Source organism: Bacteroides oleiciplenus YIT 12058 (genome assembly GCF_000315485.1).
GTDB classification, from domain to species: domain Bacteria; phylum Bacteroidota; class Bacteroidia; order Bacteroidales; family Bacteroidaceae; genus Bacteroides; species Bacteroides oleiciplenus.
In genome coordinates this window covers 951,457-1,009,127 of sequence record NZ_JH992940.1, presented here as the reverse complement: position 1 = coordinate 1,009,127, position 57,671 = coordinate 951,457, and the positions used below count along the sequence as shown (strand labels likewise).

Below are 57,671 nucleotides of genomic sequence, written 5' to 3'. Positions count from 1 at the left end.
CATTCCATTCCACACCGAAGCCCGGCAGACCGCGACGATTGGGAGCTACGATGATATAATCGTTTGCCGCCATAATCTGGAAGTTCCAGCGATAGCTCCAGAATTGGCTAACGGGGCTCTGAGGACCACCTTCGCAGAATAGCAGTGTCGGATACTTTTTGTTCGGGTCGAATTGCGGGGGATAGATTACCCATGTCAGCATCTGTTTGCCATCCGTGGTCTTCATCCAACGGGCTTCCACTTTACCCATCTCCAACTGGTCATAAATCTGCTTGTTCTCGAAAGTCAGTTGCTTTACCTCGGCAAATGCGTCACCGCTACGGGTAGCAGCTACAGCATAAATTTCATCACCCATACTCATGGAGTGGCGCGCAGCGATAATCTTATCACCTGCAAGGGCGAGCGAAGCATAGTCATACATGCCGTCCGTCAGTTGCGTAACCTTATCATTTGCTGCCAGATCGATATTGTAAATCTGCGTTTCACCATGCCATACACCGATGAAGTAGATACTCTTGGAATCCTTGTTCCAAAGGAAACCATCTACATTCGATTCGAATGCCTTGCTGACGAAACGTTTTTCACCCGTCTCCAGATTCATGATAAAGAGACGGTTCAGGTCAGCTTCATATCCATCACGCTCCATACTCTGCCAGGCAATGTATTTGCCGTCGGGAGAATATTGGGGATTGGTGTCGTAACCTTTGTTCTCTTCGGTGATATTCTCTGTCTTTTGGGTGGCAAGATCATAGATATAAATATCCGAGTTGGTGGAAATGGCATAAGCTAATCCGGTCTTCTTGCGGCAGGTGTAAGCCACTTTGTCGCCTGCAGGGCTCCATGCCAGTTGCTCGATGCCACCCCAGGGTCTCATCGGACTTTCATAGGGTTCGCCTTCCAGTATATCCTTTATATTGCTGATGCCGTTTCCATCAAAATCGGCCACAAAAGGATGCGGGGCACCGGTCACCCATTCATCCCAATGCTTATACATCAGGTCGGTGACGATGATGCCCGTTGCCTTCGGCAGGTCGGGATATTTCTCAGCAGTGCTCTGTTTGGTTTGCACCTGAGCGATGAAAAGCAATTTCTTACCATCGGGAGAGAAAGAATAACCCTCGAGGTCACCGTCATATTGTGTCAACTGCTTGCGTCCGCTGCCGTCGGGGTTCATTTCCCACAACTGACTACTGCCGCTCTCATTAGAGAGGAATGCCAGTTTGGTGCCACCCTTTATCCAGGTTACTTCATTTTCCTGCCACGGGGTACGGGTGATTTGTTTGTTCTCCGTTCCATCTGTGTTCATCACGAAAACCTCACGGTTACTCTTGTTTTCCGGCACGCTGTAGTAAGCCACCGTGTAAGCAATTTGTTTTTCATCAGGCGACACGGCAACACCGCCGATACGTCCCATAGCCCAAAGAGCTTCGGGAGTCATGCGCTTGCCTTCAATCTTGATGTCCGACCGCTCGATAAGCGGTGCTCCGGCTTGCCCTGCGTCTTTTGTCCCGCCGCAGGCAGCCAATGTCATAGCTGCTGACATAAGCAATAAGTTTACTTGTTTCATATATGTTGTTCGTTACGGTTATTTGCAGCAAATATACAAATTATATGCGTTTCTCTTGCCATCGTCCCCGCTTAATATACCACCAGCAAAATAGTAGGATAAAGAAGGAATAAACCATTTCTGATGTCCAGCACAGAGCTACATCCAGACGTAAGTAAAGAATGATGTATGTGATATAGGCTACGTAAACAACCAGTGTCGCCAACTCCATCACCAATGCCGTACGCGTGTTACCCGTTCCCGATACTGACTGGAAATATACATTGGCAGGTACAAGCAGCAAGTAGGCTGAGCACATCACCCAAAGCGAATGTACTGCTGCATCCTGTAAATCAGTCATATCCGTATAGATGCCCAATATCAGTTTAGGGAAGAGTGAGAAGAACAATGCCAACGGCAACACGAACATATAGGCAATGCGTATATGCTGCCGGATGGTTCCTGCTACACAATCCTTTTCACCGGCACCAATCAGATTGCTGACCAGTGAACCGCAAGTCGAAGCAAATGCCATCATCACCATGAATAATATGCCGGATACACTCCGGACGATGTTCGTAACAGCCAGCGACCGTTCTCCCAGATGCTCCACATAGAGGAAGAACAAGAACCAGGTAGACAGGGAAACGACGTTTTGTATCATTGTCCAGAAGGAAACGTTCAATATTCGTTTCAGTACCTCACGGCAGAACTTCGGTATACGATCCAGTCCATACTTGCGACAGTCAATGCGGCTGCGAGTATAGAGGATGAAGAATACCAGTGAAACCAGTTCGGCAAGAGACGAGCCGATAGCAGCACCGGCAATGCCGAGAGCCGGAAAGCCGAATTTACCGAAGATGAGTATATAGTTGAAGACAATGTTGCTCAACACCATCACTACGGAGTTCAATGTCAATGTCTTCGTCTGCGTAGTGCCCAGAAAGAAGGCACGGAACATGACTGCGCTGAACGAGAAGAATGCACCGAATACGCGCCAGTTCAGATAACTGATGGCGGCTTCGTAAATGTGTTCCGAAGCTACAATGCGCTTCAAAATCAACGGAGAGAGGAAGTAGGAGAGAAGGAACATGACTGCCGCCAATCCCACCTGGAAATAAATACCCTGATAGAACAGGTTTCCTATTTCCTTGTACTGGTGTTCGCCGTTGCGCCGTGCAATGAGTATCTGTGCTCCGATGCTGAAACCGAAAGCAGCCATGAATATTACCATGTAGAAGACACCTGCAATGGCAGATGCTCCCAGTTCCACTTCGCCTACCCGTCCCAGGAAAGCGGTGTCTGTCATACCTATCATTTGCTCCATCAGCAGACTGATGAGGATGGGATAGGCTATCATCCATATCTGTTTGTATGTATACTTAGTTTTCATTTTTTTAGTATAGTTATAGTCGTTATAAGAGAAAGAAAGCCGGGCAATCACATTAATTGCCCGGCTTTTATTATCAAGTGATGAAAAGCGGAGACTTACTTCTTGTTCTGTCTCTCTTTCATCAACTGTTCCTGTTGCTTCTGCATTGCCTCCAGGCGGGCGGCAAAGCCGGTTTTCTTAGCTTTCTTCGGGTCCTTCTTTCTTGCTTCGAGTTGGGCGAGAAGTTTCTCTTCATTCGTCGTCTTTCGCAGGATGATTGTGGTCACTACGCTGATTAACGTCGATATGAAGTAGTAATAGTTCAAACCCGAAGGATAACTGTTCAAGATGAACAACATCATGATCGGCATGAGATACGTCATCCACTTCATTGCTGCCATTTGCGGGTTGGCACCGGTGTCTTGTTGCTGCATCATGAACTTGGAGTTCAATACGTTCACAATCGTCATCAGTAAGCAGAACAAACTGAGGTGACTACCCAGGAACGGAATGTTGAACGGGAAGTTGATGAAAGCATCGTACGTAGAGAGGTCGTCAGCCCACAAGAAACTTTGTTGGCGTAACTCGATAGCACTCGGCACGAACATGAACAATGCAATCAGAACCGGGAATTGCACCAGCATCGGCAAACATCCACCCATTGGACTCACACCGTACTGGCTGTACAGTCCCATTACTTCCTGCTGTTTCTTCATCGCATCTTCCTGCTTGGGATATTTCTTGTTGATCTCGTCTATTTTCGGTTTCAACACACGCATCTTGGCGGAAGAGATATAAGTTTTCCAGGTAGCGGGGAATACGACTGCTTTCACAATCAAGGTCATCAGCAGTAATACGATACCCATGCTCAGTCCCCAACCCGACAACCAGTCGAAGATATTGATGGTGAACCATTTGTTGACCCAGCGAATCAACGGCCAACCCAGATAAACCAGACGGTTCAGTTCCCATTTTTCCTCGCGTCCTTTATCCAGTGCAGTCAGCGTCTTGTAATGGTTCGGACCGAAGTAGAAGAACATTTGCGTTGCTTTCTGACCTGTCGGGTCGAAAGTTGTGCTCATTTCAGCTGAATAATCCTTGATATATCCGCTTCCTTCGCGTTCCATTTTAGAGACTAACTTCGTTTTCTCGAAGTCGGCATCTGCTATGAACACTGAGGAGAAGAACTGATTCTTGAAAGCAATCCAGTCAAGGCGTTCCGGCACTTCTTTTTCGTCATCCTTGTTGGCTGACAGATAGTCTGTGCCATTTCCTAAAAACTTGTAGGTCAATTCAGACAAACGGTTCTCGTATACATAACCTTTCTCAATCTGACGGGCACGTTGTGCCCATTCGATGTCGACGTAGTTATTGCTTGCTGCCAGCTTATCTGTCATACCTTTAGCTTCGATGCTGAAGTCCACCAGGTAAGTGTTGGGATGCAATGCATATTTGAAGTCTATATAACTTGCACTGTCGGCTGCCAAACGCATCGTTACGGTGCTGTCCGTACGGTGTACAGTGCTGAAGTAATAGTCTTTTGTCTGTATCGTTTCCTTCTTATTATAGAAAAGGAAATTCATGGAAACATCGTTTCCGGTGAATAGAGTTACAGGAGTTTTCTTGTCCTGTTCCATGTACTCTTTCAATACAGCGGAGAATATGGAACCGCCTTTAGTACTGAGGGTCAACTCTGCCAGATTATTCTGGATGGTAATTAGCGAATCCACTCCCTGGCGTACATTGAAGAAGAGTGCTGTGGAGTCCACGGTTTCCACGTCTTTCTCATTTGCCAATGCTGCGTCCGCTTTGGCTTTCAGTGCTTCTTCGCGTTGCTGTACCAGCGCAATGGAATCGTAATAACGTTGCTGTGCCTCCAATTGCTCTTTGCTGGGGCGACTCAGAAAACTGAAGCCGACTAACAAAATGGCTATTAAAACAAGACCTGTAATGGTATTTTTATCCATGAATTTATTTACAATTTATCTATTTACAATTTACTATTTGAAGATTGCAATAATCTTATTTCTTTGCTTTTTCTTTTTCCTCAAAACTCTCGATGGATGCTTTAATAAATGCTACGAACAACGGATGTGGTTTCAATACCGTACTGCTGTATTCCGGATGGAATTGAGTTCCGATATACCATTTCAGTTTCGGTATTTCTACGATTTCCACCAGATCGGACTCCGGATTGATACCTGTACATTTCATGCCGGCAGCTTCGTATTCCGCTTTATACTGATTGTTGAATTCATAGCGATGGCGATGACGTTCCTGGATATGTTCTGTTCCGTATGCTTCGTAGGCTTTGCTACCTTTATGCAAGATGCACTCGTAAGCTCCCAGACGCATGGTTCCACCCATGTTGGTAATGGACTTCTGTTCTTCCATAATGTCGATAACATTATGCGGAGTCTTTTCGTTCATCTCACGTGAATCGGCATCGGCATACCCCAATACGTTGCGTGCAAATTCAATAGCAATGCACTGCATACCCAGACAAATACCGAAAGTAGGAATGTCATGCGTACGTGCATATTTGATGGCAACGAATTTTCCGGCAATGCCACGCTCGCCGAATCCCGGGCCTATTAATACACCTGCCATGCCTTCCAATGCTTCTGCTATGTTTTCTTCGGTCAGCTTCTCGCTGTTCACAAAATCTACAGATACTTTGCGGTCATTGTAGGTACCGGCTTGTGAAAGAGCTTCACGGATCGACTTGTAAGCATCCTGCAAGTCATATTTGCCAACCAATGCAATATGCAGAGGTTCCGTATCTTCTGCCTTATGACGACGCTCGAGGAAAGCACGCCACGGCCCCAGTCCCGGAGTGTCGCCTACGGGCAATCCCATTTTCTTCAATATTGTTTCATCCAGTTTCTGAGCCTGCATCAGGATAGGTACTTCGTAGATGGTAGGGGCATCGATACTCTGTACCACTGCATTTTCATCTACATTGCAGAATAAAGCTACTTTCTTGCGAAGGTTGGTGCTTAACTCATATTCCGTGCGCAACACCAAAACATCCGGTTGAATACCTGCACTTTGAAGTTCTTTCACGGAGTGCTGTGTCGGCTTGGTCTTTAATTCGCCGGCAGCTGCGAGGTAGGGCACATAAGTAAGGTGTACGCACAATGCGTCACGTCCCAGTTCCCACTTCAACTGGCGGATGCTTTCCAAGTATGGCAAAGACTCGATGTCGCCCACTGTACCGCCGATTTCCGTAATCACGAAATCGAATTTATATTTGTTGCCCAGCAACTTCACGTTTCGTTTAATCTCGTCCGTGATATGAGGAATTACCTGAATGGTCTTTCCTAAATAGTCACCACGGCGTTCTTTGTCGATAACGCTTTTATAGATACGTCCGGTCGTGATGTTATTGGCTTTGGTGGTCTGGATGCCCAGAAAACGTTCGTAGTGACCTAAATCAAGGTCAGCTTCATGGCCATCTACAGTCACGTAGCACTCTCCGTGTTCGTAAGGATTCAGAGTACCCGGGTCAATGTTGATATACGGGTCAAACTTCTGGATGGTTACTTTGTAACCTCTTGCTTGCAGCAATTTACCGATGGAGGATGAGATGATGCCTTTACCCAATGATGAGGCAACGCCACCGGTGACGAAAATATACTTTGTTTCTCCCACAGCTATACTGTTTTAATATTATTGTTTTGTTTGGTGTGATGTACACATTTGTGCACCTAATCTGTCTACACGTGAAACTTAAAAAGCGCAAAATTACAAAAAAAAGAGGAAGTATATCAAGTTTTGGCGAAACAATTCTTAAAAAAAACGATTTCAGCAAAACACCCTATCCGGTCATTGTCAATCTTTTCTTTTACATTTTCTATGTTTTCTAAACATTTTGGTTTACTTTTGCACTCAAAACATAGATTTTAGGGCGTTATGAAGAATAGATACTTATCATTGTGGGCTATTACCGCACTATTTTCTTCGTCGGTGATGGCGCAGAATTCGGTGAAGCCTGTTTTGAAGACCGTGGAAAAATCGGCTACTGTACAAGCAGATACCTTGTCGGGCTTGATGAAGCAATATTTTGTCTTAAAGTTGAAGCCGGGAAGCAATACTCAACAACTGGACACTGTTTCCATTTTACATGAGCAATATTTTGGAGTATTGAATTACCTGAATGACCCTTCTACTCCGGAACGTTACATTGCGGAGAATCCTGATTATTACCGTTTATTCATTCCGTTGACTTATTACAATTCTCCAATGGAGAGCATATCTAAATTGGATTGGAAATTTCAGCCTTTCGACACGGTTAAAGTTCCCGCGAAGGAACTATTGCCTTTTGATGAAAAGCTTTTCACATCAAAGAAACGTGCTAATGAAACGGTAGATCGCGCGTTGTTATACCTGTATGTGAATGATGACCCTCGTAATATTGTAGCATGGGAAGATGAAATTATGCAGGTAAAAGTTTTCAGAGATAATATTGAGAAAGAAGTTTCCTCCAAGCCTTCTGTAATCAAATTGTTTGCACAGGAAAGTATGGCTAATGTGAAGGAGGACGCGGAAGTGATTATCCGTAAACCCAACTGGTGGGTGACAGGTGGAAGTGGTTCTTTGCAGATTACTCAGAACTATATTTCAGAGAACTGGTATAAGGGTGGTGAGAGTACAAACTCTTTCCTGGCAAACTTACAGTTGTTTGCCAACTATAATGACCGTGAGAAGATACAGTGGGAAAATACTTTGGAAGCTAAGTTAGGCTTCGGCTCAACTCCTTCGGATAAGTATCATGATTATCTGGTGAATACCGACCTCTTTCGTATATATAGTAAACTGGGGATTCAGGCAGCTTCCAATTGGTACTATACCATTTCTACGGAATTTAAAACTCAGTTCTGTCATGGTTATAAGGCAAACAGTGAAAAGCTGGTTTCCGCTTTCTTTGCTCCGGCTGACTTATCCACCAGTGTCGGTATGGACTATAAGTTGAAGAAGAAAAAGTTCAGTCTTTCTGTCTTCATAGCTCCGTTGACCTGGACGATGCGTTATATAGGTAATAAAGATGTGAATGAGGTGGACTTTGGTTTGGAAAAAGGCAAATGTGTGCGTCACAACTGGGGTTCGCAGATACAGCCTACATTGAACTGGAAGATTATTCCCTCTATTGTGCTGGATTCCCGTCTGAACTATCTGACCAGCTACGAATGGACTCGTATCGAGTGGGAAAATACAATCAATTTCATATTGAACCGCTACCTCTCTACGAAGCTGTATGTACATGCCCGTTATGATGATAGTAGCAAGCCTACCACGGGAGACAGTCATTTCCAGGTAAATGAAATTCTGAGTTTCGGTATCAATTACAAATGGTAATCTTGTAATCAGACATATGTTAAGTAAGGCTGCTTCTTTATTATGGAGGCAGCCTTACTTGTATTATAAGGGTATTAATGCTGATTTGATAGCCTTAAAATAGCTATATAATATGTTGAGGAAAACGAGCGCAAATTATGGGATTATAAATTTGAACGTTTCATCAAAAGTCTTTTCTGCAAATCTGATAATATAAATTCCGGAGGGCAGGAAATCTAAATTTATCAGAGTTTCATTTTGTGGTTGTTGTATAAAAAATGATTTCTGTAATTTTCCATTTATATCATAGATTTGTATGAGTATAGTAGACAAATCTGCCTTTGCAAAAGAAACGTTTCCGGTCTTGGCTTCCGGCGAAAAAGTGAAATTTACAACTCCTTCTTTGTCTCTGTTGCTTATGTCAGGCGTCATTTCTATTCCTGTCTCTGTACCGTCCGAGAGTTCTATAGAAGACGGATCTATTACTTTATAAGGAATTTCTGCACTGAAAGAAGATACAATGCCGGTCAGGATGCCAGATCCTTCTGATATTCCATATATACGTCCATCTTTGATCTCTACAAAATTATTGGGCTTTTCACCTAAATCAGGAAGGTTATATTGATCGGGGAGTATTAATTCACTTTGGCCGTCAGTACGTTGTAGATTCAATAGAGGTGCGACTGATTCACCTTTGAATATTAATAATGCATCTGCATCTCCATTTTCAAATTCCGCATATTCATATTGTGTCTCATCTAAAATGTGGTTTGCCTTGACACTGGCTGCATCAGAAATTATTTCTCCGGAAGCTGTATGTGCCATGGCATAAATGGAAATTATACCTCCGTATTCAGGAGATATTGGTTCCTGAAATGATAATTCATCTTTCATAAAGGCTGTTCCGTCTTCCATCATAGCGATGATAACATAGTTTTCTATATCAGAAGATGTCTCACATGTCACATTTAAACGACGTGAATCATCAAGTTCACACTTCTTTATTTGAATGGATGACGATGATCTTGTTGTGGTTGAAGCAGATACATTTTTGTTATTGAGATTGAATAAGGAAATTTTATCGTAAATGGCTTTTATGTCTTTTTCATCTAAATAAGGTTCTACTTTATAAACCAATCCATTTTTGCTGAATGCTTGCTCATTATTAGGTTTGGTTAATAAAGATTTTAGGTGTGCTTGTATAATAGGCATGTTAGGAGTAAGTACATGGCAGTAATAATTATCGTCCCCCTCAAATGTTGAAGTATGATTATTATTTAGTCCTCCTTTCTGGCTTGTCAAAGAAACTACAAAATCACTAGGACCTTTATATATTGAACTTGCTAACTCATTCATCATAAAAGGTTTTAATACCATTCCTCTAGTATCGCATAATATATAAATAATGGCCATAAAAGGAATTGATCCATAGGTATCTATTTTTGAGTTACAGGTGTAATCTGTACATACTGTGTGTATGGGGATTCCTTTCAATTGATTGGAAGAGCGGGCTAAATTTGTCATCGCGATACTATTTACTTGCAAATCGTTAACTGCACCTGAATCTTCTCCAAATATCTTCTCTCCTAATTCCTGAAATACGTAAGGTTTACAGTCGTTTACAATCAGACAGGCTCCTTGGGAACCGAAATGAGGAGTGTTTAAGGTTATTAAGCGATTTACTCCTTTCTGGGAAGTATTCTGTATATACATTCTGCTGAGCAATCCACCCATACTATGTCCCACAATATCTGCTTTCGAAGCAATAATTCCTTGTTGATAGCAATTCAGAAATAGTTTTTTCAAATCTCTTGGTACGACACTTTGGTTTGTACTAAATTCCATACAGCTTGTAGGATGATAGTCTGAACGATACAATTGGAATGGGAAATAGCAACCACTTCCATACAAATAACTGGTAAATGAGGCAAAGCAAGTTCCTTTGTCATTCAATCCATGCACACATAATACAGGTGGACGGACTATTTTAATCGGAAGTTCTCCATAAGTCAGGGCTTTTCGGTTGGCATCATAAAGTGTTAATTTCATATTTACCGTATAGATTACCCTATCTTCGGCAGGAAATTCTTTAGGAACTGTATAAAGAAACTCTGCTGTACTTTCTCCTGTTTTCTTGAAGTCATTAACTGTTCCGCATATTTCTTCTGTGTTTCCATAATCTGATGAAAAAGTAACATCATAAGCTGCATAATTATCAACTATACTTTTCACGTCAATCCGAAGCTGAGTTTCGCCATCTGCAGAAGCTCCGACAATATATTTAGTCTCATTATCCTTAAGATATCCAAAGCCTTTCCCTATACTTAAACTGAGTTTATTATCCCTTTTCATGACTACAGTACTAGAATACCCTTTTTCCTCTGTATTTATGATATGTCCTGTAAATATCCCGTTTTCATAAGAAATTAGAGACATTACAAAGCCATCGCTATCTCCAATTATATTGTCACCTAAATACCACCAGCGCCGTAGAAATATATCATGATCCCGATAATTGCTGACCACATAGGTGCCATCTTCGTTGAACCAAACCATGCATTGGCCTGTTGAATAAATATCATTTATAACCTCATCTCCGTCAAAACCGATTTCAGAAATGGCACACCAACTTCCTACAAAATTAAATTGCGTGTCTGATGAACGTGTCAGTACATTTTTTTCTTTAGAAGGTGGTTTTACATTATTCTGTCCCTTTTCAAAATATGAGGTACTATTTTTGTGGGATGTTTGTGCAAGGCCTTGCAAAGACCCGAAAAAGAAAAATACCAATGCCGATAAAAAGATAGCTGATTTCATTGTCATTATAATTTTAATGTTTTATATGCTGTTTTGTTCCTTACTTCAAACTGGAGTATTCATTCTAAGAGTGTTTTGGGAAACGAAGGTATACATTTGTTTATTACAACTGAAATCTGTTCTATCCTTAATGTTGGATAAACAGTAAAAATGGAGACTAAGCTTGTGAAAATAAGGATTAAGTGTATATTCTTTGTTGGAAGATATAAAACGTTACTTGCGGGATATACAAATGGTTTCATTTAGATATGCTATAGTGTCATTTTGCTATCTTCTACTCGTCAAAGCTTTCTTTATCTATTTGTATAGATAAACAGTTTCTTGATTTCGTTTAGAATTATGGTGCAAATTGATACGCTAATCTGTGTTTAAAAATTGCTTTTCCTGTCTTTTTCTATGAAAAAAGTGAGGAAAAATAGTTAAAACGGGAAAAAGTACGTTGGCGTACACATAAAAAAACAGGCGAATGCCTTGCAGTTCACAAATAATGCGTAAATTTGCCGCAATTTGTAATGCACAGTTTGCAAAATGGCAGATATTATAAAACATCAAGGTATTGTGGAAAACATAAATGGTTCTCATGTGAAGGTGAGGATTGTCCAAACGTCAGCTTGTGCGGCATGTAGCGCTAAGGGACATTGCGCATCGGCTGATACCAAAGAAAAATTAATCGACGTGACCACCGGCGATGCATCTTCCTATCACCCCGGAGACCGGGTTATCGTCTTTGGAGAACTCTCCATGGGAATGATGGCAGTGTTGCTGGCTTTTGTAATACCTTTCTGTGTTCTGGTTATTTCCCTCTTTATATTCATGGCTATCTGGAATGACGAACTTCGCTCCGCGCTTTGTTCGTTGGTGCTCCTTATACCTTATTATTATATATTATGGCTGAATAAAACACGTATGGGAAAGAAATTCTCTTTCTCAATAAAGCCGATAGACTGACTATAATACATTAAAATGAATAATTAAATAAATAACTAATTTATGAATGTAATTCTGATTGCAGTGATTTCATTGGGAGCCATAGCGCTGGTTTCAGCCGCTATCTTGTATATCGCTTCCAAGAAATTTGCCGTGTATGAAGATCCGCGAATTGCACAGGTAGGAGAGGTGTTGCCTCAAGCAAATTGCGGTGGATGTGGTTATCCGGGTTGCAGCGGTTTTGCCGATGCTTGTGTAAAGGCAGGTTCGCTGGATGGCAAGTTCTGTCCGGTAGGCGGGCAACCTGTTATGACGCAAATTGCTGAAATCCTTGGTTTGGATGCTACCGCTGCTGAACCGATGGTTGCAGTGGTGAGATGTAACGGAACCTGCGCCAACCGTCCTCGTACCAATATGTACGATGGTGCAAAGAGTTGTGCTATTGCAGCTTCTCTTTATGGTGGCGAAACTGGTTGTAGTTTTGGATGTCTGGGTTGTGGCGACTGTGTAGAAGCCTGCCAGTTCGATGCTATCCACATGAATCCCGAAACAGGGCTTCCGGAAGTGGACGAAGCTAAGTGTACGGCTTGTGCGGCTTGCGTCAAGGCTTGCCCGAAGAACATTATCGAAATTCGTCCGCAAGGCAAGAAGTCACGTCGTATCTATGTGCAGTGTGTAAACAAAGACAAGGGCGGCATAGCACGCAAGGCTTGTACGGTTGCTTGTATCGGCTGTGGCAAATGTGTGAAAGTTTGTCCGTTCGAGGCCATTACGCTGGAGAACAATCTGGCTTATATCGACCCGATTAAATGTAAATCATGTCGTAAGTGCGAAGAGGCTTGTCCACAGAACACGATTATCGCACTCAATTTCCCGCCGCGCAAGCCGAAGGCAGAAGATGCCGCTCCGGCTGCTGCTCCCAAAGTAGCTCCTGCGGTGAAAGCTGAAACTCCTCAGGCAGAGGCATAATAATAGAAGTAAATAAACGACTAAAAATACAGAATTGTATGTTGAAGACATTTTCAATCGGTGGTGTTCATCCACACGAAAATAAACTTTCAGCACATCAGCCCATCATCAAGGCAGAAGTTCCTGCCAAAGCTGTGATTCTGCTGGGACAGCATATCGGTGCGCCTGCAAAACCAGTTGTGGCTAAAGGAGATGTGGTGAAAGTCGGCACAAAGATTGCCGAAGCCGGTGGTTTCGTATCCGCAGCCATTCACTCGTCTGTCAGCGGAAAGGTTGCTAAAATCGATACGGTTATCGATGCCAGTGGTTATCCGAAACCTGCTATCTTTATTGATGTAGACGGTGATGAATGGGAAGAAAGCATTGACCGCACTGAAACATTGGTGAAGGAATGTACCCTTACCTCAGAAGAAATTGTGAAAAAGATTGCCGATGCCGGTATCGTGGGCTTGGGTGGTGCATGTTTCCCTACTCAGGTGAAACTCTGTCCGCCGCCTGCATTCAAGGCCGAGTGTGTCATTATCAATGCCGTGGAGTGCGAACCTTATCTGACTGCCGACCACCAGCTGATGCTGGAGCACGCTGAAGAAATTATGGTGGGTGTATCTATCCTGATGAAGGCAGTAAAGGTGAATAAGGCATTTATCGGTATCGAAAATAATAAGCCTGATGCTATCCAGTTGATGACGAAAGTGGCATCCAGCTATGCAGGTATCGAGGTGGTAGCTTTGAAAGTGCAATATCCGCAAGGAGGTGAAAAGCAGCTGATCGATGCTATTACCAACCGTCAGGTGGGAAGTGGTGCACTGCCCATCTCTACGGGTGCAGTGGTACAGAATGTAGGTACTGCATTTGCTGTCTATCAGGCTGTACAGAAAAATAAGCCATTGTTTGAGCGTGTGATTACTGTGACCGGTAAATCAGTGGCAAAACCTTCCAACTTCCTGGCACGTATTGGTACGCCGATGAAGCAGTTGATTGATGCTTGCGGTGGCCTGCCCGAAGATACGGGTAAGATTATCGGCGGTGGTCCGATGATGGGTAAAGCACTGGTAAATACGGATGTGCCGACTGCCAAAGGTAGTTCCGGTATTCTGATTATGAATCAGAAGGAGGCTAAGCGTGGTGAAATTCAACCCTGTATCCGTTGTGCGAAGTGTGTGGGTGCTTGTCCGATGGGGTTGGAGCCTTATTTGCTGTCGGCACTTGCCGAACACGCGGAATTCGAGAGAATGGAGAAAGAAAGAATTATGGATTGTATCGAGTGCGGTTCTTGCCAGTTCACCTGTCCTGCCAGCCGTCCGTTGCTGGACTACTGCCGTCTGGGTAAAGGCAAGGTAGGAGCGATCATCCGTGCACGTCAAGCTAAAAAATAACGAAGTATGGAAAAAAAATTAGTAATATCACTTTCGCCCCACGTTCACAGTGGCGACAGCGTGAAGAAGAATATGTATGGCGTGCTCATTGCATTGATTCCTGCATTTCTCGTATCACTCTATTTCTTCGGACTGGGTGCACTGATTGTCACGGCTACTTCGGTGGCTGCCTGTTTGTTCTTCGAATGGGCTATCGGCAAATACCTGATGAAGAAAGAAACCACAACCATTTGCGACGGTTCTGCCGTGATTACAGGTGTGTTGCTGGCATTCAATTTACCTTCCAATCTGCCCATCTGGATTATTATTCTTGGCGCACTGTTTGCTATTGGCGTCGGCAAGATGTCTTTCGGTGGATTGGGTAACAACCCGTTTAATCCTGCATTGGCAGGCCGTGTGTTCCTGTTGCTCTCTTTCCCTGTGCAGATGACGAGTTGGCCGGTTGTAGGCCAGTTGACTGCATATGCAGATGCTACAACGGCAGCTACACCACTTAACCTGATGAAACAGGTGGCCGGTGGAAATATAGAAGCTCTGAAAGACCTGCCTTCTTCTTTCGACTTGCTGATTGGTAACAATGGCGGTTGTCTTGGTGAAGTAAGTGCGTTGGCTTTGTTGCTGGGATTGGCTTATATGCTCTGGAAGAAAATCATCACCTGGCATATTCCTATTTCTATATTGGCTACGGTGTTCATATTCTCCGGCATTATGCATCTGGTAGATCCGGAACTTTATGTTTCTCCGGTGCTTCAGTTGCTTACCGGCGGTCTGATGCTGGGTGCTATTTTTATGGCTACAGACTATGTTACTTCTCCGATGAGCAAGAAGGGGATGTTGATTTATGGTGTTTGCATCGGTCTGCTGACGGTGATTATCCGTTTGTTCGGAGCTTATCCCGAAGGTATGTCATTCGCTATCCTGATTATGAACGCCTTCACTCCGCTGATTAATACATATTGTAAACCTAAACGCTTTGGGGAGGTAGCGAAGAAGAAATGAAAAAGTTAGAATCATCCTTGAAGAATATGTTGCTGGTACTCACGGGCGTTACTGCTATCTCCGTGGCATTGCTGGCATATGTAAATGAATTGACTAAAGAACCCATTGCGCAAGCCAATGCAAAGACATTGAGTGATGCAGTCAGTGCGGTGGTTCCCGGTTTTGATAACGACCCGATTGCAGACAAGAAGATGCAGATGGTGAATGATGTGGAATATGCCGTGTATCCTGCTACGAAAGGCGGAGAGTTTATCGGTGCTGCCGTGGAAGCCGGTGCAATGGCATTCGGTGGTGAGCTGAAAGTGCTGGTAGGCTTTGATGCGGAAGGAAACATTATAGATTATTCCCTGTTGTCGCATGTGGAAACTCCGGGATTGGGCTCTAAAGCTGCCGACTGGTTTAAAGAAGGCAATAAAGGAAGCATCAAAGGCATGAATCCGGGTAAGACTCCTTTGTCTGTGACTAAAGACGGTGGCCAGGTGGATGCCATTACGGCCTCTACTATTACTTCACGTGCTTTCCTGAATGCCGTGAATGCTGCTTATGCCGCTTATGCCGGTCAGAATGTATCTGATGCCGCTACGGGCGCCACACAAAAAGTTGTTGAACCTGCTGAAAACGCAGCCACTGAGGCTACGGACTCTATCAGCGCTAAATAAAGAAAGGAGTAGAAGATATGAATAATTTTAAAGTTATGATGAATGGGATCATTAAAGAGAATCCTATATTTGTGCTCCTGCTTGGTATGTGTCCCACGTTGGGTACGACCTCTTCCGCCATTAATGGTATGGGTATGGGCCTGGCCACCATGTTCGTGCTCATTTGTTCCAATGTGGTGATCTCTCTGATTAAGAATCTTATCCCCGATATGGTACGTATTCCGGCTTTCATCGTGGTAATCGCTTCTTTCGTGACGCTGTTGCAAATGGTTATGCAGGCTTTTGTTCCGGCATTGTATGCAACGTTGGGTCTGTTTATCCCCCTGATTGTAGTAAACTGTATCGTATTGGGGCGTGCCGAGGCTTTTGCTGCCAAGAATGGTCCGGTTGCTTCTTTGTTCGATGGTTTAGGCATGGGCCTTGGTTTCACCATTGCCCTGACGCTGCTGGGTGCTGTACGTGAGTTCCTGGGCACAGGTAAAATCTTCGACCTGACCATTCTTCCCGAAGAATACGGTATGCTGGTGTTTGTGCTTGCTCCAGGTGCTTTCATCGCATTGGGTTATCTGATTGCATTGATTAACAGCTTGAAAAAGAATTAATAATGAAAAATTAAAAATTAGAGATGAGAGTAGCAACTACTTTTAATTTTTAATTTTTAATTCTTAATTTTGAAAAGTATGGAATATATATTAATATTTATCTCGGCAATCTTTGTCAACAACATCGTGTTGTCGCAGTTCCTGGGTATCTGTCCGTTCCTCGGTGTATCCAAGAAAGTGGAAACAGCGTTGGGTATGTCGGCTGCTGTGGCATTCGTGCTCACTATCGCCACTATCGTAACGTTCCTTATTCAGAAATTTGTGCTCGATGCTTTCGATTTAGGTTACTTGCAGACTATCACCTTCATTCTAGTGATTGCTGCATTGGTTCAGATGGTGGAAATCATTCTGAAAAAAGTATCACCTTCCCTGTATCAGGCTTTGGGTGTTTTCTTACCTTTGATTACAACTAACTGCTGTATTCTGGGTGTGACTATTCTCGTTATCCAAAAAGATTATGACCTGCTGACCGGTGTGGTTTATGCATTCTCTACTGCTATTGGTTTTGGTCTGGCACTGACTCTTTTTGCCGGTTTGCGCGAGCAGATGAGTTTGGTGAATATCCCTAAAGGAATGAAAGGAACTCCGATTGCTTTAATCACGGCAGGCCTTCTGGCTATGGCTTTCATGGGCTTTTCCGGTGTGGTGAAAATCTGAAAAATAGAACATTCAATGTGGGTGAGGGGTAGAAGAAATTCTACCCCTTTCTTTTTTAAACTAAAAAAAAACACACTTTTTTCTTTTTATCTAAATAAATTTCCTTAAATTTGCCCCCACAAACAATGATAACCTAATAAGAATAAATCACTGATGAAAGAAAAAATTTTAGTTACAGGTGGAACCGGTTATATTGGTTCACATACTGTAGTTGAGCTTCAAAACGCAGGTTATGAAGTAGTGATAATAGATAATTTATCAAACTCCAGCGCCGATGTCGTTGATAACATCGAAAAAGTATCGGGTATTCGCCCAGCATTCGAAAAATTGGATTGCTTGGATTTCGCCGGTCTTGACGCTGTGTTTACTAAATATAAAGGCATTAAAGCTATCATCCACTTTGCAGCCAGTAAGGCTGTAGGCGAGTCGGTTCAGAAACCGTTGCTTTATTATCGCAACAATCTGGTTTCATTGATTAACCTTCTCGAACTGATGCCGAAGCACGGAGTGGAAGGTATTGTGTTCTCATCTTCTTGTACAGTTTACGGTCAGCCGGACGAATTGCCGGTAACGGAGAATGCCCCGATTAAGAAAGCGGAATCTCCTTACGGTAATACGAAGCAGATCAATGAAGAAATTGTTCGCGATACTGTGGCTTCAGGTGCTCCTATCAATGCAATTTTGCTGCGCTATTTCAATCCGATTGGTGCGCATCCTACAGCATTGCTTGGTGAGTTGCCCAATGGCGTGCCTCAAAACTTGATACCTTATCTGACCCAGACCGCTATCGGTATCCGTGAGAAACTGAGCGTGTTCGGTGATGATTATGATACGCCCGACGGCTCTTGCATACGCGACTTCATTAATGTAGTCGATTTGGCAAAAGCACATGTGATCGCTATCCGCCGCATCTTGGAAAAGAAGCAGAAAGAAACAGTGGAAGTGTTCAACATCGGAACGGGACGCGGTCTTTCAGTATTGGAATTAATCAATGCTTTCGAAAAGGCAACCGGAGTGAAGCTGAATTATCAGATTGTCGGTCGTCGCGCGGGAGATATTGAAAAGGTATGGGCCGATCCGAAATTCGCAAATGAAGAGTTGGGTTGGACGGCTGTTGAAACCATCGAAGATACGTTGCTCTCTGCCTGGAACTGGCAATTGAAGCTTCGCGAAAGAGGAATTCAATAAGCAAAAAAGAGATTTTTGTTTTTATTAACAAATAGGTCATGAACAAATGCTTCCCCGCATTTGTTTATAAATTGCAAATCAGCCTGACGCTGTTTATGTATATGTGAATATCCGTAACTAGTACTTATGCCTCCCCGGCATAGACAGGTAAGATTGCATAGTAGTTTTGTCGTGTTTTATTTTGTGTTTGTGTTGTGAATAAGCCTTGTCGGGAGACAGGGCTTATTTTTTTGTTCATTGGTGAACAAAAAAAGAGGCTTGGAATCAGCCTCTTTGATGGTATACGCAAAGTTTGTCTGTCTGCTATTTCAGTACGCCCCGATATACAAATGCTTTTTCCCCGAAATCTTCTTCCGCTGTTTTTGTATCTTCCGGTTTGAACAAACCAAATACAGATGAGCCGGAGCCTGTCATTGCCGCGTATATAGCTCCTTGCCTATATAGCTTCTCTTTAATCTCTTTGATGCCCGGAAATTGAGGGAATACGCTTTCTTCGAAGTCATTTACCATCAGTTCCCTCCATTCTTTCATGGGATACTTTATCACTTCCTTCAACGGGACTGGCTGGCGATGCGGTTTTATCTGCGCAAAAGCTTCGCGAGTGGAAACAAAAATATCCGGTTTTACTAGAACAATCTGATAGCCTTTCAGGGATAAAGAGATAGGAGAGAAGATATTTCCTATTCCTTCGGCATACGTTGGAGTATTCCGAATGAAAAAGGCGCAATCTGCTCCCAATCTGGCGGCATATTCTTCTAAGGTTTCATTCGTCAGTTCCAGATTGAACTTCTCATTCAATAATTTCAGCATATAGGCAGCATCAGATGATCCGCCACCTAAGCCTGCACCGGAAGGAATGTGCTTAAACAGATGAATATCTACAGGCGGCAGGTTGAACTCTGCGTCTAAAAGCTTATAAGCCTTTACCACGAGGTTGTTTTCTGCTTCTCCTTCAATTTCTAATCCTGCCTGGTGCAAACGGAACTTCTCATTGCCTTCATTCAGAATGTTGACTTCCAAGGCATCTTCTACAGGAACCGGATAGAATATCGTTTCCAGATTATGATATCCGTCGGGACGCTTTTCTACGATGTTCAGTCCCAGATTTATTTTGGCATTCGGAAATGTTATCATGATAAAAATGTTTTTTTACTTGTTTTTGATACAAGCGATCCACGCTTGTCGTACATTGTGTAGCAAATATACGAATTTGTTTAAAGCGGAAAGCAAATTGCGCGAGGATTTGTTTAGGGTAGAAAGCAATCGGCTTGTATTGCAACTTTAACAGGAAAAAGTACAAAAGAGGTTACTTCCGGGGGAGAAGTAACCTTTTTGAACTCTTTTGTCTGACCAGCTTTTAGTTTTGCAATAACTTCAGAATATATTTTCCCGGCATCACAATTCTTGCTTTCATTTGTGGTGAGTTGTTGATGTCATATAGGATCTTCCAAATCTTTCCTTTCAGTTTACCGAAATCCGTCAGTCTGAGGATGGCATTGATTTCTTTGACGACAGTCACTTTTTGCCGCTTCAATTCTTCCATCAGCCCTTCATAGTTATGCGTCTGTTTGTTGAGTGCATACTCCGGAGGAACCAGAAGAATCTCCTCATTCTTCTCAGTCTCCCCTTGGGGAGATATAGAGGGGGAGTTATTTATCTTATTAGTTTTATTTATAGCTAAAGCGTCGCTTGGCATGCCTTGCCTGATTTTCTGTTGGTTAGCCAGTCCTCCACGTCTGCCCGACTCTCTGTTGGCTTCGCGCTTGGCTTCCAGTGGGCCCATGCGCCGGGTGAGTCCGGGTGATGAGAAGGTTGTGTCGTCCACTCTAAAGAGTCCCGACTCGTAAATGAATCGCTTCAAAGTAGCTACTGTCACTCTCATCTTTTGTGCCAGGATAGGCAGCACTCTCAAGTCAGCTTTGTATCCCTCCTGTATTCTCAGAAACTCCAGTATCATCCAGTAGATACCATATCCTTTCATCCCTTCTTTCTGTATCATCATCATAATTTTAAAGTTATTGCCTGCATTGGCGTCATGTATCAAATATGAGTCCATAATCTCTTATTTTTCAATTCTCAATTTTTAATTTACCACCGGTTTCCATTCCAGGAAGTTCTCAATCTGGAACGTTCTCCATCCCTGTTGTTCTATATCCCAGTATACTACGTGGTTTCGGATATGTTCAATGTCATACTTTCGGTGGAAGTGGGCTTCATAATACACAAGTGTTCCTCTTGCCATATAGAATTCCCCATTCTGTTTTCTGTAGGCTATCAGTGCACATCCGTATGCCATGTAGTCTGTCAACTGCAGGATGCGTCGTGTCATCCATGCGATAGTTTCATCTGATAAATCGATTTCCTGCCTGATAAGTTTTTTCCATAGACTTTCTACTCTTTCTTCTTTCGTTACATGATTTGGTTGGTGACCCAACGTTTGCTTCTTCATTTTAATAATTTTAGTTGTTCATAAAAGCTTAATAATCAACCTTCTGTGATGGCTACACCCTTTGCTTCGGATAGCTACACCCTTTTATGTTTAGGGCTACACCATCCGGTTGAAAGGGTGTAGCCCTTCCACATTCAGGTTGACGGGGGCAAAGTTATGCCCTTTCTTTGGAGTAAACTATCAATGATTTATTCTTACATCATATCCGTATGGATCTATGTGTTCGGTATCTTCCTTTTGTATCACTGCCCAAATCTTTCTTAGTTCTGTCATTAAACTGCTTAGTTCCAGTTGTGTATCTTCTCCTTTTTCGTGTTTTAGCGCATCCCCCGATTTGTACAAATGCATTCCTAAATCGCTTATGTTATTAATATTTTGACCTTTAAAATAGCCTAATTTGAAGCTTCTTAGAGCTCCTACACATAGATGGGTTTTTATACCTGCATAATAGCGTTCAGACAATAAATCCTCATCGACCATACTAACTTTACTTACTGTTCTGATACAGCTTGTACTCTGATTCTCAACTTGATGAGACTCGTTCTTTGCATCAAGACTACTTGACCTTTCTTTTTTTTAAATCTTTCATATTGCATAAATTTTAATTCTGAATTTAACTGATATTTACAGTTAAAAAAATGTCGCAAAAGTAGAAATTAAAATTTAGATATGACAATGAAGGGGGATAAAGTGAAATAAATACGATGGTTGATTGGGTATAAATAGCTGTAGATTAAATTTATATATGATGATTTGATGGGCGTTCAAGAATCGTTCGTTTAATGGGCGCAAAGATAGAGGTGTTTTTTTGAATGACAAAATGTTTGATAAAAAATCTTTTTAAAATCAGATAAAAAGGATACTAACTATCTGATTATAAGAGATAAAATAGCAATGAAAATATAAGTTAATATCCATTCCTTTTATTCTTTTTCTTATCAACTATTTTTTCTAAATCTTGACGCCCATTAAACGAACGATTAAAAGACGCTTGTTTTCTTCTAATTCGTTCGTTTATAGACTTTTACCTGTAAGGTATGAGTGATTACAGCAAATCTATTGGCAAGAGGAGCACAAAGCTTGCCCTATTTTACATAAAGTGTTCGCAAGTGATTGAATTTCAAGTGTATGCAAGGGGTTCAAAGCCCCGGGGGAACACCCTTTTCTGAAATAATCATAGAATGGAAACGGAGAAAGAGAATGAAATATGGTATGCTATGCGTGCCACTTACCGTAGAGAGTCCGATGCCATGCGTCTACTTGAAAAAGAAAAGTTGGGCTGTTTCATCCCCATGCAATACAAGATAAGCGTGAAGAAAGGGAAAAAAATCCGTGCTTTGGTACCTATTATCCATAATCTGGTTTTTGTTCATGCCCGCCCTTCCGAAGTGAAGCGTGTCAAGTCTCAGGTCACCTACTTGCAATATATTACCGATACTCGTAGTGGAGAGAAAATTATAGTTCCTGATAGTCAGATGCAGCGTTTTATTGCCGTAGCTGGTACTTATAATGACCATCTTATGTACTTCCAACCTGATGAACTGAACTTATCTAAAGGTACTAAGGTCCGTGTTACAGGTGGTGAATTCGAAGGCCAGGAAGGTATTTTCCTGAAAGTGAAAGGTGCCCGCGATCGCCGCGTGGTCATTGAGATACAAGGGGTTATTGCTGTTGCCATGGCCACTATTCATCCCGATCTTATAGACGTAATCGAATAATTGACAGCTATCATTTGATGGTCGATAAATCATAAATTTGAAATCATAAATAGTTATGACTCTTTCCGAAGAAACATTTGCTCTTCAGCGTGCAGCGCACGAACTGATGTATTTAGGTATGGACGGGAGTCCGGTCTATAGTGATGACCTGTCCCGTCGTAACGGCGAAGTTTATCGCTTGACTACGACTTTGTATAACTCTGGTGCCGAAGGTTCTACTACTGAAGAACAGGCAAATGTCTGTCTTGCACTGCTGATGGGCTATAGTGCTTCGTTCATTGATCATGGTGAGAAGCAGAAACATGTTCAGGAAATATTGAATCGTTGTTGGGACATTCTTGCTGTTCTTCCAGTCTCATTGTTGAAACTTCGTCTGCTTACTGCTTGTTATGGTGAAGTATTCGATGATTCTTTGGTTGATGAAGGTCGTGTCATTATCGCTTCTTGGGATTCTGCAACACTTACATCTGATCAACAGGAAGCTATTGTGGAGTTTCAGAATGTGGTGGATAATCCTTATCCGTGGGAATATATTGACGAATGAAAGTCGGCTGATGATTTATATAATTATTTTATAATTTTCGGCTGGTGAAAAATTGGTTAATAGCAGGTATGCTAACTTTCCCCAATGATTTGGGTAATAAGCTTTCTGTATATTTCTCATAGCTCAACTATTGTTGTTATTTGAAAAATAGTGAAGGTTCACTGCGCCTATATTGATAAGTTCATTAGTTTTGGCTTTAAATCCGGAAACTTGGATGATTATACTACCGCGTCTAGGGACACATTTCCTTGTTCGTTTACTAAATTATCTGTCAATGACTGCAAGATATCGAGAAATTTAGTGAATATTGTATACAAAATTTTCATAAAATGGATTGCGATTAATAACTTATTCATTATTAATTTGCTATATATAAATAATATGTACAGCTTTCAATATATATTCAATTAACTATTTAATTTCGCCAATACGATGTAGGCTTAATCCTAATCTACTGTTGTTGTTAGTGAAGCAGAAATAGCTTGCTTGTCAAGTTGGAGTGCCATTAAGAGTCGATGAATTGTTTGGTAATGAGATGGTTGTATCATCCTATGGTGTACAAGAACTGTTGGAATAGAGCTTTTAGTTATTATTGTACTAGGTAACTATTTATTTTTCTACGTTGAAGAATGAAAGGTGGTGAAGGCTTATTGATAAGATATGGTATATGATAGACCAGATTGAAAAGGAAAATTGCTTTGGGTGTGGCGCTTGTTCTCAGGCTTGTCCGAAGGGAATAATTTCTATGAATCCAGACTTTGAAGGTTTTTTGTATCCAGAGATAGCTAATAATGAGGATGTTTGTATTCAATGTGGAAAATGCTTAAAAGTTTGTACTGCAGCAAATAAACCTCTTTTATATGAATCAGCGAAGGGAATTCATTATAATTCTCTTTGTAAATTATCGAGTCGGCAAAAAAGTGCATCTGGAGGTGCTTTTTTGGGGTTAGCTACCTATGTTATTAAGGAGCTTAAAGGGGTTGTGTTTGGGGCTGCATTTGATCAAGACCAAATTGTAAGACATATATCGGTAAATAATATAAAAGATTTAGTTAAACTCCAAAATAGTAAGTACGTTCAGAGTGAAATCGGAAATACTTATAAGGAGGTTGAGCAAGTTTTGAAGCGAAGGTCGAATGTTTTATTTTCAGGAACTCCTTGTCAAATTAGTGGATTAAAACTTTATTTAAGAAAAGATTATTGTAATTTGATAACTGTAGATATTGTCTGCCATGGTGTGCCAAGCTCTAAACTTTTAGATTATCATATTAAGAATATTGTTAATAATAAAGAGAATATTAAAAATATAAGTTTTAGAAGGAAACACTCCTTTTTTCCTTCTGTAAGCTCTTTTCTTTTTTCTATAAAAAAGAAAAGAGGTATTCAGCTTGCGAGAAATTATCATCAAGATCAGTATTTCCATCTGTTTCTTTTAGGTTTGTCTTTTCGATATGCGTGTTACAGCTGCCCTTTCGCACAAATCAATAGAATTGGAGATTTTACTATTGGTGATTGTGATAGTAGAAGGGAATATCCTGGTTTTCATTTAAATGAATCTACATCGATAATTCTTATAAATAATAAAAAAGCACAAGATATTTGGAATGGTGGAGCCAATAAATATTTTGAATATATCCCTTTAGATATAGAGCGTGAACAGCAATGTAATAAACAATTGAGTATACCTTCAAGTAAGCCGGTTGACAGAGACTCTATTTTGAAAAAAGTTTTTTCAATGTCAAAATTGGATTATTTAAGATATGTTCCACAGCAAAGTATCATGGATTACTTTAAATTACGTATTAGCTTAATAATACCTCCTATTTTTAAACATGTTATATTAATCTTCAAAAGAAAATAAAACATGGGGGTTGTTTTGAATAATGCTATTTGGAAGGCTGTAGAGCAGTATGGTGTAATTGGCAGTAGATTTATACTTCAATTGTTTTTAGCGCGTCTGCTCGCTCCTGAAGATTTCGGTGCTATTGCAATCTGTTCGATATTTATATCTCTTGTCGATGTATTTATTCAGAATGGAATAGCTGTGGCATTGGTTCAACAGAAACATGTAGATGAGAAGAAATATAATTCTGTATACTATTTCTCACTTTTACTTGCTACTGTAATATATGTGTTAATTTTTGTATTTTCTGGGATGTTGGCAGATTTTTTTAACATTCCTATTCTTGAAAATTTATTAAGAATTATTCTTATTTGCATTTTTCCAAATTCATATAGTTCGATTTTATATTCTATTCTTAGGAGAAATCTTCAGTTTAAAAAGGTGTTTATTTCAACAATTACTTCTACTATAATTGCAGGTACAATCGCTATAATATTAGCAATAAATGAATTTGGAGTTTGGACATTGGTTATTGAGGTATTAATAAATAGTGTGTTGACCGCTATTACATTGGGAGTAATAGTCAAATGGTATCCGAAATTACAATTCAGTCTTAAAAGTCTTAGAGAAGTACTCGATTTTGGTTGGAAAGTATTTCTGACGAATATTGTAGATGAGCTCTTTTTCGAAATTAGAACTATTCTAATAGGTAAATTTTATAGCCCTGCTACGTTATCTTTTTATAGTAGAGGTAAGCAATTTCCTAATTTAGTTATAAGAAGTATCAATGGTTCATTAATGGCTGTTCTTTTACCTGTATTCTCGAGGAACAATGAAAACAAGCCACTGCTAAGAAATCTAACTAGGCAATCTATTGTATTGTCATCGACTTTAATTTTCCCTATATTGACATTGTTAGCTATTTCTGCACCGACTATAATAGAGGTTTTATTAACAGATAAATGGTTGCCGTGTGTGCCGTTTCTTCAGTTAATGTGCATTTATTATTCATCATGGATTATTACAACAACAAATATTCAATTATTATATGGATTTGGAAATAGTAAGAAAGTTCTTCAATTACAAACAATCAGAAAAATAGTTGATCTAATTATTATAGTGTTTACAATACGAATAAGTATAGATGCTTTAGTCTGGGGAGAAGTAATTATATCAATTATTTATATACCAGTTTATTTGCATTACTCAGGAAAAAATATTGATTATAAAGTACTTTCACAGATAAAAGATATAGCGCCTGTGCTTATATTCTGTACAATAGAAGCTATAACTGTCAAATTTCTCTGTTTAATTGAATTGCCTTTGATCATTTCTCTCTTATTTCAAATATTAGGAGCAGTGACTGTGTATCTTTTGCTTATGTATATATTTAAGTATGAGGGATTGTGTCTGTTGGTTAATAAGATGAAAAAGGTGTAGATATTTTATTTATAAAATGAAAAAAATCGGTATCTTAACATTTCATGATGTCGTGAATTATGGAGCTGCATTGCAGGCTTATGCATTGCAAGAGAGTATAAGAAAAATTGGTTGTCAAGTAGAAATATTAGATTATCATGAGCAATGTGCTGGAATGCCAAATCAGCATTTTTCACTTTTTTCTCGTGTTTACACTAAATTAAAATTGTTGAATTCTATAAATTATAATATTTCGCTTCTTAAATGTGCATTATACTCCAGTAGATGTAAAAAGCAACTATTCTCAGATTTTCGGAAGAAGTATATGAGGCTGTCATCAAAGACTCTATTTTCATTTAATGATTTGAAAAATATAGAATCTGATTATGATGGTATAATAGTAGGAAGTGATATGGTGTGGACAAAGATTGGACAAGACATGAATGTCTTTTTTTTGCAATTTACACCGGTAAGAAAACGTTTATCGTATGCTGCTAGTCTTACAGGAACGCAGAATTTAACATCAACTGATGATGCTGAGTATAAAAAAAGATTTGATGAATTTAACAAGATTGCCTGCCGTGAAAGTGAAGGCGTTGAATATGTCAAGAGGGTCAGTGGTCGAAATGCAATACAGACGGTGGACCCTACGCTACTTCTCTCTAAAGGTGATTGGAAAAGTCTATTAAGTCTCACCATCACTAATGAAAGGTATATACTTGTATATATGTTCGGAGGCCTTTCTAAAGAAATACGGTTAAAGCTAAACAAAATTTCTAAAGAAAAAGGCATTCCAATTCGATACATTCCAATGACAACTCCAGAATATTGTGACGAATTGCAAGTTAGTGGTACGTCTTTATATGGCCCGAGAGATTTTGTACAAATGTATATGAATGCTACTTATGTTATAACAAATACATTTCATGGAGTAGTGTTCTCAATGATTATGCAAAAACCTTTTATAGTGTTGAGACGTGAAAAAGGAAATATCTGGAAACAAAATGAGAACAGAATATATAACATCCTAGCAAAAGCTGGCATTGAGAATTTATATCAAGATATTGAGTCGTTTATTACTATTCCAGAGATTAACTACTCATTAGTGGAAGCGAACTTAAGCGAATTAATAAATTCATCAAAAAAATATTTGAATAGTATAATCAAATGATAATTATGCAAGACATTAAGATTGCCGTTATAGGTTTGGGTTACGTAGGTCTTCCACTTGCCCGTTTGTTTTCAACAAAGTATCCAACTATTGGATTCGATATGAATCAGATGCGTGTAGATGCGCTGATGGCTGGTCATGATACTACCCTTGAAGTGTCAGATGAACTTCTTCAAGATGCCATTAAGAATCATAATTTCAAATGTACAACCAATTTGGATGATATCCATGACTGCAATTTCTATGTGGTTGCAGTTCCTACTCCAGTAGATGAGAATAATCGTCCAGATTTAAGACCTCTTTGGGGTGCAAGTGACACTATTGGTAAGGTTATCAGAAAGGGTGATATTGTTGTTTATGAATCTACAGTTTACCCTGGCGTAACAGAGGAAGAGTGTTTGCCAGTTATTGAAAAAGTTTCAGGGCTGAAGTTTAATATTGATTTCTTTGCAGGTTATTCTCCTGAACGTATCAATCCAGGTGACAAATTTCATACTGTAGATAAAATTAAGAAGGTGACTTCTGGTTCTACCCCAGAGATTGCTGATATTGTAGATGGTGTTTATAGCTCGGTATTGGTTAATGGTACACATAAGGCACCTTCAATTAAGGTTGCAGAAGCAAGTAAGATTATTGAGAATTCACAGCGTGATGTGAATATTGCTTTTATGAATGAATTAGCAAAAATTTTTAATGCTATGGGTATTGATACTCATGATGTAATTGAGGCATCTGCTTCCAAATGGAACTTTATAAAATTAAGTCCTGGTCTCGTTGGTGGGCACTGTATTAGTGTTGACCCTTACTATTTGATTCAAAAAGCGCAGGTCTATGGCGTGTTTCCACGAATAATGTCATCAGCACGTCGCTTAAACGATGGTATGGGTGAGTATGTCGCTCATCAAGTAATCAAATTGATGAATAAGAAAGGTGTTCTTGTGAAAGATGCTAAAATACTTCTTTTGGGTATTACATTTAAAGAAAATTGTCCTGATATCCGTAATACTAAGATTGTTGATATCTACACGACTCTTATAGAATACTCAAACAATATTACTGTTTATGACCCATGGGTGAATGCTGATTCTGTAAAGTATGAGTATGGCATTGATGTGATTAATGTTCTTTCAAATGAGGAAAAATATGATGTTGTTATTCTTGGTGTTGCTCACCAGGAGTTCCTTGAGCTCGATGTAAAGTCTCTTGTTAGAGAAGCTAGTGTAATTTATGATGTGAAGGGTATTCTTCCTCGTAAAATTGTTGATGGACGCCTCTAATATTGTTGTAAATGAAGATACTATTAGATAGCTATAATAATTCATTTCAACATATAGGAGGAGGTGTTCCAATGAAGGTTCAAATGTATCATCAATACTTTCAAACTCCGGATATAACCACTAAACTATTTGATAAGTGGAATGATAAGTTGGCAGATTATGATATACTTCACATTGTAAAATTGACTGTGGATAATTGTGCACAAATCAAATTTGCGAAGGATTTAGGAAAAAAAGTGGTGATTTCCGCTGTAATTCCACAAATAGAACCTTTAAAAATAAAAATTGCACTTTTGTTGAAAAAGTATTTGAAGATTTCTTCGCTTTATTCGCTTATATATCAATCTCTTAAGTTGGCAGATTCAATTATAGTAGAGACTTCTATAGAAGCAAATTTTATAATTAATAATTATAATATTAGTAAAAGTAAAATTGTAGTAATACCTAACGGGGTTAATCAACAAATTCTTGACAATTTTGAAAATGACATGTCTGTATCGAAAGATATTGTACTTTGTGTAGGACGTTTTGATTCAAATAAAAACCAATTAAATCTAATTCGGGCTTTGAGAGGTACAGACTACCAGCTACACTTTATAGGAGGATCATCGCCTTATGATAACTCATACTATACTAAATGTAAAGATGCGGCAAAAGAGTATGGTAATATTCATTTTCATGGGTGGATGTCAAATGAATCTAAAGAGTATTTTGATTTATATAAATGTGCTAGAGTTGTATGCCTTGTGTCACATAATGAAATCTTTGGTAATGCGCTAATAGAAGGAGGTGCAAGTGGGGCTAATCTGGTTGCTACTTCTGTATTGCCAGTACAAGAGTGGGGATTTAATGAACATTGTGTAAGTGTAGATGTCTCAAATCCTGAGAATATAAAAAATGCGGTGCAGAAAGCATATTCTATGCCAATTGATAAATCTTTGTTTAGTATTATTAAAAAACAATTTGCATGGGAAGTAATAGTTGATAAGCATGTTAATGTTTATAAATCTTTGATGTAATGATGATTTTCTGTGTTCTTGATTGTTTATAATAAAATGGACACTGATGTCCTTTTATCCGTAAAATATATTGCTGGTGATTAGTATTTGTAATGGGTGCATTTAGTAGGGTTTATAAACTTTATAGAAGTCTTCATTGGTATCTCCAATATAGGTATACGCGTACCTGTGGGAAATTTGCAAATGCGTTAACGCTTTTGCAGTTTGATGATTATTGTAAAATTCTATACCTAGCTCCTCATTCAGATGATGAGTGGGTAGGAGGGTATCAGCTTCTTCGCGTTTTTACAGAGAAAGTAACAGTTTTGTATTTTAATCGTTTTGGTGGTAATATAGCCGAAAATAATGTTTTAAAAAGAAACAGTGAAATAGTATTATCATCTATGAAAAATAATTTTCGATTAGAAAATAATTTTTCATATGATGTACGGCTTTTATTAGAATTACTTAAAAAGCATCAAGTAGTCTTTCTGCCAAGTCCTTATGACTGGCACGATGAACACCGTGAAGTTTTTAAGACGTTTTATAAAGCTTATCAAATAATGTCAGAAGATGAGCAAAGAAATGTATCTGTTTTTTATTATAATGTTTCGGTTCCTCATCATTATACGTCTTCATTGTATTATCTTCCATTATCTAAGAATGAATTAAATCGAAAATGGAATGACTTTGTGGAGGTTTATTTTTCGCAAAAGTTTATGCCAGCATATAGGTATAAATTGCAATCTCGCCTTGTACCCAAATATTTGTGTTATGCTGCAGAACAATATTTGAAAGTAGATAAACAAACAATAGAAAAAGATTATTTAACAATCTCAAACAAAGCGGTTCTAACAGCCCTTAATAGTTTAAAGTTTTCTATCAATAACATTTATCAAGTGCGTATATTATTGCATAAAATAGTAGAGTCTATACTGTGAAAATAACAAGAAAAGGTTTAGCAATAGGTTCCTTTGTTGTAGCCTATTATGGATTAATTCCAACATTTAATTTAATGTTGGTGCGTTCGTCAGACTCGACGTTCGGATTGTTGGCACCAATGTACATGTTAGGCATTTTGTTAGTACTTTTGACTGTTCTTTTATTTAATCGTAATATAAAAAGAATTTCTTCATCATATATAGTTGTTTTATTATCAATAATAGTAACTTTTGTTTTGACACAAGTGAATCATAGCCCTACAACAGTTGAAAGTTCTTTTTTCATAATGATGACAATTATACCTTTTACAATACCTCAATTTATTTCTGTTGATGCCAAAACAGTGCTAAAACTGTTAATGATTCTACCTTCATTTGGAATATTGTTTGCAAATTCATTATTCTTGTCGATAGAGGATAGTCTTGGCATGGATTTATCATATGCTTTACTTCTTCCTGTTATTTCATCAATTGTGTATGGTTTTACATATTTAAAAAATGAAAATAAAAATCAGAAAGTAATGCTTATTATTGTGTTAGCTATCAATGTGTTTTATTTTATTTATATATTATTGTTTGGTTCTAGAGGTCCTTCATTATGTGTTGTACTTTCTTTTGTATTTATGTGGTGTTGGAATAGGGATAAATATAGTAGTGGTATAAAGATGCATTGGAAACGCCTATTTACAATTGCAATATCAATTGTTGTTTTGGTTACTTATTTTGAGTTCTTTCTATATGGATTTAGAGATCTGTTAAGTAGTATGGGATTTGAAGCGTATACTTTGGATACAATGATACGATATTATGAGATGGGAGATCTGAGTGATGGTAGGGAAGATATTAATATGCTCGCTTGGAGAGGTATTATGGATTCACCCTTCATCGGGCATGGCATTTCATCATCCGAAAGATTCACAGGGCATCCCTATCCTCATAATTTCTTGTTGCAGTTATTACTAGATGGTGGTGCTATTTTATTTTTGCTTGTAATGATACCTATGTTAAAAGCATTTTTGAAGGGGTGGAAATCTTATTCTTACGATGAAATATTAATGATAACTGTGTTATTCTTTGCTTCAGTGCCAGGGGCCTTATTCTCATTGGATATGTGGGAGAATGCTCGTTTATGGTTGTTTATGGGTTTTTTATTCTCATATCGATTCAAATTTGATAATCAAATTAAAATATAAAAAATGCATAACAAGATAGTTTCTATTGTAATCCCGAATTTTAATAATACACAGTATTTAAAAGAAATTGTAGACTGTATTAAGAGACAAACCTTTCTTGATTGGGAGTTGATTGTTGTAGACGATGTGTCTACAGATAATTCTTATGAATTTGCATTAGAACTTGCAATCAGTGATAGCCGTATAACTGTACTTCAAAGGGATAGACTACCCAAAGGTGGACAAACTTGCCGTAATATAGGTTTGAAGAATGCAAAAGGGAAATATGTTATATTTTTGGATTCGGATGATTTAATTTCTGATAATTGCCTCAAACAGAGAGTGGAATTTATGCAGAATAATTTAGATATTGATTTTGGTATATTTAAAGCTCATTCATTTAAGCCTCGTGAAGATTATCAGACTTTATATAGGAGAGACATAACTTGGGGGAATAAGCGTGTAGATGATCCGATTGATGCTTTTTTGCGTAATGAATATCCATATTTGGTTGTCACTAATATATATGTTCGCCAATCTTTATCTGGAATCTGTTGGGATGAAGAATTGAATGTACGTCAAGACTTGGATTTCAATCTCACAACTCTTTGGGCAGGGTTAAAATATAAGTTTGCGGAGAATTCTGATTATGATTATTTTTATCGTGGAGTATTTTCTAGTAATAATGTAAGTGGGAATATGACTTCACCAGAAAAATTTAAGGGAATGGTATATTTGTTTGATAAGATTATTTCTCATCTTAATTTGAATCAGGAAACAAGCAAATATATGATACCTTTTCGTAGATATGTTATTCATTATTTCAATTCTTTGATTATATCTGGAACCTCAAAACATTCTGATTTTTTTTTAAATCATTATAGACCATTTTTTTCTAAATGGTTTATTTTGAGGATGTTATTTGTTAAAAAAGTGGTTGATCTGTTTTCTGATAATAGTGTGAAAACATTTATCTCTAGTCTTTTGCTCTTGTTATTGTTTGGTTATAGATATTATTTTAATTTGATAGGTAAATTATTTAATAGAATTCTTTCAATAACTGTATAAAATTCTTTTTTATATTGTTAGAAAAAACATGTTTTTACTATCGGACCAAAAAAGAAAATACTATTGTTTGTGTGTAATTTTCATTATAAAATGAAGCCTTTTTCTTTTCATCATAAGTTTGGACGTGTATTCTTATCTTGGATACAGCACTATAATCATAAAAAATATTGGAAGCGCCGTGCCGTAGTCGTCAATCCTCAAAATAAAACGAATCTGTTGTTGAAACTTTATTACCTATATTACATCAAGAAAACAGATGCTTATCACAATTGTTCGTTTGGTACCAATCTAAATGCAGGTGCTTTTTTTGCTACCCCACCATATCTTCCGCACGGAGCAAATGGAATAATAGTGGGACATGATGCTTATATTGGAAGTAATATTACTATTTTCCAGCAAGTTACAATATCGCAGGGAGGGGTCAAAATAATGGATGATGTAATGCTTGGCGCAGGTGCAAAAGTACTTCCCGGAGTTACTATTGGAAATAATGTAAAAGTAGGGGCGAATTGTGTGGTTGTGGAAGATGTGCCAGATAATGCTACTGTGGTATTACCAAAGCCAAGAATTATTATAAAATGAGGTGAGTGTTTTAAAATATATATTTTGACTTATTTACAGCAACTGAGATTCAGGTGAAGTGCAACGACGCTTATACCAACGGAATTGTTGATGATTTACTTGTATTAGAAAGGATGAGTGATTTATGAGAATTGCTCTAGGTTATCTTCATAAGTTTTGGGATTAGCTTTTGACTTAGCGGAGAGATAGAGAATGTATGATAGGTAATATAGCTATTGAATAGGCAATAAGACACCTGATAGCTCAACGTAAAAGTAGTCTTATTTGCTGTTGTTGTACGATAACTTTTTTACGATTACCTATTGGTGGTAATACCTTTATTAAGACATGCAAGCAACTATGAATCAGCTTTTGATCTATCTTCTGTAAGTACATGGCAGAGGAAATAGGCGAACGGATTATGAGAACTTGCTTTTTGATGATTTGTTTAATAAATTAGTAGAAATAATTTGAAATTTAATAATTAGGACTGGTGACGGGTGACAGTAGGTACTCGCCTAGAAAGGTGTATGCCATACCATGCTTTGGGTACTTACTAAAATGATTCTTTTATAATTTAATTTGCAGAATTAAATGTTCGCTAATTTAGTTAATGTTTTGTTGTTAATAATTTTATATATATGGACAATCGACAAACAAATTATCCCAGTGTGGCTGTTTTGATGTCTACTTACAATGGAGGGAGTTTTTTGCATGATCAGATTCAAAGCATCTTTCAACAGAATGAAGTGAATGTAGAATTAATAATTCGAGATGATGGTTCTAAAGATTCAACACTCAATATTATTAATGAATTTTGTAATCATAGCACAAACCTAAATTTATTCAAAGGAGTTAATATTGGCTGTAAAAAGAGTTTTTTCGAATTGGCTCGATACGCTTCGCAAAACTTAACTTCTTGTGAATATTTCGCATTTTCGGATCAAGATGATGTGTGGTTTCCAGATAAACTTTCTTCTGCTATCAAAAAATTAGAGGCTTTATCTGAGAAATCCCCCAATTTATATACATGTCGAACTTTACTTGTTGATAGTGAATTAAAACCACTCTTTGTCAAAAAATCAAAGACTGCATTTAGAGGAACAGTCGAAGAAGCAGTTATGTTCCAACCTAGTCCTGGTTGTGTTATGGTATTTAATAAAGTTTTATTGGATCTGTACGTCAAGATTAATATTGATGAAATGCTTCTCCATGATGATAGTCTTTATAAGACATGTTTAATTTGTGGAGGGAATGTTGTGTATGACGACAAGGAACATATGTATTATCGGCAACACAGCAATAATACCATAGGTGGAAACCAAAGTTCGTTTAGGAGATATAAACGATGGTTGAGGATGTTTTTTGATAGCAAATGTGAAAGGTCTAATGCTATTAAAAGCCTTCTCTTGACACATGACAATGATATACCTTTAGATATAAAAAAACGAATAGTTTGTGTGGTAAATTATAAAAAAAAGTATACAGAACGAATAAAACTTCTTTTTTCGCCTAGATTTGTTACTGGGCAATTGTGTATAAATGTTATTTTTAAAATTTCTGTTTTATTTGGTCGTTTCTAAATTTTTGAATGTGAAAAAAATTCTTTTCTGTAATAACAATTTGAGTGGTCTTATTCATTTTCGTAAAGAAGTGATTTGTGAATATGAAAAAATGGGTTGTGAAATTATTATTGTCGTCACTAAACAATTAATCACAGAGATGGAACTAGCTGAACTTCCTAAAGAATGGAAGGTGTATCTTGTTTCATTAAATCCAAATAGTATCAATCCTTTTTCGGACTTTAGGTATTTTTTTGAGTTACATAATATTTATAAGAAAGAAAGACCAGATATAATATTTCACTATACGATTAAACCGAATATTTATGGAACAATAGTTGCTCGATTATATAAGTTGACAAATATTGCCATGGTAGCTGGTTTGGGTTATATGTTTGAAGGAGACTCGTTGAAAAAAAGAATAGCTCGTAAATTATACAAGTTTAGTTTGAGGCGTGCTAATAAAGTAATTTGTCTTAATGCTTCAAACGCTGAAGTGCTTCTTAAAGGTAATTATTGTGAGCACAGGAATTTAATTTGGTTCAAAGGTGGAGAAGGTGTCAATCTTGACACTTATTCTTATAAACCAATGCAATTTGAAACGACAAAATTTTTGATGATTGCACGGGTTCTTTATGACAAAGGGTATAGTGAATATGTCGAAGCTGCAAAAATAGTAAAGCGCAAATATCCTAATATAGATATAGAGCTTTTAGGTCCTTTGGCTACAGATAGTCCGATGGGTGTTCCTGAAGAAATTGTGAGAAATGACCACAAAAATGGCTTTATAAAATATTTGGGTGTGACAAATGATGTCCCATCCTATGTTCTTAGAGATGGTGTGATTGTAGTTGTAGTTAGTAAATATTTGGAGGGACTTAATAGGGTTTTGATGGAAGCTTGTTCTATGGGGCGTCCTATAATTACAACAACCAATCCAGGATGTCAAGAAACGGTTGAAGACGGAGTCAATGGCTTTTTGATATCACCTGGGGATCATCTAGCACTTGCGGAAGCAATGATGAAATTCATAGAGCTTCCACAAAACAAAAAGAGAAAAATGTCGGAAGCATCGAGAATAAAAGCTAAAGAAGTTTTTGATGTGAAAATAGTGTTAGAACATTATAAATTAATAACTAAGGACATTGTGCTTTGAATATATAATGTATATGTCGGTAAAATATATTGAGTAATTATGTATTCTTGTTTAGGGAAACGGCTTGTTGATTTTATGATAGTGTTTTGTGTATTAGCTGTCATCTGTCCAATACTGTTGTTTATTGCTCTTTGGTTGCATTTTGCTAATAAAGGTGCCAGTATTTTTTTTACTCAGGAACGTCCAGGCAAGAATAGCAAGATTTTCAGAGTAATCAAATTCAAAACGATGACTGACGAACGTGATGAAGATGGAAATCTGTTACCGGATGAGAAACGTTTGACTAAAATAGGAAAGTTTATCCGTTCTACTTCTATTGATGAATTACCTCAATTAATTAATGTTCTGAAAGGAGATATGGCCCTAATAGGACCGCGTCCTTTACTACCTCAGTATCTTCCTCTTTATTCTGAAGAACAGATCCGTCGCCATGAAGTCCGTCCGGGTATAACTGGTTGGGCCCAGGTGAATGGACGTAATGCTATCTCTTGGGCAAAGAAATTTGAACTGGACGTGTGGTATGTGGATCACTGTTCTTTTTTGTTGGATTTGAAGATTGTATTCTTAACAATAAAAAAGGTTTTTGCACGTGAAGGAATAAATTCTACTACTTCTGTAACAATGGAACCTTTTACTGGAAACAATTAATTTTAGTGTATGAAAGATATAGCTATATATGGAGCAGGTGGCTTTGGCCGTGAAGTTGCTTGTCTACTCAAAAAAATAAACGAACAGACATCTCAATGGGATTTAATCGGATTCTTTGATGATGGCAAAGAGTGTGGTTACTCAACAGAGTATGGGGATGTTTTAGGGGGAATTGAACAATTAAATTCTTTCTCGTCTTCTCTTTCCATTGTAATCGCAATCGGCTCTCCTAAAACAGCTGAGACCATTTTGAATAGAATCACGAATTCTTTGATTGACTTTCCTAATATATTTTCTCCAGATACAATTTTCTTGGATAGTGATAATATATCTTTTGGTAGAGGAAATATTATCTGTTCAGGATGTCTGTTTTCCTGTAATGTCAAAATTGGAAACTTCAATACTTTCAATGGTTTTATTACCGTTGGGCATGATACTACAATTGGAGATTTTAATTCTTTGATGCCTGCAGTCCGGATTTCTGGGAATGTAACTCTTGGAAACCGTAATTTCTTGGGAGTATCTGCCGTAGTGTTACAGCAGATAAGGATAGGTAATGACACCGTAATAGGAGCGAATAGTACAGTTCTTAGAAAAACAAAGGATGGGAATACGTATGTAGGAACTCCGGCATCTATTGTGAAATATTAAAAACGAATATATTTATGGAATTAAAAAAATTTATTGAGTGTTTTGCAGAACAATTCGAAGAAACGGAATTCTCTGTATTTCAGGCAGGAACTAGGTTTAAAGAGTTGGATGAATGGTCTTCATTATTAGCATTATCCATTATTGCCATGATTGATGAGGAATATGATGTCCGCATCAAGGGAGAAGAAATCCGTAATTCTGTGACAATTGAGGATTTGTATAATATAGTAAAATCATCTATATAACAATATTATGTACAATCCCTTTTCATTGGAAGGTAGGCATATATTGGTGACTGGTGCTTCTTCTGGAATTGGTAAATCGACTGCCATTGAATGTTCGAGATTAGGAGCACGGCTTTTTATAACCGGAAGAAATGAGGAACGGTTATTGGAGACTTATTCTTTGTTGGAAGGTGGGGGACATGTATGTCTGTGTGCTGATTTGACTGATGAGCAGCAATTAGATGAACTTGTAAGTAAGGTGGATCGATTGGACGGATTGGTTAATAATGCAGGGATGACAAAAACAGTACCTACGCAATTCATTAATAAGAAAGATCTAGGAGACGTCCTTGGTATAAATACAGTTTCTCCTATTTTGCTGACACAGAAACTCCTAAAGAAAAAGAAATTATCGCAAGGATCCTCCGTTGTTTTTACTTGTTCAATATCAGGAGTGGCTTGTGTCGGTTTTGGTAATGTATTGTATTCGGTTTCCAAAGCTGCTATTCATGGTTTTGTAAAGAATGCGGCTCTTGATTTAGCATCTAAAAAAATTAGGGTCAATGCTGTTTGTCCGGGGATGATTGATACAGATATTCTTAGTGCAGGAATCATCTCGAAAGAACAATTGGAAGTTGAAAAGGGTAAATATCCCATGAAACGTTTTGGAAGGCCTGAGGAAGTTGCTTACAGCATTATTTACCTTTTATCCGATGCTTCCAGTTTTACGACGGGGACAGCTCTTGTCATAGATGGTGGTTTTATATTGCAGTAGGTTAAGTATGAGAACGATATTAAATAATGTTCAAATAAAAGCGGTAAGCTCTTGGCTTCCGATTAATAAGCTGGAAATGGATTCTTTGTCTGATATTTATGGAATGTCAGAAGTTCAGAATATAATAAAAGCGACAGGTGTACAACGAGTACGTATAGCCGATGAGGATATGACTTCTTCGGATATGTGTCAGAAAGCAGCAGAATATTTAATAAGCCGGGAAGAGATAGATCGCAAAGAGATAGACGGGGTGGTTTTTGTTTCCCAAACTTGTGATTATATACTTCCTGCGACCTCTATCACCCTTCAGGACCGATTGAAACTTTCTAAAGACACTGTTTGTATTGACATTCATTATGGATGTTCGGGGTATATCTATGGACTTTTCCAGGCTGCATTATGGATAAGTAGTGGGGCATGTAAAAATGTCTTAGTATTGGCTGGTGATACGACATCGCGTATGATAAACAAGCAGGATAAATCTTTGAGAATGGTTTTTGGAGATTGTGGCACTGCTACTTTAATGTCCATGGGGAATTATCCCATGGGATTTCATATTCAATCGGATGGTAGTGGATCTGACAGACTGATTGTTCCTGCCGGAGGATTTCGAACTCCTGTTTCAGAGAAAACTTCTATTCTGGAATGGGATGAAGATCATAATGGACGGACAAAAAATGATTTGTATATGGATGGTATGGCTATATTTAATTTTGCAATTACTAATGTCCATAAAAACGTGAATGACTTGCTGGAGAAAATGCAGTGGGATAAAGAGGAAGTCGGCTTGTATGCTTTGCATCAAGCAAATGACTTTATGGTCAATTATGTCCGGAAGAAATTAAAAGCTCCAATAGAGAAGGTTCCTACTAATGTAGCCAATTATGGCAACACAGGACCTGCAACAATACCTCTGTTGTTCTCTGATATTTGTTCCCGGCAATCTTATGATTTATCAAAGGTTGTGATGAGTGGCTTTGGAGTTGGATTGTCTTGGGGAAGTATCGCTACCAATCTATCTGTTACGAAATTTTATGAACCTATTAATAAATGAGTGTATGGAAGAAAAGATTTTAAAAATTATTAATATGATAAGAGCTACTAAAGCTTTAGTTCCTCTTGAAACAATATCTCCATCTGATAACTTAAGAAATGGTTTGGGATTTACATCTTTTGATTTGGCGGAGTTGACCGTACGTATTGAGGATGAATTTGATATAGATATCTTTGAAGATGGTCTGGTAAATACAGTTGGTGAAATTTTTGTAAAATTGCAAGACTAATGACTGACTTTTTAATTGATAATAGTCAAACATATACGTATGCTGATTTTGTAAAGGCGATTAATCAAAAGGATTATTATTATCCATTATTCAAAACAAGTGATATTTTTCTTTATTTTGCTAATTTGGTAAAAGCCTTGATTGGAAATCAGTCGTTAGTGTTATTGGATTCTGATGTGAATTCGTCAGAGATAGCGGAAGTATATAAAAATGAAATAAATGTACCAAAACCGATTAAGTCTGAACCATTCAATTCTATTGATGAGATTATTGTTGCAGTACAACAGTCCGTTTCAAAAATAACGATATTTACCTCTGGCACTACCGGCCAGCCTAAAGAAGTAGTCCATAATATTTCATCCTTGACACGTTCGGTGAGAACCGGTGATCGTTATATGAAACAGACTTGGGCTTTTGCCTATAATCCTACTCATATGGCGGGATTGCAAGTCTTTTTCCAGGCATTTGAGAATAAGAATACTTTGGTGAATGTATTTGGTTGTTCCCGTAATGAGATTTATCGACTTATAAAAGAATATCAGGTCAGCCACCTCTCTGCTACTCCTACTTTCTATCGATTATTATTGCCTTATGAATCTTCTTATCCGTTTGTTATGAGGGTTACTTTAGGTGGGGAAAAGTCAGAAGAACATTTGTACACTTCCATACGTCAGATTTTTCCTAATGCAAAAATAAATAATATTTATGCTTCTACTGAAGCTGGAACTTTATTTGCAGCTAAGGGAGATTGTTTTGTGATTCCTTTAACTATAAAAGAGAAATTCAAAGTAGAGAATGGTGAACTTTTAATCCATAAGTCTTTATTGGGCAGTTCTGATAGCTTTACTTTTTCAGGTGAATTTTATCATTCTGGTGATTTGATTGAATGGGTAGATGAAGATGGAGGAGTTTTCCGGTTTAAGAACCGAAAGAATGAAATGATAAATATCGGAGGGTATAAGGTCAATCCCGGAGAGGTTGAGGATACATTGCTTTCAATAGATGGAGTGCAACAAGTGCTAGTTTATGGTAAGTCAAATTCAGTACTTGGGAATATCCTTTGTGCGGATATTATGAAAGACATCAATAGTTTGTTGACAGAATTGGATATTCGTACAGCTTTGAAGGACCAACTTCAGGATTTTAAAATTCCCCGTCGTATAAAATTTGTAAAATCTCTGGCGTTAACGCGTACAGGTAAATTGAAACGCTCATGAATTATTTGGTAACAGGATGTTCTCGTGGTGTCGGACTGGAAGTCTGTAGAGTTTTACTTGAGCAAGGTCATGTGGTATATGGAATTGCTCGTAGTTATTCAAAAGAGTTCCAAGAATTGGAAATAAAACACTCGGGACGAATATTTTTTGCAAGTGTTGATTTGTCAGACTCGGCTAATGTCCGTGTATCTATATTTAAGAATTTTATTACAAATAAAGTACGACTGCATGGCTTTGTGAATAATGCGGCGATGGCCTATGATGACATTATTACGAACTTAAACCTTAGTCGTCTTCAGGAAATGTATACGATTAATGTATTTACTCCCATGATGATCACTAAATATGTGCTGAGAAATATGCTTTTGTTTCATACATGCGGGTGTATTGTTCATATTTCATCGATTAGTGCACATACAGGTTATAAAGGGCTTGCTATGTATGCTTCCAGTAAAGGAGCATTAGAAGCTTTTTCCAAAGATACGGCCCGGGAGTGGGGAGAACTTGGAATACGCTCTAATGTGGTAGTTCCAGGATTTATGGAAACTTCAATGAGTTCTACCTTAACAGGTAATCAGAAAGACAGAATTTATAAACGTACTTCATTAAAGAAACCTACCTCTATAAACTCTGTTGCGGAAACAGTTGCATTCCTTCTATCGGAGAAAGCGAATAGCATTACTGGGCAAAATATACATGTTGATAATGGAACAATTTAATGAAGCACTTCTTTAAACGTATAAAACTTATCATAAAGTGCTTGTTTATACCTCATTATTTATGGCATAAATAGTTGCTTTAGGGTATCTTAATAGGAGCAATATGCTTTCGATTGAGTGCTAATTCGTTTTCTTACTTCTTGATTTATCATTTTTCTTTTAATCATATAATTTCATGGACAAGAGAATTTATCTTTGCCTCGCTCATATGAGTGGCAAGGAGCAAGATTTCATACGCGAAGCCTTTGATACCAACTGGGTAGTTCCTTTGGGGCCCAACGTCAATGCTTTCGAAGAAGACCTGAAACATTTTGTGGGACAGAATAAGGAAGTCGTTGCTTTATCGGCAGGTACGGCAGCTATCCATTTAGGTTTAATTCAGTTGGGCGTCGGTACAGGTGATGAAGTGATCTGCCAGTCATTCACATTCTGTGCTTCAGCTAATCCTGTAGCTTATCAGGGGGCAACTCCTGTATTTATCGATAGTGAAGAAGACACTTGGAATATGGACCCTGCTTTACTGGAAGAAGCTATCAAAGACCGAATTACGAAAACAGGTAAAAAGCCCAAAGCTATTCTTCCGGTTCATCTTTATGGTATGCCTGCCAGAATTGATGAGATTTGTGCTATTGCATCGAAATATGATATTCCTGTGTTGGAAGATGCTGCCGAAGCTTTAGGTTCTGAGTTCAAGGGACAAAAGTGTGGCACGTTCGGTACTTTTGGTGTGTTATCTTTCAATGGAAATAAGATGATCACTACTTCGGGTGGTGGTGCATTAATCGTTCCTGATGAAGCGGCAAAGAAGCAGACCATGTTTTATGCTACTCAGGCCCGCGAACCTTTCCCTCATTACCAGCATGAAAAGATCGGTTACAACTATCGCATGAGTAATATCTGTGCGGGCATCGGCCGTGGTCAGATGACTGTGCTGGAAGATCATATTGCCCATCACCGTCATGTACATAATCTTTATGCAAAGGCTTTTGAAGGTGTGGAAGGCATTACACTGAAATCTAATCCTGACGATCGTTTCAATGCCAATTATTGGTTGTCTACGATTCTGATTGATCCTGAGAAGACCGGTACTAATTATGACGAAGTTCGTGTACAACTTGATGCCAAAGGTATTGAGACTCGTCCTTTGTGGAAACCTATGCACCTTCAGCCTGTCTATGCGAATAATCCTCGCTATGTGAATGGTGTTTCAGAACGTTTATTCAATATGGGTTTATGTATTCCTGCCGGACCTTGGGTGACGGACGAAGACGTAGCATACATCGTGGAGCAAATAAAAGCGTGTTTGAGAAAGTAATTCATAACGCTTAGGTATAATATTCATTTATAACTACTTACAACTTTTCTCAGAAAAACCACTCTCTTCACTCATTTTCCTGCTTTTATTAGGGATTTAATCCTCACCTTTGCATCATCGTTGATCAACAAAGTGAATTAAAAACAGAATTTAAATCTCTAAATGAAAAAGTATGAGTGCGATTTTTAGGACGGTAGAGAGACCGTCGGACCCTCGGGTCGAGAATTCTCCCAAAAAGTTTTTCCCGCAGTTAGTAACGTTAGGGCAGAGTGTGGACCTGAACTTCATAGCTCAGAAGATGCAGGATCGTTCTTCACTTTCTATCGGTGATATCCGGAGTACAATGCAGAACTTCGTGGAAAAGCTGAAGGAGCAATTGCTGGAAGGCAAAACAGTGAATATTACAGGATTGGGAGTGTTTATGTTGGCTGCCAAGTCGAAAGGGGAAGAGAAGGCTGAGGATGTGACTGCCAAGAGTGTGGATGGTGTCCGTATCTGTTTTCAGGCTAATAAGGAACTGAAAATAACCAAGACAGCTACCCGTGCCGGTGAAAAACTGGATTTGGTAAGTTTGGATGATTATCTGAAAGGTTTATCGAATGTTCCTTCGGGAGGTGGTTCAGGCAGCGGCTCGGGTGGTGACTCGGGCGACGATGGACTGGAGGATAATCCTCTTGGATAATTGGATAAATTGAATATTAAGAATTAAAATGAAAGAAATTGCTATGAAGAAAACGAGTTGGAATGTAATATTAAAAGTGATAATTGCCATAGCCAGTGCCGTTGCAGGTGTGATTGGCGGACAGGCAATGACGATCTAAAATATAGGTTGATGTGATGTAAAGAGCTATTCCCGTTTTTTCGGGAATAGCTCTTTTTTTGTTTAGCAGAATTGGGGAAGTTTTGATTTATATGCATTATCTTTGCCATCCCCTTTTCTGAAAAATATCAGTAGAAAAGGCTGTAGGTAATTTATAATTCATAGTATTCTAAAAAATGGCAGAACAGAAAAGAACTCCCCGGAGCAATTCCAAAAACAAAGTGCAGCCCGTAACCGATTACGGGCGCATCCAACCGCAAGCACCTGAATTGGAAGAAGCTGTATTGGGAGCATTGATGATAGAGAAAGACGCTTATTCACTGGTAAGCGAAATTCTACGTCCGGAGTCTTTTTACGAACACCGGCACCAGTTGATTTATTCCGCTATCACCGACCTGGCTGTGAATCAGAAACCGGTGGATATTCTTACCGTGAAAGAACAGCTTGCCAAACGCGGCGATCTGGAAGAGGTGGGTGGCCCTTTCTACATCACCCAGTTAAGCAGTAAAGTAGCTTCTTCGGCGCATATTGAATATCATGCCCGTATCATTGCCCAGAAAGCGTTGGCTCGTGAACTGATTACCTTTACCAGTAATGTACAGAGTAAAGCCTTTGACGAAACTCTGGACGTAGATGATTTGATGCAGGAAGCTGAGGGAAGACTGTTTGAGATTTCTCAGCAGAACATGAAGAAGGATTATACACAGATTAATCCTGTTATTGCTGAGGCTTATCAATTGATTCAGACTGCAGCTGCACGTACCGACGGTTTAAGTGGTTTGGAGAGTGGTTTTACCAAGCTCGATAAAATGACTTCCGGTTGGCAAAGGTCTGACCTTATCATTATAGCTGCCCGTCCGGCCATGGGTAAAACGGCGTTCGTGCTCTCTATGGCAAAGAATATTGCGGTGAATTATCGCAACCCGGTAGCCGTGTTTTCACTTGAAATGAGCAACGTGCAGTTGGTGAACCGTTTGATTTCCAATGCGTGCGAAATTCCGAGTGAGAAAATAAAGAGTGGACAGTTGGCAGATTATGAGTGGCAACAATTGGATTATAAACTGCGTGACCTCTTGGATGCTCCGTTGTATGTAGATGATACGCCTTCTTTGTCTGTGTTTGAACTTCGTACAAAGGCACGTCGTCTGGTGCGCGAGCATGGGGTGAGAATTATTATTATTGACTACCTTCAGTTGATGAATGCGAGCGGTATGTCGTTTGGTAGTCGTCAGGAAGAGGTAAGTACCATTTCGCGTTCGTTGAAGGGGTTGGCCAAGGAGTTGAACATTCCTATTATAGCCTTGTCGCAGTTGAATCGTGGTGTGGAAAATCGTGAAGGTGAAGAGGGAAAACGGCCGCAGTTGAGCGACTTGCGTGAGTCGGGAGCCATTGAGCAGGATGCCGATATGGTATGTTTCATTCACCGTCCGGAATATTATAAGATTTATACTTCGCAAGATGGCACCGATTTGCGTGGTATGGCGGAGATTATTATTGCCAAGCATCGTAATGGTGCGGTAGGCGATGTGCGTCTGCGTTTTATCGGACAGTTTACCCGTTTCCAGAACCCGGAAGATGATATGGTGATTCCGCAACCGGTGGATGGTGGTGGAGGCCTGTTAGTCTCAAAAATGAATATGGAAAGTGATGGCAGTGTGCCGCCACCGGCTGATTTTGCACCTCAAACAGATAATCCGTTTGGTGGAGTGGGGACGGATGGGCCGTTACCATTCTGAATTTAGTAGCAAATTTACATAAGCATTTTAAGTATAATAGCCGGAATTACTTTTTATCAAGTAGTTTCGGCTGTTTTCATTATTTTCTTATCAGATAATTCCCTGTCATCCAAAAAAACTTTGTAATTTTGCGGGTCACTTTTGGAAACAATAAAAAATTAATGATATGAATATCTCTTATAATTGGTTGAAAGAGTATGTCGATTTCGATTTGACACCGGAAGAAGTTGCGGCTGCACTAACTTCTATTGGCTTGGAAACAGGTAGTGTAGAAGAAGTGCAAACAATTAAAGGCGGACTGGAAGGTCTCGTAATTGGTGAAGTGCTGACATGCGTTCCTCATCCGAATTCAGACCACATGCACGTGACTACTGTAAACCTGGGACAGGGTGAGCCTGTACAGATTGTATGCGGTGCACCGAATGTGGCTGCCGGTCAGAAAGTGGTAGTTGCCACATTGGGTGCGAAACTCTATGACGGGGATGAATGTTTTACGATTAAAAAGTCTAAGCTCCGCGGCGTGGAGTCTATCGGCATGATTTGTGCTGAAGATGAAATCGGTATTGGTACGGACCATGCAGGTATCATCGTATTGCCGGCGGAGGCAGTTCCGGGTACTCTTGCCAAGGATTATTATAACATCAAGAGCGACTACGTGCTGGAAGTGGATATCACTCCGAATCGTGCTGACGCTTGTTCGCACTATGGCGTGGCTCGTGATTTGTATGCTTATCTGGTGCAGAATAATAAACCGACTTCTTTGAAGAAACCGTTAGTGGATGCTTTCGCAGTCGAAAACCATGATCTGGATATCAAGGTTACAGTGGAAAATAGCGAAGCATGTCCTCGCTATGCCGGCGTAACGGTGAAGGGAGTAACAGTGAAAGAAAGCCCGGAGTGGTTGCAGAACAAGCTTCGTATCATCGGATTGCGTCCTATTAATAATGTGGTAGACATCACGAACTATATTGTTCATGCATTCGGCCAACCGCTGCACTGCTTTGATGCAGATAAAATAAAAGGTGGTGAAGTCATCGTGAAGACGATGCCCGAAGGGACTCCGTTCGTTACGCTGGATGGTGTGGAACGTAAATTGTCCGACCGCGACCTGATGATTTGTGATAAGGAAAAACCGATGTGTATTGCCGGTGTATTCGGTGGTCTGGATTCTGGTTCTACGGAAACTACTAAAGATGTCTTCTTGGAAAGCGCTTATTTCCACCCGACATGGGTACGTAAGACTGCCCGTCGTCATGGACTGAATACAGATGCTTCTTTCCGATTCGAAAGAGGTATTGATCCCAATATCACTATTTATTGCCTGAAACTGGCTGCTATGATGGTGAAAGAGTTGGCTGGCGGTACTATATCTTCTGATATTAAGGATGTATGTGCAGCTCCTGCTCAGGACTTCATTGTAGAACTGGCTTATGAAAAAGTAAATTCATTGGTAGGTAAAGTGATTCCGGTAGAAACAATCAAGAGCATTGTTTCCAGTCTGGAAATGAAAATAACCAATGAGATGGCGGAAGGATTGACACTGGCAGTGCCACCTTATCGTGTAGATGTGCAGCGCGATTGCGATGTCATTGAAGATATTCTCCGAATTTACGGATATAATAATGTGGAGATTCCGTCTACGTTGAAGTCAAGTTTGACGACGAAAGGAGAACATGATAAGTCTAATAAGTTGCAGAACCTTGTAGCTGAGCAGTTGGTGGGTTGTGGATTCAATGAAATTCTGAACAATTCATTGACTCGTGCCGCTTATTATGATGGAATGGAAACCTATCCTTCCCAGAATTTGGTGATGTTGTTGAACCCGTTGAGTACGGATCTGAACGCTATGCGTCAGACTTTACTGTTCGGTGGTCTGGAAAGCATTTCTCATAATGCCAATCGCAAGAACGCCGACCTGAAGTTCTTCGAATTCGGAAATTGCTACTATTTTAATGAAGAAAAGAAGAATCCGGAAAAGTCATTGGCTGCTTATACAGAGAATTATCATCTCGGCTTGTGGGTAACAGGCAAGAAGGTATCCAATTCGTGGGCGCACTCTGATGAAGAAAGTTCTGTATATGAATTGAAAGCCTACGTAGAGAATATTTTCCTTCGTCTGGGATTGGATATGAGGAATCTGGTGGTAGGTAATCTGGCGGATGATATTTATGCCACTGCCTTATCTGTACAAACTAAAGGTGGAAAGCGTCTTGCAACATTCGGTATTGTAACGAAGAAGATTCTGAAAGCTTTCGATATTGACAATGAGGTATATTATGCCGACCTGAATTGGAAGGAGCTGATGAAAGCTATTCGCTCCGTGAAGATCAGCTATACGGAAATTTCTAAGTTCCCGGCTGTGAAGCGCGACCTTGCCTTGCTGATTGACAAGAAGGTGCAATTCGCTGAAATCGAGAAGATTGCTTACGAGACTGAGAAGAAATTGCTGAAAGAAGTTTCCCTCTTCGACGTTTATGAAGGCAAAAACCTGGAAGCAGGTAAGAAATCGTATGCTGTGAGCTTCTTGTTGCAAGATGAGACACAGACGTTGAACGATAAAATGATTGATAAGATCATGTCGAAACTCGTGAAGAATCTGGGAGATAAACTGGATGCAAAGCTACGCTAATTAATAGTTAAATAATTAAAATATAAAACCAATGGGAAGAGCATTTGAATATAGAAAAGCTGCCAAATTGAAAAGATGGGGTCATATGGCAAAGACCTTTACAAGACTGGGTAAACAAATTGCTATTGCTGTGAAGGCTGGTGGCCCGGAGCCGGAAAATAACCCGACTTTACGTTCGGTGATTGCTACCTGCAAGCGTGAGAACATGCCGAAGGATAACATTGACCGCGCTATCAAGAACGCGATGGGTAAGGACCAGAGCGACTACAAAGGAATGACTTATGAAGGATACGGTCCCCATGGTATTGCTGTATTTGTAGATACGTTGACAGATAACACCACTCGTACAGTTGCCGATGTTCGTTCCGTATTCAATAAGTTTGGCGGAAACCTGGGCACTATGGGCTCATTAGCTTTCTTGTTCGACCATAAATGCATGTTTACTTTTAAGAAGAAGGATGGCATAGATATGGAAGAGCTTATCCTCGATCTGATTGACTACGATGTAGATGATGAGTTTGAAGAGGATGAAGAAGAAGGTACAATCACTATTTATGGTGATCCGAAGAGCTATGCAGCTATCCAGAAACATCTGGAAGAGTGTGGCTTCGAGGATGTCGGTGGTGAGTTTACCTATATTCCGAACGATACGAAGGAGGTGACTCCCGAGCAACGTGAGACTCTCGATAAGATGATAGAACGCCTCGAAGAATTTGATGATGTACAAACGGTTTATACCAACATGAAGCCGGAGGAGAGTGAAGGGTAATGAAGTATACTTATAAGACTCAAGGTACGTGTAGTTCTCACATCGAATTGGAAATAGAAAATAATATAATAACGGATATTGCATTTTGGGGAGGTTGTAACGGTAATTTACAAGGCGTTTCCCGGTTGGTGAAGGGAATGCCGGTAGGTGATGTGATCTCTCGCCTGGAAGGTATCCGTTGTGGAAGACGTTCTACTTCTTGTCCGGATCAGTTATGTCGGGCACTGCATGAAATGGGATTCTAACTAAATCTCCGTACTTTTAGAAAACATAGGTTTGCCCTCGGTATTTCAAAATGCCGGGGGCTTCTTTTTTGAACTGAAAGTATGTATCGCTTGTTATTATTTCGTAATTTTACGCCATTAAAAGAACGAACAATGAAAAATATTCTGAAAGACTTGAAACGTAAAGACCATAAGCGGTATCTGGGTGGTCTGGACGTGTTTAAATATATCGGACCGGGACTGCTGGTGACAGTTGGTTTTATTGATCCAGGAAACTGGGCTTCTAACTTTGCGGCAGGTTCGGAATTTGGCTATTCCCTGCTGTGGGTGGTGACTTTGTCAACGATTATGTTGATTGTATTGCAACATAATGTGGCTCACTTGGGTATTGTGACCGGTTTGTGCTTGTCGGAAGCGGCCACAAAGTATACTCCTAAGTGGGTGTCTCGTCCCATTTTGGGTACTGCGGTACTGGCATCCATTTCGACTTCGCTTGCCGAGATTTTGGGAGGGGCCATTGCATTGGAGATGCTTTTTGACATTCCGATAATCTGGGGAGCGATATTAACGACTGCTTTTGTTGTGATTATGCTCTTTACAAACTCATATAAGAAGATTGAACGCTCCATTATTGCGTTTGTTTCTGTCATCGGACTTTCCTTTATTTATGAGTTGTTTCTGGTGAAGATTGACTGGCCGTTGGCTGTGGAAGGATGGGTGACACCTGCTTTTCCGAAAGGAAGCATGCTGATAATTATGAGTGTGCTGGGAGCGGTTGTAATGCCTCATAACCTGTTTCTGCATTCGGAGGTGATTCAGAGTCACGAATATAATAAACAGGATGATTCTTCTATACGGAAAGTCCTGAAGTACGAATTGTTTGATACGCTCTTTTCTATGATTGTGGGTTGGGCTATCAATAGTGCCATGATATTGCTGGCTGCTGCTACTTTCTTTAAGAGCGGTATTCAGGTTGAAGAACTGCAACAGGCAAAATCGTTGCTGGAACCCTTGCTTGGAAGTAGTGCGGCTGTAGTGTTTGCTTTGGCATTGCTGATGGCTGGTATATCTTCCACTATAACCAGCGGTATGGCGGCAGGTTCTATCTTCGCCGGTATTTTCGGAGAGTCTTATCATATTAAGGATAGTCACTCGCAGGTGGGTGTGTTGCTTTCATTGGGTATCGCATTGTTGCTGATATTCTTTATTGGAGATCCTTTTAAAGGGTTGCTGATTTCGCAGATGGTGCTGAGCATACAGTTACCGTTTACCGTCTTCCTGCAAGTGGGACTGACATCTTCCCGCAAAGTGATGGGGCAATACGTCAACAGTAAGTGGAGCAGCTTCGTGCTTTATGCTATTGCTGGCATTGTAACGGTGTTGAATATAATGTTATTAATATCTGAATTGTCGTAGAGTATAATACAAAAAATAAATAATATGAAAATTATTACATACAACGTAAACGGACTGCGTGCGGCTGTCAGCAAAGGTTTACCAGAATGGTTGGAGCAGGAGCAAGCTGACGTAGTGTGCATTCAGGAAACGAAATTGCAACCAGACCAGTATCCGGAAGAAGCTTTGAAGGGGTATAAGCATTATCTGTACTCCGCGCAGAAAAAAGGATATAGCGGGGTTGCCATTCTTAGCAAGCAGGAGCCGGATCATGTGGAATACGGCATGGGTATGGAAGAATATGATAATGAAGGCCGTTTCATTCGTGCCGATTATGGCGATATATCTGTTGTCAGCGTTTATCATCCGTCAGGAACCAGCGGAGACGAACGTCAGGCATTCAAGATGGTGTGGCTGGAGAAGTTTCAGGAGTATGTGACGGAACTGCGGAAGTCGCGCCCGAAACTTATCCTTTGCGGTGATTATAATATCTGCCATGAGGCAATAGACATTCATGACCCTATCCGTAATGCTACTAATAGTGGCTTTTTGCCGGAAGAGCGGGAGTGGATGACACGTTTTCTGGATGCGGGATTTATAGATACTTTTCGAGCATTGCATCCTGAACTGCAGGAATATACCTGGTGGAGTTACCGCTTCAATTCACGTGCCAAGAATAAGGGGTGGCGTATTGATTATTGTATGGTGACCGAACCGGTTCGCTCGATGCTGAAAGAGGCGCGTATACTGAATGATGCCGTACATTCCGATCATTGCCCTATGTTGTTGGAAATAGAAGGATAAAGAGGGGAGAGGAACAATGTTTGAAGAAAGAATAGAGAAAGCAGTAGAAAACTTTAAGAGCGGCTTTAATTGTTCCCAGTCCGTTGTGCTCGCTTTTGCCGATATGTATGGATTTACAGAGGAACAAGCAGCCCGTATGGCAGCCTCTTTCGGCGGTGGCATAGGCAGGATGAGGCAGACGTGTGGCGCGGCATGCGGCATGTTTCTGCTTGCTGGGTTAGAAACCGGTGCTACAGACCCTAAAGACCGGGAAGGAAAAGGCGCCAACTATGCTTTGGTGCAGGAGCTGGCTGCTGAATTCAGAAAACGGAACGGTTCTATCATTTGTGCCGAATTATTAGGCTTGAAGAAACCTGAAGGAGTGGCAACCCCCGAAGAACGTACAGAACAATATTATGCTAAACGCCCCTGTGTCAAGATGGTAGAGGAAGCTGCACGCATCTGGGCTGAGTATCTTGAAAATAGACGGTCTGTTTGGATCAAATAGACCGTCTATTGAGGGCAAACAGACCATCTATCTGGGTTAAATAGACCGTCTGTTTCGATAGAATGGATTATTACTTTTGGTCTTACTCACTGGAAAAATGCTCTTTTTATGACATATAATGTAAAAAATGGATAATAACGTGTTATATAACATAAAAATAACTATCTTTGCCGTTGAAATAAAATCTGAACCTCCTCAATGAGAGAATTTAGATGAAGCATGTATAACTAAAAACAAAAAGAAAATGTTGAAAGAAAAAGCTGGTGAAACTGCAGGAAAAATTTGGAATGCACTGAATGAGACTGAAGGTTTAACTGCTAAACAAATCAAGAAAGCTACTAAGTTGGTAGACAAAGATTTGTTCTTAGGCCTTGGCTGGTTGTTAAGAGAAGAAAAAATCTCTACTCAGGAAGTAGAAGGCGAACTGTTTGTTAAGTTGGTTTAAGAGAGAGATTGACATTTATCTTATAAAAAGAAGCGTTGATACATGCAGATGTTATCAACGCTTCTTTTTGTATACCGTTCTATACTCAGGGAGCCAGCCTTTCCTGTTTCCAACTGCCGTCTTTCTGAGGGATATATTGGATGCGGTCGTGCAAACGATTTTCTCGTCCCTGCCAGAACTCGAACCGGGTAGGGGTTACGGCAAAGCCGCCCCAGTTGTCAGGACGTTTGATTTCGTGCCCTGCCAGTTTGAAAACCTCTTTTACGAAAGCCCGCATAATTTCCATACGACTATTTATCACCCGGCTTTGTGGAGATATTCTTGCACCTATCTTACTTTTATAGGGTCTGTTTGCAAAGTAGGCATCCGATACCTTGCCGGAGCATTTTTCAGCCCTTCCCTCAATGTGTACCTGCCTCTCGAGTTTGTGCCACACAAAAGAGAGGGAGATATATGGGTTTTTAGCTAATTGTCGGCCTTTGCGACTCTCATAATTCGTAAAGAATATGAATTTATCATTATCCAATCCTTTTAGCAGGACGGTACGTGTGGAAGGATGCCCTTCTACCGAAACAGTTGCCACTATCATAGCAGTGGGTTCGTCTTCTTTACTATCGATGGCTTCATTGAGCCATTCTTCGAATTGTCTGAAAGGATTGTCATTGATGACACATTGCGTCAACTTGCCTTTCGTATACTCTTTTCTGATCTCGGATATTCTGACTTCCATCATTTTACTTTGCTGTTGTATCTCAGTGATGTAGGTTGAGTTATTTATTTTTGTATAGGGTAAATGGGATTTCCGGATTCATCTACCTCTGTCCAGTCCTTGATGCTTACATTGGGAAATGATACGGAATTTCCGTCGATAATGGCACTGAAAACGTATGAGAATCCACCTGCCAGTTTGTTGGGAATAGGGATGTCGGCTGTGTAGGTTCGTGGAGTAGTTTCACCGTCAGCCAGCACTTTTAATGTTATCGACATGGGGCTGGTTGCACGTGTTGGCAGGACGATGGCTTGTGCAAGAAGACCCTTTTTGCCCATGTTGAGCGGAGTGGTGTCGTAGGTGGTGGTGGCTTCGATGATGCCGGTACGCAGGTCAAGACTGGCACCCGGAGTTGGCGGAAGAATGGTTGCCGAAACCAGACTGTCGAGTTTCAATCCTTCGCCCGCCGACAAATCAATGACTACCTGAGAAGCCACATGTTGAAACACGATGGGCATATGAATTTGTGAAGCCATTACATCTTGTTGCAGGTTTTCCCACCACAGATAATCTACACCATTCTTTAAAGGGGCGGATACGCCATTGGTAATGGTAGGCGGATAAGTTGATGAATTCTTGGAGAATGCATACATATTATAGGTACCATTGCTAAGGAACATCTTATACCCATCCAGTCCTGTCAACAAGCCTGCGGAAGAAGTGTTGTACAAACCTTCGGCAAGTGGATCCCTGAAATTGCTGTCTGCTGTTTTGAAGGCATAAACTTGACTGACTAACCCTTTGGGCATGGGAGACATGGACCTGGTTACTTTCCGGCTTTCGAGTGAAGCGGAAAATGTGACGAGCGCCTCAGAATCATTTGAGGATTCTCCGTGCCCCGATTCTTCATTTTCGGGAGTTGAACCATAAATAATGATTTCGTTTTTAGAGCATCCGGCAAGCAATAAAAGAGTGCATGCAAACATAATATACTTTCTCATTTCTGTTAAGTGGTTTAGGTTATTGTCCATACATAACAGCGCAACGATGGAATAGTTTTCATATTTTTCATTATCTTTGCGCACGAAAAAATAGAATGAATACAATTAGATAATCGATTTAGGATAAACATAGATGAAGAATATAAGAAACTTTTGCATTATCGCCCACATTGACCATGGTAAGTCTACTTTAGCCGACCGTTTGCTTGAATTTACCAATACTATACAAGTGACCGGAGGACAGATGCTTGATGATATGGATCTGGAAAAGGAGAGAGGTATCACCATTAAGAGCCATGCCATTCAGATGGAATACATATACAACGGTGAAAAATATGTTCTGAATCTGATCGATACTCCGGGACACGTGGACTTTTCTTATGAAGTATCCCGTTCCATTGCTGCCTGTGAGGGTGCGTTGCTGATTGTAGATGCTTCGCAAGGTGTGCAGGCACAAACCATCTCCAACCTTTACATGGCAATCGAACATGACTTGGAAATCATTCCGATTATCAACAAATGTGATATGGCGAGTGCTAATCCTGATGAAGTGGAGGATGAAATCGTAGAACTGCTAGGCTGTAAACGTAGCGAGATTATCCGTGCATCCGGCAAGACAGGTATGGGTGTAGAAGAAATTCTGGCAGCAGTTGTCGAGCGTATTCCCCATCCCGAAGGTGACGAGGAAGCTCCGTTGCAGGCTTTGATTTTTGACTCCGTATTCAACTCTTTCCGCGGTATCATTGCTTACTTCAAGATTGTGAACGGTGTGATCCGTAAAGGGGATAAAGTGAAGTTCTTCAATACCGGTAAAGAATATGATGCTGATGAAGTTGGAGTACTCAAGATGGAAATGGTACAGCGCCAGGAACTGCGTACAGGAGATGTGGGATATATTATTTCCGGTATCAAAACCTCTAAAGAAGTAAAAGTGGGAGATACCATCACCCATATTGCCCGTCCCTGTAAGGAGGCTATTGCCGGTTTTGAGGAAGTGAAGCCGATGGTCTTTGCCGGTGTATATCCCATTGAGGCAGAAGACTTTGAAGACTTGCGTTCTTCTTTGGAAAAACTGCAATTGAATGACGCTTCACTGACTTTCCAACCGGAATCTTCGTTGGCACTGGGCTTTGGTTTCCGTTGCGGCTTCCTTGGGTTATTGCACATGGAGATTGTGCAGGAACGCCTTGACCGTGAATTCGACATGAACGTGATAACTACCGTACCGAACGTTTCTTATAATATCTACGATAAACAAGGACATATGGCGGAGGTGCATAACCCCGGAAGCATGCCCGATCCTACTATGATAGACCGTATTGAGGAACCTTATATTCGTGCTTCTGTTATCACAACCACTGATTATATAGGTCCCATTATGACGTTGTGTCTGGGCAAACGTGGCGAACTGGTGAAGCAGGAATACATTTCAGGCAATCGCGTGGAGATTTACTATGATATGCCTTTGGGAGAAATTGTTATCGACTTTTATGACAAACTGAAAAGTATCTCGAAAGGATACGCTTCTTTCGACTATCATGCCAGCGGTTTCCGTCCGTCTAAATTAGTGAAACTTGACATTTTGCTGAACGGTGAACCGGTGGATGCTCTTTCTACACTGACACATTTCGACAATGCTTACGACTTGGGACATCGCATGTGCGAGAAGTTGAAAGACTTGATTCCGAGACAGCAGTTTGATATTGCTATTCAGGCTGCCATCGGAGCTAAAATCATCTCTCGTGAAACCATTAAGGCGGTGCGTAAAGATGTAACGGCGAAGTGTTACGGTGGTGACGTAAGCCGTAAGCGTAAGTTACTGGAGAAGCAGAAGAAAGGAAAGAAACGTATGAAACAAATTGGTAATGTTGAAGTGCCGCAGAAAGCGTTCCTTGCGGTGTTGAAATTAGATTAATATAAAAAAGCCTAAAAGCTGATTCATATTAGCCGGGGGATTGTTCTCTTTCTGTAGGACTGTCTTGACAATCCCCTTTATGTTGACAAATTCTAACTGATAATAAATGAGAAAAGTTCTATCGTTCTCGGCCTTCCTGGTGGTTGGCCTTTTTGTGGCTCAATATCTTCCTGCATGGTCAGGCAGTGATTATGGTACGGTGAAAACAGTGTCTAATGTGCTGTTGTATATCTGCTTGGGATTCATTATGATTAATGTGGGGCGTGAGTTTGAGGTGGATAAATCCCGTTGGCAAACTTATGCGAAAGATTACTTTGTGGCAATGGCTACGGCAGCCATGCCTTGGTTCCTGATTGCTATTTATTATATCTTTATTTTGCTTCCTCCCGAATACTGGAATAGTTGGGACGCATGGAAAGAAAATCTGTTGTTGAGCCGTTTTGCTGCTCCCACTTCTGCAGGTATATTGTTCACGATGTTAGCCGCTATCGGACTGAAATCCAGTTGGATTTATAAGAAGATTCAGGTACTGGCCATCTTTGACGACCTGGATACCATTCTGTTGATGATTCCTCTTCAAATTATGATGATCGGACCACGCTGGCAGTTGCTGGTGATTATCTTTATTGTCTTTCTGCTGCTTTCTTTCGGCTGGAAGAAACTGAGTAAATACAATATGAGGCAGGATTGGAAAGCTATTCTTTTTTATTCCGTTCTGGTGTTTGCTGCCACTCAATCCCTATATCTTATTACAAAGAATTTATACGGCGAAGAAGCTAGTATTCATATTGAAGTACTGCTTCCGGCATTTGTCCTGGGCATGGTCATGAAACATAAAGAGATCAATACCGCTTGGGAGCAGAAAGCTTCAACGGGAATTTCATTTATCTTCATGTTTCTGGTAGGTATGAGTATGCCTCCACTTCAGGGAATTAGTCTTTCAGGAGATGCGGCAGGAGTGGTTTCTGTCACCGGCTCTCAGGAAATGATGCCTTGGGTTCTGATTATCATACATGTGATTATGGTGTCGTTGCTTTCCAATGTGGGCAAGTTATTTCCGGTATTTTTCTACCGCGACCGTAAGTTAAGTGAACGTCTGGCACTTTCCATTGGCATGTTTACCCGTGGTGAGGTAGGGGCAGGAGTTATTTTTATTGCATTGGGTTACAATTTGGGTGGTCCGGCATTAGTAATTTCTGTACTTACTATCGTGCTTAATTTAATATTAACAGGTATATTTGTGCTCTGGGTTAAAAAGCTGGCGTTAATGAGCTATAAGGAATAGCTCATTGACAGAACCGGAATTACCTTTGAGAAGCTAATACTTAAATCAAACAAATAATGATTATTCTACGTACTGTGAAAAACATCTCGTCCCTGAATGTGGTGGCGAGCGTTCTACTGTTTCTGACGGCTATTCTGGCTGCTGTTGTAGCCAACTCCTCGTTAGCTCCGGTATATCAGAGTTTCCTGTCGCAGGAGCTACATTTGCGTATCGGTGATTTTAACCTGCTTTCGCATGGTGGTCATAATCTGACGATGATTGAGTTTATCAACGACTGTTTGATGACGATTTT

The 57,671-nt window shown here is 39.7% G+C and carries 55 protein-coding genes (2 of these 55 only partly in view); 44 read left to right on the top strand and 11 right to left on the bottom strand.

Annotated elements, in window-relative coordinates; genetic code table 11:
• The 4 genes from HMPREF9447_RS04370 to HMPREF9447_RS04355 all read right to left on the bottom strand — a co-directional run.
• On the bottom strand, positions 1–1,567 hold the 5' portion of the coding sequence (locus tag HMPREF9447_RS04370; protein WP_009128438.1) for a S9 family peptidase. The gene continues 542 nt to the left of window position 1, outside the view; the window shows 1,567 of its 2,109 coding nt (coding positions 1–1,567); it begins with the start codon at positions 1,565–1,567; its stop codon lies beyond the left edge, outside the window.
• Positions 1,568–1,607: 40 nt separating this feature from the next.
• A complete protein-coding gene (locus tag HMPREF9447_RS04365) occupies positions 1,608–2,939 on the bottom strand; it encodes an MATE family efflux transporter (protein ID WP_044137736.1) in 1,332 nt (443 codons plus the stop codon).
• A 95-nt stretch (positions 2,940–3,034) separates the two neighbouring features.
• The gene (gene yidC / locus HMPREF9447_RS04360) at positions 3,035–4,885 is read right to left on the bottom strand and encodes a membrane protein insertase YidC (RefSeq protein ID WP_009128435.1); all 1,851 of its coding nucleotides are present in this window, start codon (positions 4,883–4,885) and stop codon (positions 3,035–3,037) included.
• Positions 4,886–4,940: 55 nt separating this feature from the next.
• Positions 4,941–6,572: a CTP synthase gene (locus HMPREF9447_RS04355; RefSeq protein WP_009128433.1), complete on the bottom strand. Its 1,632-nt coding sequence runs from the start codon at positions 6,570–6,572 to the stop codon at positions 4,941–4,943.
• A gap of 261 nt (positions 6,573–6,833) precedes the next feature.
• Between HMPREF9447_RS04355 and HMPREF9447_RS04350 the strand changes: the two genes are divergently transcribed.
• The gene (locus HMPREF9447_RS04350; protein ID WP_009128431.1) at positions 6,834–8,276 is read left to right on the top strand and encodes a DUF3078 domain-containing protein; all 1,443 of its coding nucleotides are present in this window, start codon (positions 6,834–6,836) and stop codon (positions 8,274–8,276) included.
• 135 nt (positions 8,277–8,411) lie between these two features.
• Here the strand turns inward: HMPREF9447_RS04350 and HMPREF9447_RS04345 are convergent, their stop codons facing one another.
• On the bottom strand, positions 8,412–11,072 hold the full coding sequence (locus HMPREF9447_RS04345) for a T9SS type A sorting domain-containing protein (RefSeq protein WP_009128429.1): 2,661 nt from the start codon (positions 11,070–11,072) through the stop codon (positions 8,412–8,414).
• Between the two features lie 528 nt (positions 11,073–11,600).
• Here HMPREF9447_RS04345 and HMPREF9447_RS04340 point away from each other — a divergent pair.
• The 8 genes from HMPREF9447_RS04340 to galE all read left to right on the top strand — a co-directional run bounded on the left by HMPREF9447_RS04340 (position 11,601) and on the right by galE (position 18,449).
• Positions 11,601–12,020, top strand: coding sequence for a SoxR reducing system RseC family protein (locus HMPREF9447_RS04340; RefSeq protein ID WP_009128427.1), 420 nt, complete (start codon positions 11,601–11,603; stop codon positions 12,018–12,020).
• Between the two features lie 42 nt (positions 12,021–12,062).
• Complete coding sequence (locus HMPREF9447_RS04335) at positions 12,063–12,968, top strand: Fe-S cluster domain-containing protein (RefSeq protein ID WP_009128425.1); 906 nt, start codon at positions 12,063–12,065, stop codon at positions 12,966–12,968.
• 38 nt (positions 12,969–13,006) lie between these two features.
• Positions 13,007–14,344 (top strand): electron transport complex subunit RsxC, encoded by a 1,338-nt coding sequence (rsxC, locus tag HMPREF9447_RS04330; protein ID WP_009128423.1) that lies wholly within the window; start codon positions 13,007–13,009, stop codon positions 14,342–14,344.
• Positions 14,345–14,350: 6 nt separating this feature from the next.
• Positions 14,351–15,343, top strand: a complete 993-nt coding sequence (locus tag HMPREF9447_RS04325; RefSeq protein ID WP_009128421.1) for an RnfABCDGE type electron transport complex subunit D — start codon at positions 14,351–14,353, stop codon at positions 15,341–15,343.
• Positions 15,340–16,002, top strand: coding sequence for an RnfABCDGE type electron transport complex subunit G (locus HMPREF9447_RS04320; protein WP_009128420.1), 663 nt, complete (start codon positions 15,340–15,342; stop codon positions 16,000–16,002). The genes HMPREF9447_RS04325 and HMPREF9447_RS04320 overlap by 4 nt, the downstream gene beginning before the upstream one ends.
• 17 nt (positions 16,003–16,019) lie before the next feature.
• Positions 16,020–16,604: an electron transport complex subunit RsxE gene (gene rsxE, locus HMPREF9447_RS04315; protein WP_044137435.1), complete on the top strand. Its 585-nt coding sequence runs from the start codon at positions 16,020–16,022 to the stop codon at positions 16,602–16,604.
• Between the two features lie 78 nt (positions 16,605–16,682).
• The gene (gene rsxA / locus HMPREF9447_RS04310) at positions 16,683–17,261 is read left to right on the top strand and encodes an electron transport complex subunit RsxA (RefSeq protein ID WP_007217954.1); all 579 of its coding nucleotides are present in this window, start codon (positions 16,683–16,685) and stop codon (positions 17,259–17,261) included.
• A 153-nt stretch (positions 17,262–17,414) separates the two neighbouring features.
• Positions 17,415–18,449, top strand: coding sequence for a UDP-glucose 4-epimerase GalE (gene galE, locus HMPREF9447_RS04305; RefSeq protein WP_009128415.1), 1,035 nt, complete (start codon positions 17,415–17,417; stop codon positions 18,447–18,449).
• Positions 18,450–18,752: 303 nt separating this feature from the next.
• Here galE and ispE read toward each other — a convergent pair whose 3' ends face one another.
• The 4 genes from ispE to HMPREF9447_RS04285 all read right to left on the bottom strand — a co-directional run bounded on the left by ispE (position 18,753) and on the right by HMPREF9447_RS04285 (position 21,378).
• A complete protein-coding gene (gene ispE / locus HMPREF9447_RS04300) occupies positions 18,753–19,583 on the bottom strand; it encodes a 4-(cytidine 5'-diphospho)-2-C-methyl-D-erythritol kinase (RefSeq protein ID WP_009128414.1) in 831 nt (276 codons plus the stop codon).
• A 223-nt stretch (positions 19,584–19,806) separates the two neighbouring features.
• Positions 19,807–20,505: a DUF4373 domain-containing protein gene (locus HMPREF9447_RS04295; protein WP_009128413.1), complete on the bottom strand. Its 699-nt coding sequence runs from the start codon at positions 20,503–20,505 to the stop codon at positions 19,807–19,809.
• Between the two features lie 27 nt (positions 20,506–20,532).
• Positions 20,533–20,898 (bottom strand): SH3 beta-barrel fold-containing protein, encoded by a 366-nt coding sequence (locus HMPREF9447_RS04290; RefSeq protein WP_009128412.1) that lies wholly within the window; start codon positions 20,896–20,898, stop codon positions 20,533–20,535.
• 180 nt (positions 20,899–21,078) lie between these two features.
• Complete coding sequence (locus HMPREF9447_RS04285; RefSeq protein ID WP_009128411.1) at positions 21,079–21,378, bottom strand: hypothetical protein; 300 nt, start codon at positions 21,376–21,378, stop codon at positions 21,079–21,081.
• 701 nt (positions 21,379–22,079) lie between these two features.
• Here HMPREF9447_RS04285 and HMPREF9447_RS04280 point away from each other — a divergent pair.
• The 32 genes from HMPREF9447_RS04280 to HMPREF9447_RS04130 all read left to right on the top strand — a co-directional run bounded on the left by HMPREF9447_RS04280 (position 22,080) and on the right by HMPREF9447_RS04130 (position 52,469).
• On the top strand, positions 22,080–22,616 hold the full coding sequence (locus HMPREF9447_RS04280; protein WP_009128410.1) for a UpxY family transcription antiterminator: 537 nt from the start codon (positions 22,080–22,082) through the stop codon (positions 22,614–22,616).
• Between the two features lie 55 nt (positions 22,617–22,671).
• Positions 22,672–23,160, top strand: a complete 489-nt coding sequence (locus tag HMPREF9447_RS04275; RefSeq protein ID WP_009128409.1) for a UpxZ family transcription anti-terminator antagonist — start codon at positions 22,672–22,674, stop codon at positions 23,158–23,160.
• Positions 23,161–23,827: 667 nt separating this feature from the next.
• Positions 23,828–25,021, top strand: a complete 1,194-nt coding sequence (locus HMPREF9447_RS04270) for a Coenzyme F420 hydrogenase/dehydrogenase, beta subunit C-terminal domain (RefSeq protein ID WP_009128407.1) — start codon at positions 23,828–23,830, stop codon at positions 25,019–25,021.
• 3 nt (positions 25,022–25,024) lie between these two features.
• On the top strand, positions 25,025–26,443 hold the full coding sequence (locus HMPREF9447_RS04265) for a lipopolysaccharide biosynthesis protein (RefSeq protein ID WP_009128406.1): 1,419 nt from the start codon (positions 25,025–25,027) through the stop codon (positions 26,441–26,443).
• A 16-nt stretch (positions 26,444–26,459) separates the two neighbouring features.
• Positions 26,460–27,593: a polysaccharide pyruvyl transferase family protein gene (locus tag HMPREF9447_RS04260; RefSeq protein WP_009128405.1), complete on the top strand. Its 1,134-nt coding sequence runs from the start codon at positions 26,460–26,462 to the stop codon at positions 27,591–27,593.
• Positions 27,594–27,598: 5 nt separating this feature from the next.
• Positions 27,599–28,870: a nucleotide sugar dehydrogenase gene (locus HMPREF9447_RS04255; RefSeq protein ID WP_009128404.1), complete on the top strand. Its 1,272-nt coding sequence runs from the start codon at positions 27,599–27,601 to the stop codon at positions 28,868–28,870.
• Positions 28,871–28,881: 11 nt separating this feature from the next.
• On the top strand, positions 28,882–29,889 hold the full coding sequence (locus HMPREF9447_RS04250; protein ID WP_009128403.1) for a glycosyltransferase: 1,008 nt from the start codon (positions 28,882–28,884) through the stop codon (positions 29,887–29,889).
• A gap of 92 nt (positions 29,890–29,981) precedes the next feature.
• Positions 29,982–30,809, top strand: a complete 828-nt coding sequence (locus tag HMPREF9447_RS04245) for a hypothetical protein (protein WP_009128402.1) — start codon at positions 29,982–29,984, stop codon at positions 30,807–30,809.
• Positions 30,806–32,002, top strand: a complete 1,197-nt coding sequence (locus tag HMPREF9447_RS04240) for an O-antigen ligase family protein (RefSeq protein WP_081589746.1) — start codon at positions 30,806–30,808, stop codon at positions 32,000–32,002. Before HMPREF9447_RS04245 ends, HMPREF9447_RS04240 begins: the two co-directional genes overlap by 4 nt.
• Before the next feature lie 3 nt (positions 32,003–32,005).
• Positions 32,006–33,049 carry a glycosyltransferase family 2 protein gene (locus tag HMPREF9447_RS27410; RefSeq protein WP_009128392.1) on the top strand — a complete coding sequence of 348 codons (1,044 nt, stop codon included), beginning with the start codon at positions 32,006–32,008 and terminating at the stop codon, positions 33,047–33,049.
• A 90-nt stretch (positions 33,050–33,139) separates the two neighbouring features.
• Positions 33,140–33,631 (top strand): serine O-acetyltransferase, encoded by a 492-nt coding sequence (locus HMPREF9447_RS04230; RefSeq protein ID WP_044137431.1) that lies wholly within the window; start codon positions 33,140–33,142, stop codon positions 33,629–33,631.
• Positions 33,632–34,251: 620 nt separating this feature from the next.
• Positions 34,252–35,193 carry a glycosyltransferase gene (locus HMPREF9447_RS04225; RefSeq protein WP_009128383.1) on the top strand — a complete coding sequence of 314 codons (942 nt, stop codon included), beginning with the start codon at positions 34,252–34,254 and terminating at the stop codon, positions 35,191–35,193.
• A 10-nt stretch (positions 35,194–35,203) separates the two neighbouring features.
• The gene (locus HMPREF9447_RS04220; RefSeq protein WP_167549110.1) at positions 35,204–36,328 is read left to right on the top strand and encodes a glycosyltransferase family 4 protein; all 1,125 of its coding nucleotides are present in this window, start codon (positions 35,204–35,206) and stop codon (positions 36,326–36,328) included.
• Between the two features lie 39 nt (positions 36,329–36,367).
• Positions 36,368–36,976, top strand: coding sequence for a sugar transferase (locus HMPREF9447_RS04215; protein ID WP_009128380.1), 609 nt, complete (start codon positions 36,368–36,370; stop codon positions 36,974–36,976).
• Between the two features lie 9 nt (positions 36,977–36,985).
• On the top strand, positions 36,986–37,627 hold the full coding sequence (locus HMPREF9447_RS04210) for an acetyltransferase (protein WP_009128379.1): 642 nt from the start codon (positions 36,986–36,988) through the stop codon (positions 37,625–37,627).
• 14 nt (positions 37,628–37,641) lie between these two features.
• Positions 37,642–37,872: an acyl carrier protein gene (locus HMPREF9447_RS04205; RefSeq protein ID WP_009128378.1), complete on the top strand. Its 231-nt coding sequence runs from the start codon at positions 37,642–37,644 to the stop codon at positions 37,870–37,872.
• A 7-nt stretch (positions 37,873–37,879) separates the two neighbouring features.
• Entirely contained in the window at positions 37,880–38,626 is a 747-nt protein-coding gene (locus tag HMPREF9447_RS04200; RefSeq protein ID WP_009128377.1) for an SDR family NAD(P)-dependent oxidoreductase, read from the top strand.
• Between the two features lie 7 nt (positions 38,627–38,633).
• The gene (locus tag HMPREF9447_RS04195; protein WP_044137427.1) at positions 38,634–39,680 is read left to right on the top strand and encodes a 3-oxoacyl-ACP synthase III family protein; all 1,047 of its coding nucleotides are present in this window, start codon (positions 38,634–38,636) and stop codon (positions 39,678–39,680) included.
• A gap of 4 nt (positions 39,681–39,684) precedes the next feature.
• The gene (locus HMPREF9447_RS04190; protein ID WP_009128374.1) at positions 39,685–39,909 is read left to right on the top strand and encodes an acyl carrier protein; all 225 of its coding nucleotides are present in this window, start codon (positions 39,685–39,687) and stop codon (positions 39,907–39,909) included.
• A complete protein-coding gene (locus HMPREF9447_RS04185; protein ID WP_009128373.1) occupies positions 39,909–41,126 on the top strand; it encodes an AMP-binding protein in 1,218 nt (405 codons plus the stop codon). Before HMPREF9447_RS04190 ends, HMPREF9447_RS04185 begins: the two co-directional genes overlap by 1 nt.
• Positions 41,123–41,845, top strand: a complete 723-nt coding sequence (locus HMPREF9447_RS04180; RefSeq protein ID WP_009128370.1) for an SDR family oxidoreductase — start codon at positions 41,123–41,125, stop codon at positions 41,843–41,845. The genes HMPREF9447_RS04185 and HMPREF9447_RS04180 overlap by 4 nt, the downstream gene beginning before the upstream one ends.
• Before the next feature lie 175 nt (positions 41,846–42,020).
• Entirely contained in the window at positions 42,021–43,160 is a 1,140-nt protein-coding gene (locus tag HMPREF9447_RS04175) for a DegT/DnrJ/EryC1/StrS family aminotransferase (RefSeq protein ID WP_009128367.1), read from the top strand.
• A gap of 172 nt (positions 43,161–43,332) precedes the next feature.
• Complete coding sequence (locus HMPREF9447_RS04170) at positions 43,333–43,842, top strand: HU family DNA-binding protein (protein ID WP_009128365.1); 510 nt, start codon at positions 43,333–43,335, stop codon at positions 43,840–43,842.
• A 43-nt stretch (positions 43,843–43,885) separates the two neighbouring features.
• On the top strand, positions 43,886–43,981 hold the full coding sequence (locus HMPREF9447_RS28365) for a smalltalk protein (protein ID WP_009128363.1): 96 nt from the start codon (positions 43,886–43,888) through the stop codon (positions 43,979–43,981).
• 175 nt (positions 43,982–44,156) lie between these two features.
• Positions 44,157–45,716, top strand: a complete 1,560-nt coding sequence (dnaB, locus tag HMPREF9447_RS04165) for a replicative DNA helicase (RefSeq protein WP_009128360.1) — start codon at positions 44,157–44,159, stop codon at positions 45,714–45,716.
• 166 nt (positions 45,717–45,882) lie between these two features.
• The gene (gene pheT / locus HMPREF9447_RS04160) at positions 45,883–48,345 is read left to right on the top strand and encodes a phenylalanine--tRNA ligase subunit beta (RefSeq protein ID WP_009128358.1); all 2,463 of its coding nucleotides are present in this window, start codon (positions 45,883–45,885) and stop codon (positions 48,343–48,345) included.
• Positions 48,346–48,376: 31 nt separating this feature from the next.
• Positions 48,377–49,114, top strand: coding sequence for a YebC/PmpR family DNA-binding transcriptional regulator (locus HMPREF9447_RS04155; protein WP_009128357.1), 738 nt, complete (start codon positions 48,377–48,379; stop codon positions 49,112–49,114).
• Positions 49,114–49,359, top strand: coding sequence for a TIGR03905 family TSCPD domain-containing protein (locus HMPREF9447_RS04150; protein WP_009128355.1), 246 nt, complete (start codon positions 49,114–49,116; stop codon positions 49,357–49,359). Before HMPREF9447_RS04155 ends, HMPREF9447_RS04150 begins: the two co-directional genes overlap by 1 nt.
• Positions 49,360–49,491: 132 nt before the next feature.
• Positions 49,492–50,754, top strand: coding sequence for an Nramp family divalent metal transporter (locus HMPREF9447_RS04145; protein WP_009128353.1), 1,263 nt, complete (start codon positions 49,492–49,494; stop codon positions 50,752–50,754).
• 24 nt (positions 50,755–50,778) lie between these two features.
• Positions 50,779–51,537: an exodeoxyribonuclease III gene (locus tag HMPREF9447_RS04140; RefSeq protein WP_009128352.1), complete on the top strand. Its 759-nt coding sequence runs from the start codon at positions 50,779–50,781 to the stop codon at positions 51,535–51,537.
• 16 nt (positions 51,538–51,553) lie between these two features.
• Positions 51,554–52,024 (top strand): C-GCAxxG-C-C family protein, encoded by a 471-nt coding sequence (locus HMPREF9447_RS04135; RefSeq protein ID WP_009128351.1) that lies wholly within the window; start codon positions 51,554–51,556, stop codon positions 52,022–52,024.
• 244 nt (positions 52,025–52,268) lie between these two features.
• Positions 52,269–52,469, top strand: a complete 201-nt coding sequence (locus HMPREF9447_RS04130) for a winged helix-turn-helix domain-containing protein (RefSeq protein WP_009128350.1) — start codon at positions 52,269–52,271, stop codon at positions 52,467–52,469.
• A gap of 85 nt (positions 52,470–52,554) precedes the next feature.
• Here the strand turns inward: HMPREF9447_RS04130 and pdxH are convergent, their stop codons facing one another.
• Positions 52,555–53,199, bottom strand: a complete 645-nt coding sequence (gene pdxH / locus HMPREF9447_RS04125; protein WP_009128349.1) for a pyridoxamine 5'-phosphate oxidase — start codon at positions 53,197–53,199, stop codon at positions 52,555–52,557.
• 44 nt (positions 53,200–53,243) lie between these two features.
• On the bottom strand, positions 53,244–54,179 hold the full coding sequence (locus HMPREF9447_RS04120) for a fimbrillin family protein (protein WP_052315176.1): 936 nt from the start codon (positions 54,177–54,179) through the stop codon (positions 53,244–53,246).
• A 133-nt stretch (positions 54,180–54,312) separates the two neighbouring features.
• On the opposite strand from HMPREF9447_RS04120, the gene lepA reads away from it, so the two are divergent.
• From lepA to nhaA, 3 genes are all read left to right on the top strand, one after another.
• Positions 54,313–56,094: a translation elongation factor 4 gene (lepA, locus tag HMPREF9447_RS04115; RefSeq protein WP_009128347.1), complete on the top strand. Its 1,782-nt coding sequence runs from the start codon at positions 54,313–54,315 to the stop codon at positions 56,092–56,094.
• Positions 56,095–56,200: 106 nt separating this feature from the next.
• Positions 56,201–57,379 (top strand): cation:proton antiporter family protein, encoded by a 1,179-nt coding sequence (locus tag HMPREF9447_RS04110; protein ID WP_009128346.1) that lies wholly within the window; start codon positions 56,201–56,203, stop codon positions 57,377–57,379.
• 56 nt (positions 57,380–57,435) lie between these two features.
• A protein-coding gene (nhaA, locus tag HMPREF9447_RS04105) for a Na+/H+ antiporter NhaA (protein ID WP_009128344.1) crosses the window boundary here: on the top strand, positions 57,436–57,671 show its beginning. 1,084 nt of this gene lie beyond the right edge of the window; only the first 236 of its 1,320 coding nucleotides appear in the window; its start codon is at positions 57,436–57,438; its stop codon lies beyond the right edge, outside the window.

Coding starts and splice junctions, on each gene's coding strand:
- HMPREF9447_RS04140 (WP_009128352.1), top strand. CDS start 50,779: ATGAAAATTATTACATACAACGTAAACGGACTGCGTGCGGCTGTCAGC.
- HMPREF9447_RS04250 (WP_009128403.1), top strand. CDS start 28,882: ATGAAGATACTATTAGATAGCTATAATAATTCATTTCAACATATAGGA.
- HMPREF9447_RS04215 (WP_009128380.1), top strand. CDS start 36,368: ATGTATTCTTGTTTAGGGAAACGGCTTGTTGATTTTATGATAGTGTTT.
- HMPREF9447_RS04270 (WP_009128407.1), top strand. CDS start 23,828: ATGATAGACCAGATTGAAAAGGAAAATTGCTTTGGGTGTGGCGCTTGT.
- HMPREF9447_RS04120 (WP_052315176.1), bottom strand. CDS start 54,179: ATGAGAAAGTATATTATGTTTGCATGCACTCTTTTATTGCTTGCCGGA.
- HMPREF9447_RS04225 (WP_009128383.1), top strand. CDS start 34,252: ATGGACAATCGACAAACAAATTATCCCAGTGTGGCTGTTTTGATGTCT.
- HMPREF9447_RS04260 (WP_009128405.1), top strand. CDS start 26,460: ATGAAAAAAATCGGTATCTTAACATTTCATGATGTCGTGAATTATGGA.
- HMPREF9447_RS04295 (WP_009128413.1), bottom strand. CDS start 20,505: ATGGACTCATATTTGATACATGACGCCAATGCAGGCAATAACTTTAAA.
- HMPREF9447_RS04200 (WP_009128377.1), top strand. CDS start 37,880: ATGTACAATCCCTTTTCATTGGAAGGTAGGCATATATTGGTGACTGGT.
- lepA (WP_009128347.1), top strand. CDS start 54,313: ATGAAGAATATAAGAAACTTTTGCATTATCGCCCACATTGACCATGGT.
- HMPREF9447_RS04365 (WP_044137736.1), bottom strand. CDS start 2,939: ATGAAAACTAAGTATACATACAAACAGATATGGATGATAGCCTATCCC.
- yidC (WP_009128435.1), bottom strand. CDS start 4,885: ATGGATAAAAATACCATTACAGGTCTTGTTTTAATAGCCATTTTGTTA.
- HMPREF9447_RS04290 (WP_009128412.1), bottom strand. CDS start 20,898: ATGAAGAAGCAAACGTTGGGTCACCAACCAAATCATGTAACGAAAGAA.
- HMPREF9447_RS04230 (WP_044137431.1), top strand. CDS start 33,140: ATGAAGCCTTTTTCTTTTCATCATAAGTTTGGACGTGTATTCTTATCT.
- HMPREF9447_RS04280 (WP_009128410.1), top strand. CDS start 22,080: ATGGAAACGGAGAAAGAGAATGAAATATGGTATGCTATGCGTGCCACT.
- rsxE (WP_044137435.1), top strand. CDS start 16,020: ATGAATAATTTTAAAGTTATGATGAATGGGATCATTAAAGAGAATCCT.
- HMPREF9447_RS28365 (WP_009128363.1), top strand. CDS start 43,886: ATGAAGAAAACGAGTTGGAATGTAATATTAAAAGTGATAATTGCCATA.
- HMPREF9447_RS04325 (WP_009128421.1), top strand. CDS start 14,351: ATGGAAAAAAAATTAGTAATATCACTTTCGCCCCACGTTCACAGTGGC.
- HMPREF9447_RS04145 (WP_009128353.1), top strand. CDS start 49,492: ATGAAAAATATTCTGAAAGACTTGAAACGTAAAGACCATAAGCGGTAT.
- HMPREF9447_RS04265 (WP_009128406.1), top strand. CDS start 25,025: ATGGGGGTTGTTTTGAATAATGCTATTTGGAAGGCTGTAGAGCAGTAT.
- HMPREF9447_RS04180 (WP_009128370.1), top strand. CDS start 41,123: ATGAATTATTTGGTAACAGGATGTTCTCGTGGTGTCGGACTGGAAGTC.
- HMPREF9447_RS04340 (WP_009128427.1), top strand. CDS start 11,601: ATGGCAGATATTATAAAACATCAAGGTATTGTGGAAAACATAAATGGT.
- HMPREF9447_RS04285 (WP_009128411.1), bottom strand. CDS start 21,378: ATGGTCGATGAGGATTTATTGTCTGAACGCTATTATGCAGGTATAAAA.
- HMPREF9447_RS27410 (WP_009128392.1), top strand. CDS start 32,006: ATGCATAACAAGATAGTTTCTATTGTAATCCCGAATTTTAATAATACA.
- galE (WP_009128415.1), top strand. CDS start 17,415: ATGAAAGAAAAAATTTTAGTTACAGGTGGAACCGGTTATATTGGTTCA.
- dnaB (WP_009128360.1), top strand. CDS start 44,157: ATGGCAGAACAGAAAAGAACTCCCCGGAGCAATTCCAAAAACAAAGTG.
- HMPREF9447_RS04275 (WP_009128409.1), top strand. CDS start 22,672: ATGACTCTTTCCGAAGAAACATTTGCTCTTCAGCGTGCAGCGCACGAA.
- HMPREF9447_RS04345 (WP_009128429.1), bottom strand. CDS start 11,072: ATGAAATCAGCTATCTTTTTATCGGCATTGGTATTTTTCTTTTTCGGG.
- rsxC (WP_009128423.1), top strand. CDS start 13,007: ATGTTGAAGACATTTTCAATCGGTGGTGTTCATCCACACGAAAATAAA.
- HMPREF9447_RS04335 (WP_009128425.1), top strand. CDS start 12,063: ATGAATGTAATTCTGATTGCAGTGATTTCATTGGGAGCCATAGCGCTG.
- HMPREF9447_RS04130 (WP_009128350.1), top strand. CDS start 52,269: ATGTTGAAAGAAAAAGCTGGTGAAACTGCAGGAAAAATTTGGAATGCA.
- HMPREF9447_RS04170 (WP_009128365.1), top strand. CDS start 43,333: ATGAGTGCGATTTTTAGGACGGTAGAGAGACCGTCGGACCCTCGGGTC.
- HMPREF9447_RS04135 (WP_009128351.1), top strand. CDS start 51,554: ATGTTTGAAGAAAGAATAGAGAAAGCAGTAGAAAACTTTAAGAGCGGC.
- ispE (WP_009128414.1), bottom strand. CDS start 19,583: ATGATAACATTTCCGAATGCCAAAATAAATCTGGGACTGAACATCGTA.
- HMPREF9447_RS04255 (WP_009128404.1), top strand. CDS start 27,599: ATGCAAGACATTAAGATTGCCGTTATAGGTTTGGGTTACGTAGGTCTT.
- HMPREF9447_RS04210 (WP_009128379.1), top strand. CDS start 36,986: ATGAAAGATATAGCTATATATGGAGCAGGTGGCTTTGGCCGTGAAGTT.
- HMPREF9447_RS04245 (WP_009128402.1), top strand. CDS start 29,982: ATGGGTGCATTTAGTAGGGTTTATAAACTTTATAGAAGTCTTCATTGG.
- HMPREF9447_RS04155 (WP_009128357.1), top strand. CDS start 48,377: ATGGGAAGAGCATTTGAATATAGAAAAGCTGCCAAATTGAAAAGATGG.
- HMPREF9447_RS04175 (WP_009128367.1), top strand. CDS start 42,021: ATGGACAAGAGAATTTATCTTTGCCTCGCTCATATGAGTGGCAAGGAG.
- rsxA (WP_007217954.1), top strand. CDS start 16,683: ATGGAATATATATTAATATTTATCTCGGCAATCTTTGTCAACAACATC.
- HMPREF9447_RS04350 (WP_009128431.1), top strand. CDS start 6,834: ATGAAGAATAGATACTTATCATTGTGGGCTATTACCGCACTATTTTCT.
- HMPREF9447_RS04320 (WP_009128420.1), top strand. CDS start 15,340: ATGAAAAAGTTAGAATCATCCTTGAAGAATATGTTGCTGGTACTCACG.
- pheT (WP_009128358.1), top strand. CDS start 45,883: ATGAATATCTCTTATAATTGGTTGAAAGAGTATGTCGATTTCGATTTG.
- pdxH (WP_009128349.1), bottom strand. CDS start 53,199: ATGGAAGTCAGAATATCCGAGATCAGAAAAGAGTATACGAAAGGCAAG.
- HMPREF9447_RS04190 (WP_009128374.1), top strand. CDS start 39,685: ATGGAAGAAAAGATTTTAAAAATTATTAATATGATAAGAGCTACTAAA.
- HMPREF9447_RS04150 (WP_009128355.1), top strand. CDS start 49,114: ATGAAGTATACTTATAAGACTCAAGGTACGTGTAGTTCTCACATCGAA.
- HMPREF9447_RS04185 (WP_009128373.1), top strand. CDS start 39,909: ATGACTGACTTTTTAATTGATAATAGTCAAACATATACGTATGCTGAT.
- HMPREF9447_RS04205 (WP_009128378.1), top strand. CDS start 37,642: ATGGAATTAAAAAAATTTATTGAGTGTTTTGCAGAACAATTCGAAGAA.
- HMPREF9447_RS04195 (WP_044137427.1), top strand. CDS start 38,634: ATGAGAACGATATTAAATAATGTTCAAATAAAAGCGGTAAGCTCTTGG.
- HMPREF9447_RS04110 (WP_009128346.1), top strand. CDS start 56,201: ATGAGAAAAGTTCTATCGTTCTCGGCCTTCCTGGTGGTTGGCCTTTTT.